30 protein-coding genes are annotated in these 47,102 nt (G+C 61.7%); 18 read left to right on the forward strand and 12 right to left on the reverse strand.

What is annotated here, in order from left to right:
- Positions 1-87: 87 nt before the first annotated feature.
- The 11 genes from ABWU19_RS05135 to ABWU19_RS05185 all read left to right on the forward strand — a co-directional run bounded on the left by ABWU19_RS05135 (position 88) and on the right by ABWU19_RS05185 (position 25,323).
- Positions 88-2,181 (forward strand): tubulin-like doman-containing protein, encoded by a 2,094-nt coding sequence (locus ABWU19_RS05135; RefSeq protein WP_435900690.1) that lies wholly within the window; start codon positions 88-90, stop codon positions 2,179-2,181.
- Between the two features lie 4 nt (positions 2,182-2,185).
- A complete protein-coding gene (locus tag ABWU19_RS05140) occupies positions 2,186-4,225 on the forward strand; it encodes a hypothetical protein (RefSeq protein WP_435900691.1) in 2,040 nt (679 codons plus the stop codon).
- 9 nt (positions 4,226-4,234) lie between these two features.
- A complete protein-coding gene (gene brxL, locus ABWU19_RS05145; protein ID WP_435900692.1) occupies positions 4,235-5,821 on the forward strand; it encodes a BREX system Lon protease-like protein BrxL in 1,587 nt (528 codons plus the stop codon).
- A 5-nt stretch (positions 5,822-5,826) separates the two neighbouring features.
- On the forward strand, positions 5,827-8,580 hold the full coding sequence (locus tag ABWU19_RS05150; RefSeq protein WP_435900693.1) for a helicase-related protein: 2,754 nt from the start codon (positions 5,827-5,829) through the stop codon (positions 8,578-8,580).
- Between the two features lie 185 nt (positions 8,581-8,765).
- Positions 8,766-12,821 carry an Eco57I restriction-modification methylase domain-containing protein gene (locus ABWU19_RS05155; protein WP_435900694.1) on the forward strand — a complete coding sequence of 1,352 codons (4,056 nt, stop codon included), beginning with the start codon at positions 8,766-8,768 and terminating at the stop codon, positions 12,819-12,821.
- A 79-nt stretch (positions 12,822-12,900) separates the two neighbouring features.
- A complete protein-coding gene (locus tag ABWU19_RS05160; protein WP_435900695.1) occupies positions 12,901-13,761 on the forward strand; it encodes a hypothetical protein in 861 nt (286 codons plus the stop codon).
- Between the two features lie 149 nt (positions 13,762-13,910).
- Positions 13,911-19,433 carry a DEAD/DEAH box helicase gene (locus ABWU19_RS05165; RefSeq protein ID WP_435900696.1) on the forward strand — a complete coding sequence of 1,841 codons (5,523 nt, stop codon included), beginning with the start codon at positions 13,911-13,913 and terminating at the stop codon, positions 19,431-19,433.
- Between the two features lie 5 nt (positions 19,434-19,438).
- Complete coding sequence (locus ABWU19_RS05170; protein ID WP_435900697.1) at positions 19,439-21,472, forward strand: UvrD-helicase domain-containing protein; 2,034 nt, start codon at positions 19,439-19,441, stop codon at positions 21,470-21,472.
- Complete coding sequence (locus tag ABWU19_RS05175; RefSeq protein ID WP_435900698.1) at positions 21,469-23,358, forward strand: hypothetical protein; 1,890 nt, start codon at positions 21,469-21,471, stop codon at positions 23,356-23,358. The genes ABWU19_RS05170 and ABWU19_RS05175 overlap by 4 nt, the downstream gene beginning before the upstream one ends.
- Positions 23,359-23,489: 131 nt before the next feature.
- Positions 23,490-24,680: an anion transporter gene (locus ABWU19_RS05180; protein WP_435900699.1), complete on the forward strand. Its 1,191-nt coding sequence runs from the start codon at positions 23,490-23,492 to the stop codon at positions 24,678-24,680.
- A complete protein-coding gene (locus ABWU19_RS05185; RefSeq protein WP_435900700.1) occupies positions 24,661-25,323 on the forward strand; it encodes a tRNA (adenine(22)-N(1))-methyltransferase in 663 nt (220 codons plus the stop codon). The genes ABWU19_RS05180 and ABWU19_RS05185 overlap by 20 nt, the downstream gene beginning before the upstream one ends.
- Before the next feature lie 5 nt (positions 25,324-25,328).
- Here ABWU19_RS05185 and ABWU19_RS05190 read toward each other — a convergent pair whose 3' ends face one another.
- The 6 genes from ABWU19_RS05190 to ABWU19_RS05215 form a co-directional block, all read right to left on the reverse strand.
- Entirely contained in the window at positions 25,329-25,811 is a 483-nt protein-coding gene (locus ABWU19_RS05190; protein WP_435900701.1) for a DUF6691 family protein, read from the reverse strand.
- 3 nt (positions 25,812-25,814) lie between these two features.
- The gene (locus ABWU19_RS05195) at positions 25,815-26,378 is read right to left on the reverse strand and encodes a YeeE/YedE family protein (RefSeq protein ID WP_435900702.1); all 564 of its coding nucleotides are present in this window, start codon (positions 26,376-26,378) and stop codon (positions 25,815-25,817) included.
- A gap of 198 nt (positions 26,379-26,576) precedes the next feature.
- Positions 26,577-27,857, reverse strand: coding sequence for a PEGA domain-containing protein (locus tag ABWU19_RS05200; RefSeq protein WP_435900703.1), 1,281 nt, complete (start codon positions 27,855-27,857; stop codon positions 26,577-26,579).
- 11 nt (positions 27,858-27,868) lie between these two features.
- Positions 27,869-28,240 carry a hypothetical protein gene (locus ABWU19_RS05205; RefSeq protein ID WP_435900704.1) on the reverse strand — a complete coding sequence of 124 codons (372 nt, stop codon included), beginning with the start codon at positions 28,238-28,240 and terminating at the stop codon, positions 27,869-27,871.
- Between the two features lie 18 nt (positions 28,241-28,258).
- A complete protein-coding gene (locus ABWU19_RS05210) occupies positions 28,259-28,753 on the reverse strand; it encodes a hypothetical protein (RefSeq protein ID WP_435900705.1) in 495 nt (164 codons plus the stop codon).
- 129 nt (positions 28,754-28,882) lie between these two features.
- Positions 28,883-30,187, reverse strand: a complete 1,305-nt coding sequence (locus tag ABWU19_RS05215) for an E3 binding domain-containing protein (RefSeq protein ID WP_435900706.1) — start codon at positions 30,185-30,187, stop codon at positions 28,883-28,885.
- Between the two features lie 148 nt (positions 30,188-30,335).
- Here ABWU19_RS05215 and ABWU19_RS05220 point away from each other — a divergent pair, with 148 nt between their 5' ends.
- Positions 30,336-31,409 (forward strand): aminopeptidase, encoded by a 1,074-nt coding sequence (locus tag ABWU19_RS05220; RefSeq protein ID WP_435900707.1) that lies wholly within the window; start codon positions 30,336-30,338, stop codon positions 31,407-31,409.
- 153 nt (positions 31,410-31,562) lie between these two features.
- Here ABWU19_RS05220 and ABWU19_RS05225 read toward each other — a convergent pair whose 3' ends face one another.
- The 3 genes from ABWU19_RS05225 to ABWU19_RS05235 form a co-directional block, all read right to left on the reverse strand.
- The gene (locus ABWU19_RS05225) at positions 31,563-33,239 is read right to left on the reverse strand and encodes a 30S ribosomal protein S1 (RefSeq protein WP_435900708.1); all 1,677 of its coding nucleotides are present in this window, start codon (positions 33,237-33,239) and stop codon (positions 31,563-31,565) included.
- A gap of 270 nt (positions 33,240-33,509) precedes the next feature.
- The gene (locus tag ABWU19_RS05230) at positions 33,510-34,202 is read right to left on the reverse strand and encodes a molybdenum cofactor biosynthesis protein (RefSeq protein ID WP_435900709.1); all 693 of its coding nucleotides are present in this window, start codon (positions 34,200-34,202) and stop codon (positions 33,510-33,512) included.
- 48 nt (positions 34,203-34,250) lie between these two features.
- The gene (locus tag ABWU19_RS05235) at positions 34,251-35,156 is read right to left on the reverse strand and encodes a DeoR family transcriptional regulator (RefSeq protein WP_435900710.1); all 906 of its coding nucleotides are present in this window, start codon (positions 35,154-35,156) and stop codon (positions 34,251-34,253) included.
- 248 nt (positions 35,157-35,404) lie between these two features.
- Between ABWU19_RS05235 and ABWU19_RS05240 the strand changes: the two genes are divergently transcribed.
- Both ABWU19_RS05240 and ABWU19_RS05245 read left to right on the forward strand, forming a co-directional pair.
- The gene (locus ABWU19_RS05240; RefSeq protein WP_435900711.1) at positions 35,405-36,766 is read left to right on the forward strand and encodes an ammonium transporter; all 1,362 of its coding nucleotides are present in this window, start codon (positions 35,405-35,407) and stop codon (positions 36,764-36,766) included.
- Between the two features lie 10 nt (positions 36,767-36,776).
- Entirely contained in the window at positions 36,777-37,127 is a 351-nt protein-coding gene (locus ABWU19_RS05245) for a P-II family nitrogen regulator (protein ID WP_435900719.1), read from the forward strand.
- 173 nt (positions 37,128-37,300) lie between these two features.
- Here ABWU19_RS05245 and ABWU19_RS05250 read toward each other — a convergent pair whose 3' ends face one another.
- Positions 37,301-37,555 carry a hypothetical protein gene (locus ABWU19_RS05250; protein WP_435900712.1) on the reverse strand — a complete coding sequence of 85 codons (255 nt, stop codon included), beginning with the start codon at positions 37,553-37,555 and terminating at the stop codon, positions 37,301-37,303.
- Between the two features lie 257 nt (positions 37,556-37,812).
- Here ABWU19_RS05250 and ABWU19_RS05255 point away from each other — a divergent pair, with 257 nt between their 5' ends.
- Entirely contained in the window at positions 37,813-40,017 is a 2,205-nt protein-coding gene (locus ABWU19_RS05255) for an MMPL family transporter (RefSeq protein WP_435900713.1), read from the forward strand.
- A gap of 35 nt (positions 40,018-40,052) precedes the next feature.
- Here ABWU19_RS05255 and ABWU19_RS05260 read toward each other — a convergent pair whose 3' ends face one another.
- Both ABWU19_RS05260 and ftsH read right to left on the reverse strand, forming a co-directional pair.
- On the reverse strand, positions 40,053-41,219 hold the full coding sequence (locus ABWU19_RS05260; RefSeq protein WP_435900714.1) for an alanyl-tRNA editing protein: 1,167 nt from the start codon (positions 41,217-41,219) through the stop codon (positions 40,053-40,055).
- Between the two features lie 57 nt (positions 41,220-41,276).
- Entirely contained in the window at positions 41,277-43,157 is a 1,881-nt protein-coding gene (gene ftsH, locus ABWU19_RS05265; RefSeq protein WP_435900715.1) for an ATP-dependent zinc metalloprotease FtsH, read from the reverse strand.
- 254 nt (positions 43,158-43,411) lie between these two features.
- Here ftsH and dnaK point away from each other — a divergent pair, with 254 nt between their 5' ends.
- From dnaK to ABWU19_RS05280, 3 genes are all read left to right on the forward strand, one after another.
- Positions 43,412-45,283 carry a molecular chaperone DnaK gene (gene dnaK / locus ABWU19_RS05270; protein WP_435900716.1) on the forward strand — a complete coding sequence of 624 codons (1,872 nt, stop codon included), beginning with the start codon at positions 43,412-43,414 and terminating at the stop codon, positions 45,281-45,283.
- Between the two features lie 82 nt (positions 45,284-45,365).
- Positions 45,366-45,920, forward strand: a complete 555-nt coding sequence (locus tag ABWU19_RS05275) for a nucleotide exchange factor GrpE (protein ID WP_435900717.1) — start codon at positions 45,366-45,368, stop codon at positions 45,918-45,920.
- A gap of 50 nt (positions 45,921-45,970) precedes the next feature.
- Entirely contained in the window at positions 45,971-46,855 is an 885-nt protein-coding gene (locus ABWU19_RS05280) for a DnaJ C-terminal domain-containing protein (RefSeq protein ID WP_435900718.1), read from the forward strand.
- Positions 46,856-47,102: the final 247 nt, after the last annotated feature.

A 47,102-nucleotide genomic window follows, 5' to 3' on the forward strand; every position in this document is an offset into this window, starting at 1 on the left:
TTCATCTTTGCCCACAACTTCAAGCGTCTGGCCAGCGTTTTGTAGGTAGCAACTTGGGTTTATGTTAATCGTCCGGGAACCCAGAACGTGGAGGCCAATGCCTATGCGGCCCTGAAGGAACTCGACTACTTTATGAGCCGCGAGGATAGCTACCGCTACAGCTTTGGGGGGCGAGCGATTGAGCTGCGGAAGAAGCCCTTCGATATGGTTTTTTTGGTAAATCGGCAAAACCGCGCGGGCAAAACCTTCAACGAGGTAGAGGACCTGATGGAGTTGTTGGGCCTTGGCCTTTACCTGTTGGGGGGGCCGCTGGGAAAGGAACAGGCCGATACCTTCGACAATATCGTGCATCAGCTCAACGAGCAAAAAGGGAAATACTACGGCAAGACCGCTCACTACGCGAGCTTTGGGGCCGCCGAACTCCGCTTCCGGCCACAGGCACTCCAGCAAGAAGTAAAGCGACAGCAGACCCTCGAGGCGCTGGAACAGCTTTTGTATGGTGGCTTCGACTGGGAGCCTGTAGAAGCACGTAGGCGCCTGGATGCACTCCGGACTTTCAACAAAGAAGTGGCTCCCCCTCAGCTAAGAGCCGCCAACAGCCGCTCGGAGGATGCAAGCCGATGGCAGGAAGCACAAACCACCCTGCACACCTGGCAAAACCAGATTGAGGAAGCCCTTTGGGAAGAGTGGCAGGCAAGCGATTTTCGGGCATTCATTCGCACAGAGGCCCAGCAAAACTTCGCTGGGCGTAGCCTGGGTAATCTTCAGGAGGCCTTAAAGCGGCTTTTGCAAGAGGCCCGGCAACTGCACAGCGAGCTGGAGCAAAAAGCCAAGGAGAGCGTGGAAAAATACAACCAGCTAGTTGGAGGTATAGATCAGAGGGCGAACAAAGCCGATCAGAAAGGTGGTTTTTTGGGGTTTGGTCGCAGGGATGACACAGAACCTGTTTTTACGAGAAGTACACTACCTGGCTTGCAAAACACTGCGAAAGAAGCAGCCCTTACGAAGGGTCGGGCTAAGCTGGCCGAGGATGCTGTTCGAGCGCTGGAGGAACTGCTCAGGGAGCTTGGAACAGCCCGTGAACGCATCGAAAAATACAAGGATGGGCTAAGCCGGGGTAATGACGAAGACTTGCTTCAGAAGCGGGATAAGGACCAGAACCCCTTCACCCTCACCTTACCCCCGGCCTACCTCAAAACAGAAGGTCAGGTACAGGCCCAGCAGCCCGACTTACACTGGAACCTCGAGGCCCTCCTCAAAAACCCTGAAGACGAGGTGAAGCAGAAGCTGGATAGCCCCAGCATCGCCTTTGCCCAGTGGCTTCAGGAAAGCCTGCAACGCAAGGAGACCGATAGCGAACTCTGGGAGAGCGTGGAGCGCACCTTCCGCGAGGCAGATGATATTTCCTCTCCCGCCTGGGACTACGAGGACGCCTGGGTCTCTAATCCGGGCCTGGGCTACCGCGAGCAGGTGCATATTCTGGGTATCGAGGACTCCAGCAACCGTGAACATCCGCTGATAGCCAGCGAAGATTTCAAAAACCTCCTGGCTTCTAACCTTCACGACCGCATGCGCCTGCAAGCGGTTTCTACCGGCGACAACGCCCGCATTCTCTTCTACAAAATAGAGGCCTCCATTCCAGCTTTTACGCTGCGGGGCATTGGTATTTATCGGGAGAAGTACCGGGCGCTTTCGGAAGACAGGAGCTTTCACATCCACCGCCACTGGGAAAACAACCTGCCCGATCTCTTCCCCGCGCCTTCTGAAGAGCAGGTGGCCCAGGTTTGGACCAAGGCGCGCGCGCTGGAGCTTCTGAGCAAGAGCGAAGAAGGGTACGGCTTTGTCGACCGTCGCCAGGGGACTTCCAGGCGCCATCTTTTGGGGATAAGTCCGAGCCAGGCCTTCGAGGCCCTGGGCAAAGACTTCTTTGCTTTTAAAGAACTCGAGGCCCAAGTGAAAGCGGAGGAAGCAAAAAGGCTACGCGACCCCGATAAGCTCCAGAACATGAAGAACCGGCTGCCAAATGTGATACAAGAGCGGCGCGGACTCACCGAGGAGCCTACCTGGGACGAGGCGGAGCGGGCGATATTTGGCAAAGAACTTAAGGTGCTCGAGCAGTGGCTCGAGTACCTTAAGACCATCAGGCCCGAAGCGGGCAATGATGACTTCCCAGCCCTTTGATTCTATGATTCATCCAACGCTGGTTGTGGCCTTTCCAGGGCTTGGGCAGGACCTGGTGCAGGAGGCCTTGAGTGCATGGGGACAGCGCTTGGGGAATAGGCAGCTTGCGCTCGAGGTGGTGCTGGAGCCTAGAGCGACAGAAGCTGCCCTCAAAAAACTACTGAGCCAGGAGCGCTTCCTGAAGCTTCAGGGTCTGGGGTATGCCCTGGATCCAGCGCTGAACCTGGTGGTTTTTGCTGAGGCCAGCCATGCAGAGCTGGACAATTTTTTGCAAGAAACAAGCAGAAACCTACGCAGCGGGCCCCGGAAGGGGTTGGAGGTTCGCCTGCACTTGGTGCTTTTTGTGGGAAGCGCCGACGACCTCGAGGCCCTCAAGCACCTTCCCCCCGACCCCAGCCACGAGCCGGCAACCCGGCTCTGGCCCGTTTCCCGCTGGTCCAGGAGTGGCCTTCGGCTGGCCCAGGAGCGCCACCTGACCCCCTGGGTGCAGCATTTTGTGGAGGCCCTGCTTCTTTCACAGGTACCCTTGCATCCCGAAAACGGGCGCGACTGGGTCGGTCTGGGTATTGCGCGCCTGGAAAAGGAAAAGCCCAGCCCTGCTGCCCTGGCTGCCATCATCTTCCAGTGGGTGCAGAAGGTGCGGCTGAACGCCCCTTCCGCTATTCCTCCTGCGCCTTCGTGTGTCTGGACACCCCCATCACCCCCGCAGAGTTCCCCGCGGACTTCCTGCGACCAACACCCGCAATGGAGCGGATCGGTGTGGGAAGAGCAGCGAAAAAAGTCTGGGGAAAAAGCCGAAGAAGCCCTGGATCAACAGCTTATTTCCCTCGAGGGCCCCTACCCCTACGAAATAGGCCGTCAGGCGCTCCTTCATGGGCTGCCGGCGCTCAAAGGAGCCATAGCGGACATGGGGCGAGCCCTGGAAGAGCTCGAGGATCGAGAGAAAGAGCTTCTGGAAAAGTTAGACCAGGCCGCAGGCATGCCAGGAAAGCGCGGCCGACTCCAGCGGCTTTTAACCCGGCAAAAGCGCGGCCTGGATTTGCAAGATGAAATTGTCCGCCTGAAGCAAGTGCTGGAACCGGTAAACCAGGCGCTTGAAGAGGGTGATCTGGAGTTTTTTTTGAAAACAGACGCGGAGGCTAAAGCCCTTCGGGAAAAGCTGGACGAGATATACCAGAAGTTCGAGGAAAACCGCCACCGCTGGGAAAATGACCTTATTCCATCCCCTCAACCCCAGGATGCCTGGTGGAAAAGGCTGCTAGGGCGCAAGAAGCAAGCCCCACAGGGCCAGACCTTGCTGCGCAAGCGCCTTTGCGACGCTGCCTGGGATTTGCTCAAGCAGGCCGAGGAGATACAGCAAAGCTATACCCAGCGCCATCACACCCTGCTGGGCCTCTGGCAGGAGCTGGTGTTGCTGCGGACACACCGGGAAGCTTTGGCACGGGAGAGGGAGCGGGCGCTAAAGGTCCAGAAGGCTATTCTGGCCTACAAGCCGCCCGCTGTCGGCCAGGAGGACAACCCCCTGATAATCCGAATGCCCTACCACCTGCGAACCGATCACCCCGTTTTGCAACGGGAAGCCGAGTTGCTGGTAAAGGAAGGGGCGCTGGAGGCTTTTTGGGATCAGGATCAGGAAGCTTTCGGCCAGGCCCTGTGGGCTCGAGCACAGAAGGCAGCCAGGGCTTTGCAAGGACAGGTGCAGTGGAAAGCGGGAGAGGAGGTCTGGTTTATGGTGGTGGCTGCTGCTGCCCCTCGAGTACTGGTGGGCAACTGGCCGGAGCACCGTCAGTACGCCTACGTGCTGGGCAAAGCCCTGCAAGACCGCTGGGGAGAAGCCTACGACCAGGAGGAGTGGTTCCCAAATGAAACGGTCCTTCTAAGGCTGCTCTACCCCCTGGCCTACCCGCACTTTCTGGAGGAGGAGGCCGAAGAGGGCTTGCCTGAACAGGAGAACGAAAAACCTACAGGGCCGGGTGCAGAACCCCCCATAAGCAACGAGGTGGTGCGGGACAATCCCCTTTTGGACGAGCTGTTAGGCTTATAGGGAGAAATTATGTTTCAGGAAATAGCCCAGAGGGTTTTTAAGGGGCACGTGGTGGAGAAGCGGCTTGCGCAGGAGACGGTGTTTCACCGCGTGCCCCGGTTCGTGGTGGAGCACCTGCTAGCCAAGGCAGGGGGAAGCCCGGAGGCGATAGACAAGGTGCGCAAGCTGCTGGAGGAGCGCTACCTGGGCTCCGAGCACCAGGAGTGGATTAAGGATCGTTTGCTGCGGGAAGGCCGGATGGTGCTTATTGACCGCCTCGAAGTTCGGGTAGACCTCAACTCGGGCCAGCACCGTGCCTTCATCCCCAGCCTGGGCGAGTATCCCGCCGAGGTGGAGTACACCCTGCCCGAGAAGCATCCGGGGGTTCTGTACGGGATGTGGGGCACGCTGGAACTGATGTACGAAGGGGGAAAGGGCCGGGTGAAGGTGAAGCAGTTTGTGCCCTTCCAGGCCAGCCTCACCTCCCTCGAGCCCTACCGCCAGGCCCGCCTGGCTTTCAGCGAAGAACAGTGGGCAGACTTCCTTTTAGGCAGCGTGGGCCTCAACCCCGCCGTGCTGACCGAGCGGCAGAAGCTGCTCTACCTGGCCCGCCTGGCCCCGCTGGTGGAACCAAACCTTCACATAATGGAGCTGGGACCGCGACAGACCGGCAAGACCTATCTGCTACGGAACCTTTCGCCCGAAGCATTTGTAATTTCTGGGGGCAAGGTAAGCCCGGCGGTGCTTTTCTACAACCAGCTCACGCGCAAGCCGGGCCTGGTGCCCACCTACCAGGTTCTTATCTTTGACGAAATTGCCCATACCGCCTGGGAAGACCCTTCTATTCTCTCCATCCTGAAGGACTATATGGAGTCGGGGCAGTTTAGCCGGGGCGGGCGTACCCTCACTTCCGAAGCCTCTCTGGTCTTCCTGGGCAACACCGACCACCCCGCGCCCCCCCTGACCCGGGTTCTGCCCCAGGGGCTCAAGGCAGACACAGCCTTTCTGGATCGCATCCACGGGCTACTCCCCGGGCACGAGTTTGCCAAAATCACGCCCGAGCTTCTTTACCAGGGGCCGGGGTTGGTGGTGGACTACCTGAGTGCCACCCTGCGCAAGCTGCGCCCCCTGGCTTTTACCCCCGAGCTTTCCCTACCCAAAGGGCTCACCCAGCGGGACATCCGGGCCGTGAAGAAGTGGGTCTCGGCCTTGCTCAAGCTGCTCTATCCGCACCAGGGCTGGCCCCAGGAGCGGGTGGAAGCCTTGGCCCAGTTTGGCCTCGAGCTACGCGAACGGGTGTACCAGGAGATGAGCCACTACAACCCCGAAGAGTTCCCGCCGCGGAAGCCAGCTCAAGAACCCGGCCTGCACTGGGAAGCGCTTTTTCCTCTGCTGGATGAGGCTTATCATCCTCTCTTCCGCGCCCTTCAGCAACGCGGAGCGCCCCCACCCACAGAAGGCCCCGAGGATCTGCCCGGCGCCAATGGCGAGATGGGCCAGAGCCTGGCCCGCTGGGGGGACAAGCGCCTTTTGCCCCAGGGCATTTCGGGTGAAGGCTTTCCGGTGGCGCCCCACACCTCGCCCGAGGAGGTGTTGCGCTTTTTGGGCCTAGAATGACGCTTATGGACGTGGTTGAACTTCTAAAACCGGGGGCCTTGTTTCGGGCTCGAGGCCGGGATTACCGCTTAGAGCGCAAAGAGGGGGAGCTGGTTTTTGCCCGCACGGTGGACAGCGAGGAAGAAGCCATCTTCTACCTGCCATTGGAAGGGTCTACCCTGAAGCTCACCACCCTGGGCTATCCACCCGAATCCCCCGGCGACCCAGCCCTGCACGACCTGCTCCTGCGGGCCCTGGCGCTCAGCGCCCTACACGCCGATGCGCCATTTTTGGCCCTGCAGCGTTCCCGGGTGGTGCCGGCCAACTACCAGCTGGTGCCCCTGCTGATGGCCTTGCGGCAGCCCCGGGTGCGGCTGCTCATCGCCGACGATGTGGGTCTGGGCAAGACCATCGAGGCCGGCCTCATCACCAAGGAGCTGCTGGTGCGGGGCAAGGCCCGCCGGGTGCTGGTGCTGGCCCCGGCCCACCTGCTGGCCCAGTGGCAGGAGGCTTTGCGCCGCTTCTTCCACCTGGATTTTGTGGTGCTTTCCGGGAGCAGCCTCAAGCGCCTGGCCCGCACCCTGCCGCCGGGGGCCAACCCCTGGAGCATGCACGATCTGGTAATCGCCAGCCTGGACTACGCCAAACAGGATGGGGTTCGCCCCCAGGTGCTCTTTCAGGACTGGGATCTGGTGCTGGTAGACGAGGCGCATATGGCGGCCCGCCCCCCTAGCGAGAAAGGCAGCCAGATGGAGCGCTTTCGCCTGGTGCGGGAGCTGGCGAAACGGGTTCCTCATCTCCTCCTTACCACCGCCACCCCCCACAACGGCTACCGCGAAAGCTTTTACAGCCTGCTCGAGCACCTCGACTTGGCCGGTCTGGGCCTTTTCAAAAACGGGAACCTGGACCGGGAAGCCGCCAAAAAACACGTGGTGCAGCGGCGCAGGCGCGATGTGGAAGACTGGTTCCGCCGCGAAGGAAAAAGAAGCCCCTTCCCCGAACGGGAAGCCAAAGAGGTGGCCGTTGAGCCGAGCCGAACCGAGGTGGAGCTTTTTGAGGCGGTGCGCCGTTACCAGGCCGAGGTGTTCGACCCCGACCCTGCCAAGGTGCCCCAGCTCGGGCGGTGGCTGGCCCTGCACCTCATGCGGCGGGCCACCAGCTCGGCCAAAGCCCTCGAGATAAGCCTTATGCGGCGCAAAACCGCCCTGGAAACGCTGCTGGCCGGGCCTTCCCAGCCCACCCAGGAAGAAGCAGCGGCCCTCTTCGATACCGCTCCCGAGCGCCTCCTGCCCGAGGAAGCGGAGGTGAGCCTCGAGCTCTCCTTAGCCGACCAGGCCCGGGTCCAGGCGGAGAAAGCCTACCTCGAGGTTTTGCTACAGCACCTCAAGCGAAGCCGCCGGGACAGCAAGCTGGAGGCCCTGCTCGAGCTGCTCAAAGACCCCCTGCGCCTGGGTCAGGGGCGGGTGCTGGTGTTTACCCGCTACAAGGACACCCTGGCCTATTTGCTGGAGCGCCTGAGCCAAGCCCTTCCGCAGCCGGTTTTTGGGGTACACGGCGAGATGAGCGAGCGGGAGCGGGAAGAGGTGCTCCTGGCTTTTGCCCAAAAGAAGCAGGCCGTGCTGGTGGCTACCGATGTCTTTTCCGAAGGGCTCAACCTCCAGCACTACGCGGCCCGGCTGGTGCACTACGACCTGCCCTGGAACCCCAACCGCTTAGAGCAGCGAAACGGGCGCATAGACCGCTTCGGCCAGCCCGAACCCAAGGTGCATATCCGCACCCTGTACTACCAGCGCTCCTTTGATGTGGCGGTGTTTAGGCTCCTTTTGCAAAAGGCCGAGCGCATCCGGCAGGAGATGGGGGTGGTGCCGGCTTTCTTTGGGGACGAGGGCTACTTGAGGCGGAGCCTCGAGGCCCTCTGGGCGCAGGACTGGCGGGGGGAACGGCTGGGCCAGACCGGTCTTTTTCAGGCCGAGGCCGAGGAAACCCAGATGGCCCAGCGGGTGGTGCAGGAAGGCTTCTATGGGCACAGCGAGTTCAGCCTGCCCGATGTGGAGCGGCGCTTGCAGGAGGCCCTAGACCGGATGGGGGGAAGCCAGTCGCTGGAGCGCTTTGTGCTGGATGGGCTGCGCTACCTGGGGTGGCAGGTACAGGGCGAGGGCCCCTACACCGCCCAGCAGGGGGTTGGCGAGGCCATACCGGGCCTCGAGCGCACCTTTGGCCCCTTCAGCTTCGACCCCGAGGCCCCCCTGGGGGTGGAGGTGCTGGACCTGGCCCATCCGGTGGTCGAGCACCTGGTGGCCCACCTCCGTTACCGGGCCTACCGCGACCTGGACGGGGCCCGCACCACCTTCCTGAGCGCCGCTGCGGCCACTCCCCCGGTGGCCTTCTACCACTACCGGGCCAGGTTCCTGGGCCCCCAGGGGGAGGCCCTGGAGCACCAGTTCCGCAAAGCCCTGCGCCTGCTGGATGGGCAGGAGCTTTTGCCAGAGGAAGCCCAAGACCTGTGGGGCAAGCGACAAAAAGCCGCCCCGCTTCTCACCACAGACCAGATGCGCGCCCTGGCCCGCACCGCCCTCCTGGCCCCGCTGGAAGAGATGGGCCAAAAAGGTGCGCTACAGGCCCTAGAAAAGCTCCGACAAGAGCGCGAGGCCCTACGCCGCGACCTGCTGCGGGCCTACGGAACCCTGCCGGAGGCCTTCCAGGAACTGGAAAAGCTGGAGCTTTTGGGGCAAGAATTGCTGGCCGTAACGGTGTTGGTGCCGAAAAGGGGAGCCGCTTGAAAAAGGCGTTCTCATTCCCTAGGCTATTGGTAAATCGCGCTCCTGGCCGTGCGCATTCGCCTTCATCCGAGAATGCCCACCCCAGGGGTATTTTTATTTTCAACCCCATAAAGCCCGATGCACACGGGCACATAGACGGACTTAAGTCCACCAGTCCAAAGCCTGGCTACGATAAGGAATAGGTCATGTTCTACAGCGTCCGCATCTCCGGTGGCCTTCTAACCGAGGAATTTTTGAACAACCTGGCCCGCCCCGAGGCCCTGAAGGAAGCGGGCCTTTCGCTGGCGGAGCTGGAGGAGAAGTTTCTGGCCCTCTTCAGCCTGTACGAGCGGGTGCGCCCCCTCGAGTTCCCCGAGGTTTCCCAGGCCCGGGAGGCCTGGTTGATACCCTTTTTCCGGGTTTTGGGCTTCGATCCGGTGTACAACCGGGCTCACCTTCAGGTAGAGGAGCAGACCTTTGCCATCAGCCACCGGGGCTGGAACCAGGAGGAGGCCCCGCCTTTGCACCTGGTACTGCAAGACCTGGACGAGAAACTCGCCTACCGCAGCAAAAGCCCCCACGGGCTGCTTCAGGCCTACCTGAACCTCCACCCCGAGCAGGCCTGGGGCCTGGCGGCCAACCCCCGCGAGGTGCGCCTGCTGGGCAGGTACTACCATGTCTCCACCCCCGGCTACGTGGCCTTCTACCTGGCCGAACTCTTCGAGGCCCCCCGCGAAGCCGCCCTGCGGGAGTTTCAGGTGCTCTACCTGTTGCTTTCCAAAAGCCGCTTCCAGCAGGCCCAGGGCGAAACCCCCCTGGACCGCTACCGCCGCCTGGCCCGCGAGGTGGGGGTGCGGGCTAAAGAGGCCCTGAAGAAGGGCGTGGTGCGGGCCCTCGAGGCTTTGGGCAATGCTTTTTTGAGCGAGGGCTTGCGGGAAGAAATCCAGCACCCCGAGCGCCTGCAGGCCTATCACCAGGAGCTTTTGCGTCTGGTCTACCGCCTGCTCTTTTTGTTCTACGCCGAGCAGCGCAAGCTGATTCCGCACCAGGGGCGCTTGTCGTGGGTCTACGAGCGGGAGTACAGCCTGCTGGCCCTGCGGGAAAAGGCGGCCCGGCTGCGCTTTTTGCGCGACGAGCAGACCGATCTGTGGGCCAAACTGCTGCTCACCTTCCGGCTGGTGCACCAGGGGGACGAGGTTCTGGGCGTGCCCGCCCTGAACGGCGAGCTATTCGCGCCCGAGTCCATCGCCACCCTCACCCAGCGGGGCCGCCCACCCAAAAACAGCGAGCTTTTGGAGGCCATACGCCACCTGGCCTTTGTGGAGCGGGAAGGGGCTTTGGAGCGGGTCAACTACCGCGACCTCGAGGTCGAAGAGATCGGCCACGTCTACGAGGAAATTCTGGCCCTTTCGCCCCGCCTGCTGGAGGGCCGCTACAACCTGGAAAGCCATCTGCTGGAGCGCAAGTCCTCGGGTAGCTACTACACCCCCCGCGAGCTGGTGCAGCTGGTGGTGCGGGAGGCCCTCTCGCCGGTGCTGGAGGAGCGCCTGAAGGCTGCCGGTGAGGACCCAGAGGCCCAGGCCCAGGCCCTGCTTTCCCTGCGGGTGATTGACCCCGCCATGGGCTCGGGGGCTTTCCTGATCTCGGCTTTGGAGTACCTGGCCCAGCGCCTGGCCGAGCTGCGCCAAAAAGCCAACCCCCAGTCTGAGTTTGCCCGGCTCTACGAGGAAGCCCGGCACGAGGTGGCTGCCCGCTGCCTCTTTGGGGTAGACCTCAACCCCATGGCGGTGGAGCTGGCCAAGCTTTCTTTGTGGATTGCCGCTGCCGCTCGGGGCCGCCCCCTTTCCTTCCTGGACCACCACCTGAAGGTGGGCAACTCCCTGGTGGGGGCCCCCAGGGACTTCTTGGAAAAAGGCATCCCCAAGGAGGCCTACAAGCGCGAGGGCCTGAGCGCCGAGGTGGTAAAAAGCCTGAGCTTTACCAAGAAGCCCGGCAAAACCCCCCTGGCCCTGGACAACCCGCCCCCACCCCCACCCCTCGACTACGAAGAAAAAACCGTGCAGGACGTAGAGAAAAAGCGCCGCCTGTACACCCAGTGGCGCCAGAGCGAGGCCGTGCAAAAGTGGGAGCGCCTGGCCGACTACTGGACCGCCGCCTTCTACCTGCGCCCAGCCCCCGCCGTGCGCCTCCCCGACGCCCAGGGCCTCAACTGGCTGGCCCAGCAAGCCGGACACGCCAGCCTGGCCCAGTGGGAAAACTCCACCTACCTCTCGCCCCCCACCCTGGCCGCCATCCAGAGCGCCAAAGCCCGCCACCGCTTTTTTCACTGGTGGCTCGAGTTCCCCGAGGTGTTGGCGCAGGGCGGGTTTGATGTGCTGCTGGGTAACCCACCGTGGGAAAAGGTAAAGCTGGAAGACAAGCAATTTTTCGCCGAAAAAGCTTCCGAGTTAGCCGAGGCCCCAAACGCTGCCGAGCGGAAGAAGCTGATAGAAGCCCTGAAGGAGAAGAACCCCGCCCTCTACCAGGAATACCAGGCAGCCCTGCTGGACGCCGAGGCCACCTCTGGCTTCCTGCGCCACGCAGGGCGCTACCCCCTCACCGCCCGAGGGGACATCAACACCTACCCCCTCTTCGCCGAGCTGGGGCGGAGCCTCCTCCACCCCAGGGGGCGGATGGGCATGATTGTGCCCACCGGCATCGCCACCGACGACTCCAACAAAGAGTTTTTTGGCGACGTGGTGGACAAGGGGCAGCTTGCGGCCCTGCTGGACTTTGAGAACCGCGAGGGCATATTTCCAGGCGTTCACCGCTCGTACAAATTCTGCGTTCTTATCTTGCAGGGAAGCGGAACCGGCCAACCCGCCCGGCTGGCCTTCTTCGCCACCCGCACCACGCACGCAGAAGACCCCCTGCGCCTGTTTGCCCTAAGCCCCCAGGACTTTGCCCTGCTCAACCCCAACACCCGCACCTGCCCCGTCTTCCGCACCCGGCAGGACGCCGAGCTCACCAAGGCCATTTACCGCCGGGTTCCTGTGCTATGGCGGGAGGCAAGAGAGGTGCCCAACGTACCCGAGGGCGGCCTGCTGCCCGCCAGCGCTCCGCTTGCGCCGGGCACAAAAGTGCTGCCCGAGCAGAACCCCTGGGGGGTGGTGTTCTCTACTCTCTTTCACATGTCCAACGACTCCCACCTCTTCCGCACCCGGAGGGACCTCGAGGGCCAGGGCTTCCGGCTGGTGGGCAACCGCTTCGTGAGGGGGGAGGAGGTCTACCTGCCCCTCTACGAGGCCAAGATGTTCTGGCACTACGACCACCGCTTCGCCGGGTTCCCTGGAGTAGGGGAAGAGCGAACCGAGGAGCTTCCCCCCGAGAGGAAGGCCGACCCCGCCGCCCTGCCCCTGCCCCGGTACTGGGTAAAACAGCATGAGGTGGAGGCACGATGCGAAGAGAAAGGGTGGTATAAACCTTGGTTTTTTGGCTTTCGGCGGATTGCCCGGAGTACGGACGAACGAACCTATATTTCCGCTAGCTTTTGCAAAACTGGAGCAGGAGATAACGTCTTCCTGCTCTTGCCTAAGGGTGCTTTATCTGTAGCATCTACAGCTTTACTTGCTAACCTAGATTCCTTGCCCTTTGACTACGTTGTTAGGCAAAAAGCGGGTGGCACCAACCTTAACTTCCACTACGTCAAGCAGTTCCCCGTCCTCCCCCCCTCGGCCTACCAACCGAAAGACCTCCGCTTCATCGTCCCCCGCGTTCTGGAGCTCACCTACACCGCCTGGGACCTGGCCCCCCTGGCCCAGGACGTGTGGCGGGAGGCGGACGAGGGGCTAAGGGAGGCCATCCGGGCCTTTTTGGCGGGGGCCAGGCTCCACCCGGACACCCCTCCCGATTGGGTGGAAGCTCCCTACCCCTTCCCCCCCTTCGTCTGGGACGAGGAGCGAAGGGCCCTCCTCCGGGCCGAGCTGGACGCCTACTACGCCCGGCTCTACGGCCTAAACCGCAAGCAGCTCCGCTACATCCTGGACCCCAAAGACCTCACGCCTAAGGAGCTAGAGGACATTCTCTCGGACAAGGAAGAGGTGGAAGACCCCCTGGACGAGAAGGCCTACCGGAAGAGGGTGGAAAAGAGCGCCTTCCCCGGCGAAACCTTCCGGGTGCTCAAGGACAAGGAGATGAAGCGCTTCGGGGAGTACCGCACGCGGAGGCTGGTCCTCGAGGCGTGGGAGGAAATTCTAAAAAATACTAGGCATAAGGGAAGGTGAGAATATGTGGACTGGATGGCCTTTGGGAACTCGATTTCGCCTTTTGCTGAAGGGAGCTAACGAAGTGGTATTAACCCTTATGGAAAATCCCGATCCACCTACGGTAGGTTTTACACCTGGATCAGATTTAGCGAAGGCTCTCGAGGGTTGGGTGGATAATCCGAGCTCGGAGATTCATTTAGCTACAAAAAAGGGTAAGGTGCGGCATGTGCTTCTCGAGTATCAGCTTCCAGGAGGCCAATGGGTTAATAATAGCCCGGATCTTTGGGATGCCATTCGTTATTTTGGACCCAAAATAGTTGTGGAGAATCCCCAGAAAGTTAATGCTCTTCGAGAAAAACTCCAATCTTTGGGTATAAATGTGCGAGGAATAATAGACCTTGACGTGGCCGAGTGGCTGATAGCCTTCAAGGAGTCTCCAGAAACTGCCCCCGAGCCTCACTCTCGTATACCTCCTGAATACCAAGTGGAGTACTTCATGTATAAGCTTCGCCAAGGTGAAGATTACTTGGCCGCCAGAATCGCGAGGATTCAAAGAAAAGACATAGAAGATCCCTTGCGTGCTCTTCTATTTGTTCGTGAATGGAAAGATAAGATTAATGAAAGAAATCGCCCGGCCCTTCTCAACGTTGGAATAGCGGCCATTACCGATATTTGGAATATGTTCTCTGACAGCGACCCAGAATTACTTCAAGAGGCCTTGCAATTTGGCAAAGAGGCACTTGAAATAGAAAAAAGCTCTTATACCTACTGTGCTCTTCAGGCAATTTACAGGGCTCTAGACCAGCACGGCGAGGCCGATGACTGTATTCAACAGGCCGAACTTCTTGGAAAGCCTTGTCAGGACACTGGCCGCAGAATCCGGCGCATTTCCGCTACAAGCGATGTGGAAGCACGGGGCGAGCATTTTCTGGACAAGAAGGATGACCTAGATTTTTGAAACTCCGCCAGAACGTTGTTTCACCTGCGTCTTTATTTACCTCGTATAGGGGGACATGCTGGGAGCCTAGGAGGGGTTGTTGCACGGGTGCTAAAGGAAATGGTTCAAAAATCTGGGGCTATATTCAGGTGTTTGGCTAGTATAGACTTATGCCTGTTCACTTGAAGGAAGTACCCCGCTGGTACGAGCCGCAGGTTTGGTTTGCTCAGGTTCTTCCTCGAGTGGCGGGGGGCGAAAGCCTGGACTGGAGCCAGACCGAGGCCGACCCCAGGAGCCTCGAGGTGCTGCTGGGGCCCATCAAAGCCCTGGGCCTGGGCCCCGAGGCGCTACAGGAGCGCCTGGGTTTTGCCACTATGTCGGGGGCGCTGCGACACACGGTGGCAGCGCTGATGGGGCTCAATATCCCCAGCCTGACCAAAGGGCCACCGGTGCGCGACCCCTTCCGCCAGCTCCAAAGCATACAGGAGAACTTCCGCGGCTATGCCGAAAGCTTTGTAACCCCGCGCAACCCCGCCATTGCCGAATACCTGCGAAAAGGCATCGAGGAAGCCGACCTTTTGTGGCGCGAGCCCTTTATTGCACAAAAGCGCCGCTACCGCGCTGGGCCAGGGCTGGAAACGCTCATCCGCGAGGGCCTTCTGCCGCCGGGCATCCGCCCTTTGCTGCGGCAAAAGCCCGAAGACTTCTACGACCACACCCCCATCCACCCCTATCTGCACCAGTATCAGGCCCTGGAAGCGGCCCTGAAGGGCGAAAGCTTTGTGGTGGCTACCGGCACGGGCTCGGGCAAGAGCCTGGCCTTTGGTCTGCCCATTCTGGCCTATGCCCTAGAGCAGCAGCGCCCTGGGGTCAAGGCCCTGATCATCTACCCCATGAACGCCCTGGCCAACTCCCAGTACCGCGACTTTGCCCTCAGGCTCAACGGCTCGGGGTTGCGGATCGCCCTGTACAACGGCGAGACCCCCAGCACCCAGCAAGAGGGCCAGGCCCTCAAAGAGCGCATCGCCCTCGAGCGCCCCGTAAGCGATGCGGAGGTGTTTAGCCGGCAGGAAATCCGCGCCAACCCCCCGGACATCCTCATGACCAACTACGTGCAGCTCGAGCTGCTGCTCACCCGGGGCGAGGACCGCTACCTCTTCCCCCCCGAGCACCAGGGGGTGCTGCGCTACTTGGTGCTGGACGAGGTGCACACCTACGCGGGCCTTAGGGGGGCCGATGTGGCCCTGCTCATCCGCCGCCTGCGCCAGCACACCGGCACCACCCAAAGCCTCCAGGTTATAGGCACCTCGGCCACCGTGGACCGGGGCGAGGAGGCCATCCGCCGCTTTGCAGAAAACCTCTTTGGTGCGCCGGTGGCCCGGGTGATTGGGGAGACCTACGAGCCCCCGCCCCCCCTCGACCTAAGCGGCCTGCCCCCAGAGCTGGCCCAGGAGGTGGAACCCGAGCGGTCCAGGGTGGAACAGACCCTGTGGTTTCTGGAGGAGACCCTGCGCGAACCCCGTACCCTGAGCGAGCTGGCCCAGGCCCAGGCCCAGCGGGAAGGGGTGGCCCTCGAGCAGGCCCAGCAAACGCTCAACCTGGCCCTGCGGGTGGGGGCGGCCACGGGGTGGCTGATTCCGCGCATCCACGCCTTTTATGCCCAGGCCCCCGAACTAACCGCCACCCTCGACCTAAAGGGCCTCTCGCTCAAAGGGGAGCGCCTTCTGGAGGGCAAACCCGCCTACCCGCTGGTCTTCTGCCGCAACTGCGGGCAGGAATACCTGGTGGCCCGCCTGGACAAAGATAAAACCACCTACCGGCCCGGCCCGCCGCTCCTGAGCCCCTTCGACGCCGAGGTGCGCTACCTGCGCCCCGGCATCTGGGATGCGGAGCGAGAACCCCCGCCCGAGGACTGGCAGGAAAACGGCCAGGTCAGGCGGGATAAGCAGCCCCTGTTGCCCCAGAACCAGGCCCTGAACCCCTTTACCGGAAAACGGGAAGAGGGCGGGGAGGTGCGGGTGGCGGTGCTGCCCTACCCGTTTAGTTTTTGCCCCACCTGCCAGGTGGCCCACTCCCGCCGGGGCGGGGAGATCCGCAAGCTGTCGGCTTTTGGGCTGGTGGGCCGCTCTACCGCTACCGACATCCTCACCCTTTCCACCCTGGCCCACCTTCCAGAGCAGGAGCGCAAGGTGATCGTCTTCACCGACAACCGCCAGGACGCCGAGTTCCAGGCCAGCCACTTCCAGGACCTCTTCCGCAAGGTGCTCTTCCGCCAGACCGCGCTGGAGATTCTGCAGGGGGGGCCCGTTCACCTGAGCGTGCTGGGGGAGCGGGTGTTTGAGGTCTGGAAAAAGAGCGACCCCCGCCAGGAGTTCTGCGAGCTGTACGACCTTGGCGCGCCCGAGGGCCAGGCTTTCCGCCGCCTGCTCGCCCTGGCGGCCATCCTCGAGGCCGCCCGCAACACCCAGCCCAACCTGAAGAACCTCGAGGCCGCGGGCTTGGTGCACTACACCTACCGCCATCTGGACGAGGTGGCCCAGGACGCCAGGGTGTGGGAGGGGCTCGAGTTGGCCCCGGAGGTGCGCCGGGACTACCTGCAGGGCCTTTTGGACCTGATGCGCCGCCGGGGGGCCATGGCCCACGAGTTCTTCAACCCCTGGCGCTTCCGCTTTGAGATTGAGGAAAAACTGGCGGCCTACCCCCAGGAGGTCTTCGTGGAGCCGGTGGGCGCGGCGGTGGTGCTGGAAACCCGCCCCCCCCAGCCCCCGCGCTTCGGCCACACCTTCCGCCTGCTGGGGGAGAAGCGCCCCAGCCTGTTTGAGGGCTGGACCATGGGGGCCCTCGGCCTGCCCCGCGAGGAGGCCCAGGCCCTGCTTAGGCGGGTGGTGCAGGCCCTCAAGGCACACCGGGTGCTTCAGACGGCTGGCCTGCCTGCCTGGGGGAGGGGAGAGGTGGCGGGCCTGGTGCTGAACCCGAACGCCATTCTGCTCAAAAAAACCGAGGGCCGCTACCTGTTCTGCCCCCGCAGCACCTACACCGGCTTTCTATATAGCCTTTACCGCTCGCCCGAGTACCCCGCCCAGCCTCTGGAGGAGCGGGAGGCGCACCCTTTCTACCAGGCTCTCTACCAGGAAAGGGTTTTTCCGGTTCCTCTGGAGGCTCGAGCCCATTCGGGCCAGGTGCCGGGGGAGGAGCGCCGCAAGCTGGAGGAGCGCTTCCGCGACCCCAACGACCCCCTGAGCGCCCTGGTGGCTACCCCCACCCTCGAGATGGGCATCGACATTGGGGCCCTTTCCTCGGTTTTCCTGCGCAACATCCCCCCTTCGCCGGCTAGCTACGCCCAGCGCTCGGGTCGGGCCGGGCGCAAGGGTCAGCCCGCCCTGATACAGGCTTTTGCCGGGGCCTTTGGGCACGACCAGTACTTCTACCGCTACCCGGAGAAGATGGTGCGGGGCAGCATCCAGGCCCCCCGCTTCCTGCTGGACAACCCCAGGCTCATCAAGGCCCACATCCGGGCCCTGGTGCTGGAGGTGCTGGCCCAGAGGAGCGGTTTCTCCCTGCCCACCCAGATCTCCCAGGCGGTAGACTACGAGGATCAGACCCGCTTTTATCCGCTCAAGGCGGCCTTCCGCCAGAGCCTGGAAGTGGACCTCAGGGCCTACCGAGCCGAGATCGAGGCGGCGGTGCAGGAAGCCTTCCACCAGGAGATGCAAAGCTACCCCTGGCTGACCCCAGCCACCATTGCCCAAACCATCCAGGGCTTCCTGGAAGAGCTCGATGGGGAGCTTTCCCCCTGGCGGGAGGAGTACCACGACGCACAGGCCCGCTTCGAGGAGTACACCACCCGCCTGAAAGGCATGCCGCCCAAGCACCCCCAACTGGACGAGATCCAGAGGGAAGTGCAAAGGGCCGATGAGCAGCGAAAACACCTGATTGACCTGGACCTCAGGGGTTACCTGGGAAGCCGGGGCTTTCTGCCCAACTACGCCTTTGCGCGGGCAGGCACTTGGGCCGAGCTGCTGACGCCCAACGAGGTGCGGCGGATAGACCGCCCGCCCTTCATCGCGCTCACCGAGCTGGCCCCCGGCAACACCCTTTATTACGGCGCGCGGCGCTATAGCCTCGAGCGGGCCGGTTTTTTGCCCAAGGAAGCTTCCCTGGAAAAGGGCAAGCGCTGCACCTGCGGCCATATCGAGACCCAGGGCCTGCGTTGCCGTGCTTGCGGCAAAGACCTGAGCGCAGTGGTCGCCGAGGTGCGGCTGATGCCCCCGCCGGTGGTGCTGGGGCTCTCCAAAAGGCGCATCTCCAGCGAGGAGGAGGAGCGCACCCGGCTTGGCTACGAGGTGGAATGGGACTGGCGGCCCAAAGACCTCCGGAGGCTCCAGGCCGATTCCCTGCGGCTCCTCTACGAGCACAACGCCGAGGTGGTGGCCCTCAACAAAGGGCCGCGGGCCTGGTTCCTGGACGAGGAGGAAGACCACCCCTTGCGCGGGGGGTTTGTCCTTTGTAAGCGCTGCCGCCGCTTCCTGCTTACCGAAAAAGAGCTAGAGGAGCACCCCTGGCGCGATTCCAAGCAGGGACGCTGCACCATGGGGGGAAGCGAGAGCGACCTTCTGCACAACCTGCTCATCCAGGCCCGGGCCGAAAGCGATGTACTGGCCCTCGAGGTGCCCCGGCCTTCCGAGCTGGACGAGTCCGCTGTGGAGGCTTTCTACAAAAGCCTGCTGGCGGCCTTCCGCAAGGCGGCCCTGATTACCCTGGAACTGGCCGACGACGAACTGTATGGCTTCCTTCAGCCTACCCCGGAGCCCAGGCTTCCCTACCGGGTGGTGCTGGTGGAAGGGCAAGAAGGGGGGCTGGGGGCCCTGGCCGCCCTGGCCGACTGGCCTGGGCAAGAGGAAAAACACCCCTTCCACGAGCTGGTGGGGGTGGCTTTGCGCCTGATGCACGCCGAAGAGGAAGGCTGCGAAAAAGCCTGCTACGACTGCCTTATGGACTATGGCAACCAGTGGGACCACCCTTTTTTGGATCGCACCCTGGTGTTGCCCTTTTTCCAAAAGCTAGAGGGGGTGGACTTCAAGCCAGCACAGCAGGATCAGACCCATCTGGAGGGGCTCCTGGCGCTGTGCGAGAGCGACCTCGAGCGGCGCTGGCTTTTAGAAGCCCACCACCGGGGCGTTCCCCTGCCGCAAAGGGCGCAGCACACCTTTCCCTTAGGGGAGTCCTTTACCCGCTTCGATTTTTATTACGACCAGGGCCTGGGCATCTATGTGGATGGGCCGCCCCACCTGGAGGAAGAACGCCGCCAAAAAGACCAGCAGCTTCGTACCCGGCTGACCCTTATGGGGGTGCCCTTCCTGGTCTTCTGCGAAGGGGAAGACTGGGCGGCAGGCTTCCGGGAGCTGGCGGCCTGGTTATCGGGTGGGCCTGCTGCGGGAGAGGCTTGGGAAGAGGCCTTACAACTGGCAGACCCCGCCTACCGGGCTCTGCTCGAGGGCCTGCGAGACGCAGGGATTAGCCCTCCCGATGCCGTAGGCGAGGATCTGCTGCAAAGGGGGAGTGTGGCGGGCCAGAGCATCGCCCGCTGGGGGTCTAAATGCCTTGTGCTGGCAGGGATGGGTGAGTTTGGCCTCGAGGTCAAACCCGATACACCCTTAGAGCTTGTCCTCGAGTATTTGCAGGGGGAGAAGTAGGCAGTATGACAAACCTCGATACGACGACACCGACTGGTATTTCGGAACACTTCTACAAGAGCCTGTCCAAACTGAACCAAAACGAGCAGACCCAGGTGCAGCGAACGGTCTTCGACTTTTTGCAAAACCCCCAGCACCCGAGCCTCAAACTTCACCGCCTGGAAAGGCTTGGGAACGGGAACTTTTGGTCCGCATACGTGAACATGGACCTACGCATCATCCTGTATAAGCATCAAAAGCTTGGCTGGGTTTTCGCCTACGTAGGCCACCACGACGATGCCTACCTCTGGGCTAAGAATCATCGGATGGAGATTCATCCGACGACAGGGATGCTTCAGATGTACCGCACAATTGAGGAGGAGAAGATCGTCACAAGGCCGATTAGACCCCTGATCGGTCACTACGAGGACGACTACCTACTGGATTTGGGTGTACCCCCCTCCTACCTCAAACCCCTGCGCTACGTGGAAACCCCAGAACAGCTTGTAGAACTTATAGACGGCCTGCCGCAGGATGTCCAGGAGCGTCTGATGGACCTGGCTTCGGGTAAGCCGGTGCTGCCGCCACCCAAGCTGTCCACGCTGGAGGAGCTGGCCCACCATCCCCTGAGCCGGCAGCAGATCCAGTTCATCCAGAACATGGAGGAACTGCGCCAGGCCCTCAACTACCCCTGGGAGCGTTGGATGGTTTTTCTGCATCCTGCCCAGCGGGAGGCTGTAGAACGCACCTTCCAGGGCCCTGCCCGGGTTACAGGGCCGGCTGGCACAGGCAAAACTGTGGTGGCCCTGCACCGCACCGCTGCTCTGGTCAAAAAATACCCCCAAAGCCCCATCCTCCTGACCACCTTCAACAAGGCCCTGGCCTCCCGGCTCAAGCGTTCCCTGGGCCAGCTTTTGGGAGAGCTGCCCCAGGTGGTCACGGTAGACAACCTGCACGCCCTGGCCCACCGCTGGTATGCAGATACGTTGGGACCCGTCAAGGTTTTTACCGAAGAGGACTACCGCGCCTGGGTTCTGGAGGCGGGCAGCGGCCTGGGGTTCGATGCCGCTTTCCTGTTATCCGAGTTTGCCCTTTTGGACTCCTGGGGTCTGTACACCTGGGAGAGCTACCGGGGCTTTGCCAGAACCGGACGAAGCGTGCCACTCAGCGCCCGCCAGCGCCAGGCTCTTTTTGAGGCCTTTGAACAGGTCTGGCGGCAAATAGAAGTCCATGGAGGCCAGACCTTCAACGGCCTTGTGCACCGGGTTCGACAAGCAGCAGAGGAAAAACGCCTACCCCGTTTCCGCGCGGTGGTTGTAGACGAGGCGCAGGACTTTGGCCCAGCAGAGCTGATGCTGGTCAGGGCGCTGGCTGAAGAAGAACCCGACAGTTTGTTTTTTGCCCTGGACCCAGCACAGCGCATTTACAAGGGGCCTCTTTCCTGGCAGGCGCTGGGCCTGGAGGTGCGGGGCCGCTCGTTCCGGCTAAAGGTCAACTACCGCACCACCCGAGAAATCGCCCGCTTTGCCGAGCGCATTCTTCCCGCCCAGCTCGAGGAAGAGCTGCGAGAGATTCTGTCTCTTCTAAAAGGCCCCGTGCCTCAAATCCAAGTCTGCAAAGACCAAAAGGGCGGCCTGCAGGAACTGGTGCGGTGGGTGCGCTGGCTTTTAGACCAGGGGCTAAAGCCTCAGGAAGTTGCCGTGCTCTCCCGTACGAAATACCTGGCCGATGAGACAGCCAGAGCGCTCGAGCTGGCGGGTCTTCGAGCGGTTCGCCTGAACGAGACCGGGGATGAGGGTGAAGGCCTGCGGTACGGCCCGGTGCATGGTGCCAAGGGTATGGAATTTCGGGCGGTAGCCGTATTTGGCGCTAATAAGGGCCTTTTCCCTCTGGAGAGCCTGCTGCGCGGAGCCAGCGCCGAGCGGGACCGCGAGGTATTAATGGATCAGGAGCGCAACCTGCTGTATGTGGCCTTCTCCCGCGCCCGTGAACACCTGTGGGTGGGCTACTGGGGTGAGCCCAGCCCTTTCCTGCTGTCCTCAACAACTCAAGACTTATGAATAAAAACATTAAGCCTATTTTCGTCAACCTTTTTCGCCTGCACACAATACCGAACGTCTTACGAATCTGGCGATACAAGCACAGCCAACCAAAAAAACTTATGTCTTTTTTGCGAAGCGGCGGCTGGTATGCAGAGATTCGTGACAATGAGGTCTGGGCCTATGGGGTAGAAGCGCCAGATGCCAGAGCAACGTTTTTGGGAGCGACTACTCCCAAAGGTACTTTGGAAGCCACCAAAGCCTTTAACGGCTATCTAAACCACTATCTTGCAAAGAAGGGTTTTTACCGGATAGATGCTGCGTGGTTTGATCCAGAAGACTACGTTGAGATTGAAGGCCAGATAGCGATTCTCGGTACTTACTTCCCTCTTACCGTGCGCATGAACCAAGGCTATCTAGTGGAAACTATGCGCTACGGAGCGGACTTCTTTGCGCAGGTGGACTTACAAAAGCAGGTTTTTACCCAAAAGCCGCTGGCTTCCCTGGATGGAGCAATAGTTACCTGGCTAGAAACCCAGAGTGCTAAGCACAAACAACCCCTTCGGGCCATAGATCTGCGCCATAAACGAATCTTTCTTCTTGATAAAGCGCCACCGGAAGCCCATCTTTTGCTTCACCCCTCCCACCTGGAGACAGTACATGCAAATACCCCTCAAAACACACGCCGGGCTTCTCAGGATGTTTTCAAAAAGAGTCAGTTCTCCTTCGAAGAGCTTATCCGAAAGATTGGCGTCTTTGAAGGCATTTTAGACCCTAATCCCCTTCCTCTTCCCCAAGGAGCTTTGGCTCAGGTGGGTTACGGTGGACTCCGTATGTCCAACGGAATGGGGAAGGAAGCCAAAGATGTGTTCAAATTAGGCTTTTTCAAGCCCCTTCGTAAAACACGATTTCAGCTTGCATTCCCCGCTTTGCGCATTCCGCTGAAGCAAAGCCAAAACTCAGCGTTCTACTCCAACCATATTCTGGTCAAAGAGCGGAACCAGGCGTCCCACCGAGAGTCCGTTGCTACTTATCAAAAAAACACACTTTCGGTAGAAGCTCGCCAACTCATGCTCTATCACTTCGTTGACAGGCTGCGTCTAAAAGCAAACCAGGAAGGACGGCAGATCCTCGAGCTCTTCAACTCTAAAAGCTCCTTCACTGACGCCTGGAGGCGCCTGGGGTTTGACCTGGAACTTGTTACGCCACCCATCTTGTACGATCCCAAAACGGGCAAGCTACTTTCCGGATCGGCCCAGCGGACCGATGTCTTATTGCTCTTAGCTCCTGAGGAGGTAGCCCAAAAGCAACTTAGAAATATTTATGGGCAGACCAAAGGATTTTTTGAGAAAGTGCAGATAGTGCAGCCGTCAACCTTGATGGACAGTCCGGCCTCTGTGAATACCCTGGCCTATGACATAGCGCTAAAACTTGGGGCGGTTCCTTTCAAACTCGAGGGCTTCGATACTCCTGTACTTGGGATACGAAGGACTAAAGAAGGTTTTTCCTGGAGACTGCTAAGCGCAGAGGGGGTTCTGGAAAAATCGGGCAAAGACTTACCTGAAGAGGGAGAGCTTCCGGACAACCTCCTGGTCCATTTCATGGGCGCAGGTGATGCTCTGGAGGAGATCATGGCTTGGACCTCGAGGCCACTCGTTTGGATTTCCAGATCAAACCTGCGCTTCTCAGAAAAGCAGCTACCCCTGGGTACTTACTTTCGTCTTTTGCCGGAGGTGGCCTATCTTCTCACCCACCCCGGCACCCCCGGTTGGCCCTCACCGGTTCGGGTTGAGGTTGTGCAGGGCGAGGTAACCCTCGAGGAGGCCCTAGCCTTGGTTTACTGGCTTACTAAGGCCGCTGGGGGCCTTTACTTACCCGGGCATTTGCCCTTGAGCATCAAAGAATAGCGGAAGCCACTCCGTAGACCTCAGGCGAGCCAGGGAATGCCTCCAAATGCCCTGGAACTGGATTCTTTTCTGCCGTACTTATTCGGGCATGGTCAGGCTCCGGGTATATGCCCAGCGATTAAGATGAAGCGGTGGAACCGCTGGCCTATGCTGTTCTGCTGCTCACCTACCTGGGCCTAGGCCTGGGCTACTGGCCGGGCTACCGCATGAACCGGGCGGCCATTGCGCTTACCGGCGCGGCCTTCCTGATTGTGCTGGGGGTGCTCGACTTCGAGGAGGCCTGGCGGGCTTTGGAGCCCCATACCCTGGGTTTCTTGTTCGGGGTGATGGTGCTCAATGCCCACCTGGCCTATGCGGGCTTCTTTCAACTGGTGCTGAACGGGCTGGTGCACCTGGCCCGCTCGCCGCTGGGCCTTTTGGTCTGGCTGACCTTTGGCACGGGCATTCTGTCGGCTTTGTTCCTCAACGACACCATTGCCATCCTCTTTACCCCGCTGGTGCTGGCCCTCACCCGCAGCCTGGGGCTGCCGCCGGTGCCCTACCTGCTGGCCCTGGCCGGGGCCACCAACCTGGGCAGCGTAGCCACCCTGACCGGCAACCCCCAGAATATTGTGGTGGGGAGCCTTTCGAAGATTACCTACCTCGAGTTTGCCGCGGCCCTGACCCCGGTGGCCCTGCTGGGCTTGCTGGTGCAGGTGGGGCTGTTGTATGCGCTGTATCCGGCGGTGCGCTCGCGGGCCCCCCTGCCGCCCCTGCCCCCCTTCCGTTTTCGCTTCAACCGGGCGCTGTTGTTCAAGGGCCTCTGGATTACCCTGGCCCTGCTGGCGGCTTTTGTGCTGGGTTACCCCCTGGCCCAGGCCGCCCTGATTGCCGCCGGGCTGCTGCTTTTTAGCCGCCGGATTCGCTCCGAACGCTTTTTTATGCGGGTAGACTGGGAGCTGTTGGTGCTGTTCTCGGGGCTGTTTATGGTAACGGCCTCGGTGCGGGAGCTGGGCCTCCTGTCCCTGATGGAGCCCCTGACCACCACCGCCCCCGGCCTGGCGGGCGTGACGGTGCTGCTTTCCAACCTGATTTCCAATGTTCCAGCGGTGCTGCTCCTGTACCCTTTGATACCGGCGGGCGACATCCAGGGCTGGCTTTTGCTGGCGGCGGCTTCTACCCTGGCGGGCAACCTGACCCTGCTGGGCTCTGTAGCCAACCTGATTGTGGCCGAGGCTGCCCGGCGCGAGGGCCACCACCTGGGCTTTTTGGAGCACCTGCGCTTTGGCCTGCCGCTTACGTTCTTGACCTTGCTTTTAGCCTATGCCTGGATCTACCGCTAAACTCGAGCCCCGTCTGGCAGCGGTGGCCCAGGAAATCTGCGCCCCCACCCACGCCGACATTGGCTCCGACCACGCCCTGCTGCCCCGCTACCTGCTTGTGAGCGGGCGGGTGCAGCGGGTGATTGTGGTGGAGAAGCACAAAGGGCCCTGGGAAAACTCCAGGCGGGCTTTGGAGGGCCTCTGTGCCCAGGTGCGCCTGGGCGACGGGTTGGGGGCTTTGGAAGCGGGCGAGGCCGACTCGCTCAGCCTGTGCGGGATGGGGGCCCGCCTGATGGTTCGGATTCTCTCGGCCCACCCAGCCCGGCTACCGCCCCGCCTGGTGCTCCAGCCCAACGACAGCGCCCTGCCGCTGCGCCAGTGGGCGCTACAGGCTGGCTATGCCCTGGTCAACGAGCAGATGGTGGAGGGCTTCTGGCGCTATAGCATCCTCACCCTGGAGCGGGGCGCTTGCGCGGCCTACAGCGGGCTGCCGCTCGAGCTGGCCCTGCGCTTTGGGCCTTTGCTGCTCAAAAGCAAGCACCCCCTGCTCAGCGCCGAGCTGCTGGCACGACGGCAGCAGCTCGCCAGACTGCCGCAGGTGGAACCGGTGCGGCTCGAGCTCGAGCACATAGAGCAGGCCCTGGCGCTTTTGCAAGGGTTCTAACAAACTTAGTGCGGGAGCCGCTGCTGCACCCGCCCGTACACATACGTGCCCAGCAGCGCCCCCAGCAAAATCACCACCGCCCCGGCGTAGCCGCTGCCCAAAAGCGCGTAGATGGGGCCGGGGCAAGCCCCCACCAGCCCCCAGCCCAGCCCAAACACCACCCCACCCAGCGCATAGCGGTAGCGCCCCGGGTCGGCGGGGCGAACGTGCAGGGGCTCGCCGTCGCGCGACTTTACCCCCAGCCGCCGCAAGAGCCACAGCGAGAGCAGGGCGGTCAGCACCGCACTGCCAATCACCCCGTACATGTGAAACGACTCGAAGCGGAACATCTCGTAGATGCGGTACCACGAGGCAATTTCGCTTCGGATGGCCACCAGGCCAAAAAAAGCCCCCGCCAGCAGGTACGGTACGTAGGTCAGTAGGCCTGAGCTGCTACCGGAGCCCGCCGGTGTCTGTACTTCGAACTCATCCCGGAGGGGAAGCGCCATTGTTCACCTCAGCCAGAAAAGCGCCCAGGGCAGGACGAGGTGGGCCGCTATCAGTCCGCCCGCAAAGAAGCCCAGCGTTGCCAGCAGCGAGGGCAGTTGCAGCGCCGCCAGACCGGTAATGGAGTGGCCCGAGGTGCAGCCCGCCGCCCAGCGGGCCCCAAAGCCAATCAAGAAGCCGCCCAGCAGCAAAAATAAGAAGCCTGCCGGATTCAACACCGCCTGCCAGGAAAAAAGTTCCCTGGGCACAAAGCCCGAATCCGCCGAGACCCCCATCTGCTCTAGCGCCCCCACGGTCTGGGGATTGAGCTGCACCGGGTTGGGGTTGACCAGGAGCACCCCCGCCACAAACCCCCCCAGCACGATGCCCAGCACAAAGGCCAGGTTCCAGCTTTCGGCCCGCCAGTTGTACCGGAAGAAGGGCAGCCGGCTGCCCAGCGCCGCGCACACGTGCCGCAGCGAGGAGGAGATGCCAAAACGCCGGTTGCCCATCAGCAACAACAGGGGTACGCTCAGGCCAATCAGAGGCCCGGCCACGTACCAGGGCCAGGGCTGGGTGAGCCATTCCATAGTCCTCTATCATCCAACAAAAACTGACAAAGATTGTAAACTAGAGCGCTCTTCAAAAAATACTGTGCTGCACACAGCTTGATTGCTTTGTCCTGCACAGCACAGTTGCCTCCCGGATGGGAGGCAACGTCTGTGAAGAGTGCGATGACCGGCAAAAAGAGAACCTCGAGCCGCTGGGGTGGCTCGAGGTCAACAAGGCTAGATGCGGCAGTTCGACAGCACCACCTGGCCCCGCACGATCAGGCGGCCCACCTGCCCAATTTCCCAGGTGTAGGTGTTGTTGGAGTAAACCAGCTCGGCCCCGCTGCGTACCAGCGGCAGGGTCTGGAAGGCCCCGTCGTAGAACAGGCGCACCTGGTTGCTGCTGATGTAGTTCACCACCAGGGTGCCGCCCTGGCAGGTGTAGGTAAAGGAGCCCGAGGGTGGGCGCACCGGCTGGACGGGTTGCACGGGTTGTACAGGCTGGACGGGTTGCACCGGCTGCGGGGGCGGCGCGATGCTGACCAGGCTAATGTTCAGGCGCGTGGTGCGACCGGCCTGGATGGTGACCAGGGTGCGGAAGGGGCTAAACCCGCTGCGCCGCAGCTCCACCGTGTAGGTGCCGGGGTTCAGGCTCAGGTTGAGCGGGGTTACCCCCACCACCCGGCCATTCAGCAGCACTTCGGCCCCCCGGGGGGTGCTGTCCACCGCCAGCACGCCGGTGGGTGGGGGCGTGGCGATGAGCGGCAGGTTGAGCTGGGTGACCTGCCCGGCCTGGATGGTAAAGGAGGTGCGCAGGGGGTTGTAGCCGCTGCGCCGGAGCTCGAGGTTGTAGGTACCCGGTAGCAACTCAACTGTCAGGGGGGTGTTGCCCATCAGCCGCCCGTTAATCAGCACCTGGGCCCCGCTGGGGATGCTGTTCACCGACAGGGTGCCGGTACTGGGGGGAGGCGGAGGGAGCTGCCCGGCAATGTAGTAGGCCTCGTCCGAGACCCAGTCGTTGGTGGGGATGGGCGTAACCACAATCGAGAGGGCCCGGGCCAGGTTGCTCTCGCCCTGGAGGCGGGCCTCGCCGGTCTGGATGTTGATGATTTCGGAGACATCCAGCGGGCGGCGGCTGGCCACCGCCAGCACCCGGTCCTGCCCCGCCGGGCCTTCCACGGTAAAGGTGTAGCGGGCCCCAGGGCCGGGGAAGGTACGCACCTCTCCGGCCCGGAGGAAGTTTTGCTGCTCGAAGGCGTTGGGCAGAATCCCGCTAATTTCGCCGGTGGCCCGCACGCTAAAGAGGTAGACATAGGCGGGCTGGGTGACCTGCACCGAGATCTGGATGGGCTCGCCAAACTGGTACACCGGGTTGCCGGTCTTGCTGGGGTCTTTGTCCACCCATACCCGCACCTGAAGGTCGGGGGGTGGGGCGGGGTTGACGATGATGCTCTTGGGTGTGAGGGCCTGGCCCAGCGCCAGCCCCAATAAAGTTAGAATTCCAAGCAAGTAGCGCATATTGTGACCTCCTACAGGGCGCAGTTGCTCAGCACCACCTGGCCCCGCACGCTAAGCGTGCCACGGCTGCCCGTCCACTCCCAGGTATAGGCCCCACCCGCCCCGCCGCTAAACAGCAGGGTGGGGCTACGCCGCACCAGGCTCAGGCTCTGAAAAGCCCCGTCGTAGAAGAGCCGCAGGTTGTTGCTGTCCAGGTAGTTCACCACCAGCGTACCGCCGCTACAACGGTAGGTAAAGCTGCCGGGGCCGGGCGTGACGATGCCAGGCTGCACCGGGGTAGCGGGGGTTACCGGCTGCACAGGACGCTGGGGTTCCTCTTCTATCAGCAAAATGCACGATGAGAGGGCAAAAGCCAGCAAGAGAAGCAAGAGAGGGCGAAACATAGGATTCAAGCGTCCTTTCTACGGGCAGTTGGAGTAGACGTCGTAGACATAAGCGCCGGAGTATGAAAAGCCGCTGGTGGTTGTAACCGTGACCGTGACGGTGGTAATGCCAGTATTGGAGGGTGGGGGCGTGATAGGAGTAACCACGATGGCCTGCTGGCTGACGCCTGCAGGCAGGCTTTGCGGTATGCCATTTTGACCAAAGGTGAGTATGCCCTCGAAGGTATATCTTCCGCCCGAATAGGTCAGTTGATTTACACTGCGCTGCTCCTGGTGCACTCTTCCGGATATGATGCCTGTATAAGTCTCGATAACGTTCTGAATCTGACTGGGGGCGGGTCCCCTGAAGCTGTAAAAAATGCGGGATTCCTTGTTGGTGCAGAAAACGTAGGCTCCATCGGAGGTGCGACGCCAGTTGCTCTCGAACTCAAAGGTTTCGTCTGCAACAATCACACAGCTCGACAAAGCGAGCGCCAGGATGCCAAACAAGAGAATCCAGAGGGGTTTTCTCATGCCTCGAGCCTAGCACAAGCCCCCCCCTGTGCCTAGTTGTGGACGTACTTTCTTAAGCGAAGTTAATCAAACTTGCTGTCAGACGACTTTATTACAAGTTTTGCACAACTGCCGGGCTATACTAAAGGGTTAGGCCAGCAGGATGGGGCGCTCGAGGTAGTAGGCCACCCGTTCCAGCAGCTTTGCGGCCAGTTCGGAGCTTATATCGCCGCTAAGTGTGAGCAGGGCGTGGCCTGCGTTGGCCCGGCCCAGGGTAAGGGTAGAGCGGCCAGGGAAGATGACCTGGTCGAAGGCGCTATCCACCAGCGAGAGCACCACCAGCCCTTCGGCGGGGTCGGAGGCCATGCGCAGGGAGTCCAGGGCGCCGCGTAGCGACTGAGAGGGGGCTACCCGCAGGCTTTTGAGTTCGCTGCCCTCGAGGCTGCCTTTGGTGGGGCGCAGGGGGGTCTGGGTATCGGCCAGGGCTTTGTCGGCTGCGCGGTAGAGCAGGGCCTCGAGCCCTACTTCCATATTCCAGGCCTCGCTCAGGGTCTGGGCGGCCTCCTGGGCCGGGCCAATTGCCACCAGGCGCTGCCAGGCCTGTATCCGCAACATGGTCGGGGAGGGGGCAGGCGCACCCATCTCCTCTGCTGGGGCAGGGGATGGGGCGGGCTCTTCTGCGGGAGCGCTGGCTTCCTCGGGGGCCACGGGGGGTGCTTCTTCCGGAAGCTCGGCGGCGGGGAAGGGGGTCGGGGTGTTGGTGAAGCTCATGCCGGCCTGCAAAGGGCTGGGTGCAGGCGCGGGTGTTTCCAGATTGGTCAGAACCTCCTGGGTTTCCCAGATGAGCTTGGGAGAGGTGCTGGAGGGCTCGAGGTCGGCCTCGGGGGGCAGCGGGGGCAGATCGGCCAGCGCGGGGTTGACCTCCGCTACCGGGTTGATGGGGGGAGGGAAGGGCTCGGGTTCTTCCCACTGGAGCGGGGGAAGGGGCTCGCTGGGTGTAAGCGGCTCGGGCTCGTCGAAGCTGGGCACAATTTCGGGCTCGGGGGCCAGGGTGGGGGCTTCCTCGAAGGCGGTCGCAGCCGGAGGCGCCGGGGGAGGGGTTGTGTCCAGGTCGAGGTCGAGGTCAAACTCGATGTCTTCCAGGGTGGGCAGGGCCGATTCTACCGGCGGGGCTGGGGAAGCGGGCGCCGAAGGCACCAGATCGCCAAGCTGTACCCCCTCCTTTTGCAAAAGGGCCTGGGCCTGGGTCATATCGGGAATGGCGCCGGGGGGAGGGGCGGCTTCTTCGGGGGCTGGGGGCAGATTAACCTCACCGGCCATTACCTTTGCCAGAAAAGCCAGAATATCCCGTTCGACCACCGTGCCATCGGGGCCGGTGCCCTTAATTCGACGCCAGTCTATGCCGTTTTCTTCCGCCAGACGACGGGCCAGCGGGGTGATTTTGACTTCGCTCATGCTTTCTACATCATAGCGCAGATGCCACGATATTCACGTGCATATGCGCTAGAGGGCCCTCCAGGGCCTAAAAACAGAGCTGGGTGCTCAGTTTTTGCGGTTGCGCTTCAGGGATGGAAGTTTTTCTCGATGGGTATAACCTGGGGGTATGGAAAGCCGTTTTGCCTCTCTGTTGGCCCGCTACTGCCTGGACTTACAGCCGGGCCAGACCGTCCTGATTGAAGCCGAAGCCGCTGCGCTACCTTTGCTCGAGGCCTTGCAGGAGGTGGTTTTGCAGTGCGGCGCTTACCCTGTGGTGCAGCTTTTCCCGGCGGCGGTCTCGAGGCCTTTTTTCCTGTATGGCGAGGCCTGGCTGAACCAGACCCCGGCGCCCCAGATGGCGCTGATGGAACACGTAGACGCCAGCCTGCGCATCGAGAGCGCCCTGAACCCGCTCGAGCTCAGCGAGGTGCCCCCGGCCCGCATCGCGCAGTTTCGCACCGGGTGGCGGCCTTACATCCAAAAGCGAGCCCGCAAGCGTTGGTGCCTGACCCTGTACCCCACCGCGGGCTACGCCCAGCAGGCGGGCATGTCCACCGCCGCTTTTCGGGCCTTGGTGGAGCGGGCCCTATACCTCGACCGCCCCGACCCCATCGCGGCCTGGAACCAACTATCGGCCTTCCAGGCCGCCCTCATCGAGCGGCTGCAAAAGGTAAAGGAGATCCGTATCCAGGCCGACGGAACCGACCTGCGGCTTGTGGTGGAAGGGCGCACCTGGATTAACTCCGATGGCAAGCGCAACATGCCCAGCGGCGAGGTGTTTACCGGCCCCCTCGAGGCCTCTGCCGAGGGTGAGGTGCGCTTTAACCTGCCGACAGTGGTTTCGGGGCAGCGGGTGGAGGGGGTGCGGCTGCGCTTCCGGGAAGGCCGGGTGGTGGAGGCCAGCGCTCAAACCGGGGGGGAATACCTGCAAAGGATGCTCGAGGCCGACCCTGGGGCCCGCTACCTGGGAGAGCTTGGCATCGGCACCAACTTTGGCATCAACCGCCCCACCGGCCTGATTCTCTACGACGAAAAAATCGGCGGCACAGTGCACCTGGCGCTGGGCCAGAGCTACCCCGAGACCGGCGGAAGCAACACCTCCTCGATTCACTGGGACCTGATTCTGGATCTGCGCCAGGGCGGGCGGCTTTTGGCCGATGGCGAGGTGTTGCAGGAAAACGGGCAGTTTGTGGGGCTATAGGGTGCTCTTCACAAACCGGATGGGAGGCCACGCCTGTAAAGCGTGCGGTAATGACGGGGCCAGGCCAGGTAGGCCGAACTTTTTTGTGCGGCTATACCCAGTGCCCATAAGGAAAAGCCGCCCCAAGAGGGCGGCTTTTTATTGCTGTAAAGGTCAGGCCTTTTCTTTGTCCTTGTCCTCTTCCAGGGTGAGCTGGCTCAGGAGGTCGCCGAACACGTCGCCCAGCTTGACGTTGGTGTTGGAGGCGGTTGCCACGCTGGGGTCGTAGTTGGTGTAGGCTGCTGCCCCACCGCCCAGGCCGTAGTCGTAGTCGCGGTCGCGGCCACGGCCTTCGCGGGAACCACCCTTGCCCTTTCCACGCTTGGGGCGCTCGCCTTCCTTGCCCTCGCGGCGGCCTTTGCGGCCCTCGCCTTCTTCGCCGCTGGGGGCGCCGACTGCCTGAGGGGGTGGGGTCAGCAGGCGCTTGCGTGAGAGGCTGATGCGCTGTTCCACCGGGTCAATCTGGAGGATGGCGGCCTCGATCTCGTCACCCTTCTTGAACATGTCGGAGGGCTTCTCGATGCGCTCGTAGGCCAGCTCGGAGACGTGGATCAGGCCTTCGATGCCAGGCTCGATCTCCACGAACACACCAAAGTCGGTGAGGCCGGTAACCTTGCCCTTGACCGGGGTGCCGGGGGGGTAACGGTCGGGCAGGCTCTTCCAGGGATCGGGCTGGGTCTGCTTCAGGCCCAGCGAGAGCCGACGCTCGACGGGGTCGATACGCAGCACCTGGGCCTCCACTTCCTGGCCCTCCTTCAGGATCTCACCGGGGTGCTTGGGGCGCTTGATCCAGGACAGCTCGGAGATGTGAATCAGACCCTCGAGGCCGGGTTCCACTTCCACGAAAGCCCCGAACTGGGTCAGACCTACCACCTTGCCGGTGAGCCTGGAGCCCACGGGGTGCTTTTCCGAAACGGTCAGCCAGGGGTCTTCGCTGAGGGCCTTCATCGAGAGGTTGACCCGCTCGCGCTCGGTGTCCACCGAGAGCACCTTGGCCTTGACGGTCTGGCCCTTTTGCACCACGTCCTTGGGGTGGTTGAAGCGGCCCCAGGTAATCTCGCTGCGGTGTACCAGGCCGTCCACGCCGCCCAGGGCCACAAACACGCCAAACTCGGTCACCTCGACGACCTGCCCTTCGACGATGTCGCCTTCCTTCAGGCTGGCGAGTATCTGGCTGCGGGCCGCTTTTTGCTCAGCTTCCAGAACCGTGCGCCGCGACAGGATAATCCGGCCCTTTTTGCGGTTAAGCTCGATGATTTTGACCAGGAATTTCTGGCCCACATATTCGTCGAGGTCTGGGGTGCGCTTCAGATCCACTTGGCTGGCAGGCAGGAAGGCACGAATTCCTTCGATGGTAGCAACCAGTCCCCCCTTAACCTTTTCCTTCACCTCCACCATCACCGGCTGGCCCTGCTCGTGGAGGGCTTGAATCTTGACCCAGCTCTGGTCGGCCTCGGCCCGTTTTTTGGAGAGCACCACCTGGCCGTTCTCGAGGTCGGCCCGCACCACGTAGGCGGTTACGGTGTCGCCTGGCTTGAGGAGGTTCTTGAGTTCCTCTTCGGGCAGGTTCTCCTCGGTGAGCTGGTTGAACGGAATGATGGCTTCGGTGCGCGCCCCGATGTCTACCATTACGCCATCGTTGGTGACGAGCACCACTTTGCCGCTGACAATCTGGCCGCGCTGGACGGTCTTCTCGAGCCTTGCCTCTGCATCTTGCAGGGCTTGCTCCATGCTAAAAACTTGGGGTTCTTTTCCAGTTTCCACTGGAGTCTGGGTAGCTTGGTCTTCCATTCGCCTGTTTCCTCTCTGCCTTTGCCGTTTATCGCGCCAAAACTCCGCCCAGATTGCTCTGGGGCCAGGTTTTGGTGGTCTGCGCGACGGATTGTCTCCCCAGGGGTACTAAACCCTACGCTGAGACATACCTGTCATTTATAGCACAGGTGTTCGCATTTGTCCAACGCGACAAGCCCAATTGACTATGAGTGGATAGCCAGTCTGGGGCGGGTTTTCTCATACTTTGGGGCCATGCCCGGCTGCGGGTTGGCGGAATGGCGCGCAGGGCTAAAGCCGGTGCCCTTCGGGTGCGTGCCCTTCTACCCAATAGGAGCCATCGGGCAGAAATTCTTTTTTCCACACCGGCAGAATCTGCTTGACCCGCTCAATGGCATAGCGGCAGGCCTCGAAGGCCTCGGGGCGGTGGGGCGCCGAGACCACAATCAGGATGGAGCCTTCGCTGGGCAGAACCCGGCCCAGGCGGTGCCAGAGCGCCACCCGGCCCAGCACCCAGCGCGCGCGCATCTCGGCGATGATTTGCTGCATGACCTTTTCGGCCATGCCGGGGTAGGCTTCGTATTCCAGGTGGGTGACGGCCAGGCCTTTGTTGGGGCTGCGGGTGGTACCCAGAAAGCTGATGACTGCGCCATAGGGGTCGTCGGAGGCCCAGTCTATCCAGGGTTGCACGGCCAAAGCCTGATAGGTTAGGCCAAAGTTGTCGTTGGCGGTGGCCTGGCTTTGTGTGGAGCCACCCGATACCGGGGGTAAGAAAGCCAACTCGTCGCCGTCCTTCAGGGGGTCGCCGGGTTGAGCGAGCTGCTCGTTGATGGCAGCCAGCCCACCGGTGAGCTGTAGGGGGTACTGGGCTTCCAGCAGGGCTTTGGCGTCGGCTACGCTGGAACCTTCGGGCAGCTCGAGCTGCAGCCGGGCCTGCCCTGCTTGCTCACGGTAAAGGGCAAATAACAATACCTGTACACGCATAGTTAAAGATTGTCCGGATTAATGGGCCGGGTGTCCAGAACCGGGCGCTCACTTTCCCATGTAGACCTGGCTCATGGTAAAAGCCACCGATAAGGCCCTTTCGTAGCGCATACGCACCGGCCCCAAAAGCGTAAGCTCGCCCACCTGGTCGTTAACTTTGATGCCGGCCTGCACCAGCGAAAGCCCTTCCTCCTCACCCACCCGAACGTTCATGCCGCCTGGGGGGGTAAAGGTGGGGTCGCTGGGGGCCTCGAATACCGCAATGGCCTGGCGTAAGAACAGGGGGTTCTGGGCTTCCGGCTCGCTCAGCAAGAGGCCCATTCCCTCGCGGTACTCCTCCTGGCTACCCTGGGCGAAGGCCCTTCCGATGGATTCGAATAGCTCCATCATGGCCGGGGTGCTGGCCCTGATTGGCTCGGCGGCTTTGTGCAGGCGCTGCTCTGCTTCGCTGAGCTGGGCTTCGGTAGGCGTGAAGGACAGCTCGATGCGGGCCTCGCGCACCCGCCCGCCTTCCAGAACCGCAACCGCCAGTACCTTACCGGGTGTCAGGTTGGAAAGGTGCACCTGCAACAGTTTGGGTGCACGCTGGGGCCGCAGCCGCAGCATGGCCGGGTAGCCGGCGAGCTTGGAAGCCACCTGCACCAGCAGTGCTTCCCGCCTCGAGCCAGCGCCATCCAGCACCTGGGCCAGCTTGTCCAGCGTGACCTGGGGCAGGGGGCTGGGTGGCAGTTTGGAGAGCGCATAGTGGCGGAAGCCGGCGCGGGTAGGGACGCGCCCTGCTGAGGTGTGGGGTTTGCCGATTAGACCTTGCTGCTCGAGCTCAATCAGTTCGTACCGCACCGTGGCTGGCGACAGCGACAACTGCTGGGCCAGTACCCCCGAGGCTACGGGGGCCTGGGTCTGGATATAGCTATCCACCAGAAGGTGCAGTATGCGCCGTTGCCGTTCGGTCATGTTCAACTTCTAGTTTAGAACCAAACCGGCCTTTGGGGGTATGTCGGGTTGCATTTGTGGGGGTGAGGGCCACGGGGATTTCGAGTCGGCTCTGTGTGCGTATACATATTGCACAAAATAATCAAACAATCAACAAATATATCGAACTAATCTGCAATATGTAATCAAAAATATGAACATTTGTTACAAAACATATTGACAATTTGCACAACATGCCGTTAGCCTTTTGCTCAGGAGGTGAAGGGTTGATGAAAAACCTTCGAATGCCGTTGTTTTTGCTGGCCCTGCTAGGAAGCCTGGCCTTTGCCGAGGACCTCGAGCTCAGCGCTGCCGATACCGCCTGGATGCTGGTGGCTACCGGCCTGGTGCTGCTGATGACCCCCGCGCTGGCTTTCTTTTATGGGGGGCTGGTGCGCTCCAAGAACGCGCTCAACACCATGATGATGAGCTTCGCGGCGCTGGGCTTCGTGGCGGTAGCCTGGGCTTTGCTGGGCTATACCCTGGCGCTCTCGGGTGAGGGCAACTTTATCGGCGACCTGCGCTACTTGTTCCTGAACAACGTCGGCCTGGAGAACAAAGGGGCCATCGCTGCCATCAGCATCCCCCACATGCTCTGGATGATCTTCCAGGGTACTTTTGCCATCATCACGGCTGCCCTTATTTCGGGCGCGGTGGTAGAACGGATGCGCTTCCCGGCCTTTTTGCTGTTCATCACCCTCTGGAGCCTCTTCGTTTATGCCCCCCTTGCCAAGTGGGTCTGGGGCGGCGGCTTCCTGGCCGACCTGGGGGCGTGGGACTTTGCCGGCGGTACGGTGGTGCACATCAACTCGGGGATTGCCGCCTTAGTAGCAGCCCTGGTACTGGGGGCCCGTAAAGACTTTGGGCGGCAGGCCATCCTGCCCCACAACGTGCCCTTTGTGCTTCTGGGGGCGGCCTTGCTGTGGTTCGGCTGGTTTGGCTTCAATGCGGGCAGCGCCTGGGCAGCCAGCGCAACCGCTGGCCTGGCCCTGACCAATACCATTCTGGCTCCGGCAGCTACCATTGTGGCCTGGTCGCTGATCGACCTTAAGCGCACAGGCCGCGTGACCGCTGTGGGTCTGGCTACCGCCATTGTGGTAGGCCTGGTGGTGATAACCCCTGCGGCTGCCTTTGTCTCACCCCTCTTTGCCCTGGCGATGGGTGCGATAGGGGCTTTCCCGAGCTACTACGTGCTGTTGTGGCGGGCCAGGAGCGGCCTGGACGACTCGCTCGATGTGTTTGCAGCTCACGGCGTGGGTGGCATTACCGGTGCCATCCTGACCGGGGTTTTTGCGCAGAAATCGGTCAACGGTCTGTTTGATGGCCTGATTGCTGGCAATCCTGCTCAGGTGCTGATTCAGGCTTTTGCTGTGCTGATTGCGGTGGTTTTCAGCGCCGCCATGACCTTTGTGTTGCTGAAGTTGGTGGGGGCCATTATTCCGCTCAAGGCCGCAGCCAAGGAAGAAGGGGTGGGTATGGATATCACCCAGCACGGCGAAGAGGCTTACACCAGTGGCGAGGGCGCAATTTTGCTTAAAAGCGAAACCCCTGTGCCAGCGGCCAGGCCCAAGCCTGTGGGTGGTACCGACTAAGGAGGGTATGGTGAAATTGATTGTTGCTATCGTCCGCAGCGAGAAGCTCAACGATGTTCTGGAAGCCCTCTTTAAAGCCGAGGTGCGGGGCCTGTCGATTAGCCGGGTACAAGGCCACGGTGGCGAGACTGAGCGGGTCGAGACCTACCGGGGTACTACCGTCAAGATGGAGCTTTCGGAGAAGGTGCGGCTGGAAATCGGCGTCTCGGATCACTTTGTGGAGCCAGCTGTGCGGGCCATTATGGAGGGGGCGCGTACTGGCGAAGTGGGTGACGGCAAAATTTTCGTGCTGCCAGTAGAAAAGGTCTACCGCATTCGCACTGGCGAGCAAGACACTGCTGCCGTCACGCCGGTTTCATAAAGCCCTTTGCTGTACCAGTTGTGCCAGGGTAGATTGGCAAAACCCCGCGGAATGAGTCTATGCGTACCTGGCGCAATTCCTAAAGCGATCTTTCGGAACAGCATCTTGCATTTCAAATCTGGAGAAACCACTTTGCCAGGTGGACACCACCTGGCTTTTTTTGTCGAACCGGCTCAGTTTAACCAGCGGTTTCGCTGATAGGGGCAGCGGGCCATTTCGGGGCATTTTCGCCTGCCCTGGCGCAAGGCGGCGGCTTCGGAGGGGTTGAGCACATCTTTGCAGACAGGGCACCTTTCGGGCCTGTGCAGCAGCCGCATACTGCGCGGGCCGAACCGGGCGCTAAAGCCTGCTGGCAGCACCCCCCGCAACACCCGGAAGAGAAAATAGAACACCAGGCCCAGAAGCAGCGCAGCTACAATCAAATCCATCGAGGTATAGTATGACCCCTGGGAGCGATTCCCTCGAGTATCCGGTACGACAGTTGCTGTATTGCGCCGCAGGCCAGGCAGCGTACATGTGGGTGTGGCAGTGAGAAACCCAAAGGCAGGGCACAGGGGCCTTGCGGCAGCCCACCGGGTGGTTTGCTGGGGAGTGGACACCTGCTGCCAAGGCAAGCCGAACAATTGCAGTTTTCACCCTTGTCTTCTTGTGAAGAAAAGAGCATATTGAGCAGGTTTTTGCTGATATGTTTGCCCGCCTTGCTCAACTGGTTACCCGCTACCCGCTCCAGGTCATTCTGGTATGGGTTGTGCTGGTGCTGCTGGCGGTACCTGCGGCCCGCCTGGCCCCGCAAGGTCTGGTGGCCAATGCCAGCGATGTGAAAAACAGCGAAGCCCAGAAGGTGATAAAGCTTCTGGCCGAGGACTTTGCCCTACCTTCGGTCGACCGCACGGTGCTGGTAAGCGAATCCAGCCTGCCCGAAAGCGATCCCCGTTTTCGCCAGGCGTACAACCAATTAATTGCCAGGATAGCGGGGCTCGAGGGTGTAATCCGCTTGAGCCGCTACGACGCACCCAGCCCTTTGCAGCAAAAAAGCGCCGACGGCAAAGTGACCGCAACCCTGCTGGATACCCGTCTGGAAGACGGAGAGGCCGTGATTGAGGCCCTGCGGCGCGAGGCCCGTGCAGCCCAGACCTCCGAAATTCGCTTTTATGTGACGGGGGCTACCGCCGTTACCAAAGACTTTTTGCATTTGCTGGAAGCCGATGTCAAGCGCAGCGAACTAATGGCCCTTCCCCTGACCGGGCTGGTCTTGCTGCTGGCTTTTGGGGCCCTGGTGGCCAGCGGGCTACCCCTGATGGTGGGGGTGGTGGCCATCACCACGGGTTTGGCCTGCTTGTATTTTCTGACGCAGTTCGGCGAGGTAAGCAGTTTCGCTCTTTCGGTGATTACCATGCTGGCCCTGGGGGCGGGAATTGACTACGCCCTTTTGATGGTCAACCGCTTTCGTGAGGAGCTGGCTTCTGGCCGTTCGGCGCAGGCTGCAGCGGCCATCACCGCCCGCACCGCCGGGCGGACGGTGGCCTCGAGCGGGCTGGTGGTGGCCATTGCCATGGGGGCCCTGCTGGTGCCCGATCTGACCTTTATTCGTTCGATGGGGGTGGGTGGGGTGATGTCCATTGCCCTGACGGTGCTGGCCTCGATTACCCTGCTCCCGGCCATCCTTTCACTGTTGGGCGAACGGGTTAACTCACCGCGCCGCTGGTCCTTCAGGGCCACCAGCAGCGGGCAGGCCAGCCCCTTCTGGGGCCGCTGGGCCGGGAGGGTGATGCGGCACCCCTGGATGTGGTCGTTTGGGGTGGCCGGGCTGCTTTTGGCTCTGGCCTGGCCGATGACCCAGATGAAGCTGGGCTATACAGGTGCTTTTGGGTTGGGGCCTAATGTGGAGTCGCGCAAGGGCCTCGAGCTCATCCGGCAGCTCGAGCTGGGCGGGGCCCTGGATGCTTTCGAGGTGCTGCTCGACCTGGGCCAGGAGGGTTTCACCCCGGAAAACCGGGCCCGCTGGCGCGACCTCGAGGCCCGTATCTCAGCCTGGCCCGAGGTGCGGCTGGTGATCTCACCCTTCCTGGCTGGGCGGCAAGAGGCCCAGGGCGGATTTGCCGAGCTGGTGGGCCTATCCAGCCAGTACATCAGCCAGAACCGCCGCTACCTGCGCCTGACTGTTATCCCCCGGGACGCTGTTCGTGCGCCCAGCATCCCCGACTGGTACGCAAGGCTCAAACAGGAAGCCAGAAGCGCCGGCTTCGAGCAAGTGCTGCTGGGGGGTGCGCCGGTGGGTTCGATGGAGTTTACCCAGGCCCTGGTGGGGGCCATGCCTGCGGCCATCGGGACGGTTTTTGTGGCGACCTTTGTCCTGCTGGCGGCTGCTTTCCGCAGCCTGGTGATTCCCCTCAAGTCCATCCTGATGAACACCCTCACGGTGGGGGCGGCCTACGGCCTGATCACCCTTGTCTTCCAGGAGGGCTGGGGGGCCGGTCTGGTGGGGGCCCCGACCGATGTGGGGGGCATAGATAGCTCGCTGCCCATTGTGCTTTTTGCAGTGATCTTCGGCCTCTCGATGGACTACGAAATCTTTCTGCTTTCCCGCGTGCAGGAGGCCCACCTGGCCGGAATGGAGACCCCTCAGGCTGTGCGCTATGCCCTGGAGCGCACCGCGGGGGTGATTACCAGCGCGGCCCTGATCATGGTTATTGTGTTCTCGGCTTTTGTTTTTGGGCAGGTGGTGGCCAACAAGACCATTGGCCTGGGCCTGGCTTTTGCGGTCTTGCTCGATGCCACCCTGGTACGTCTGGTGCTGGTGCCGGCGGTGCTGGTGCTGGCAGGGCGGTGGAACTGGTGGTTGCCCGAACCCCTGCAGCGGGTAATGCCAAAAGTGAGCCTCGAGCCCTGAAGAGAGCCCCGGCATCCGCTTGAGGGCTGCTTGCTTCAGGCCTGGGCTACGGTTTTGAAGGCCTCCAGGGCTTTGGGCAGTGCGGCCAGGGGCAGCACCCCCAGCTTGACCAGAGCCCCCCCGCCTCTGGCCCCCAGGGGTTTTAGGGCTTGCTCCCAGATGGCTTGCAGGTCCTCGTTGCGGGTGGGGTGTTTGAGCAGTACGTAGCGGGCTTTGTCCTCGGCCTGGGCAACCAGCAGGGCCAGTACCCCCGGCCACTCGGCCAGGCGCTTGCCCACCATGTCCAGCACCGTGTGGGGCACCTGGGCGGCCATGGTCAGGTTGGGGAACTCGGCCAGCAGCTCGCGCATGATGCGCTCGGCCAGCTCGTCTTTGAGGGCGGCGTTTTCGGCCCGTACCCTGTACCACTCCTCGCGCAGGTTGCCGATGGGCTTTTCCAGTTCCAGGGGGCTCGAGCTAAACTTCTCGCCCAGGCGGGCAAGCAGGCGGTGTTCCTGGTCGAAAAGCTCGAGGGCCTCCCAGCCCGCCACAAAGTAGATGCGGGTGCCGCCTTTGTAACGCTCGAAGCGGGTTATTTTGATGGGGCCGGCTTCGCCTGTGCGGGCCACGTGCAGGCCGCCGCAGGCTACCCTGTCCCAGTGTTCTATCTCCACCACCCGGATGGTTCCGGCCACTTTGGGAGCGCGGCGCAGGCCATGGGCTGGGGCCTCTGCCTCGTCTATGAAGTAGGCGCGCACCGCAGTATTGGCATACACCGCCCAGTTGGCTAAGGCCTCGGCCTGGCGAACCACGGCCTCGTCGGGCTCGCCATCAAAGTCCATGGTGCAGACCGGGCTGCTCATATTGACCGCCACCACGTTCCAGCCCGCGGCCCGCAAAAAAGCCTGGCCCAGCATGTGTTCGGCAGTGTGGCGCTGCATGTGCCGGTAACGCCGTGCCCAGTCGAGCTTGCCCACCACGCTCTGCCCTTCGGAAAGGGGGCTTTCCAGGCGGTGAATAACGTTGCCGCTGGCCTTGGCGCCCTCGAGCACCTCCAGCACCGCCACCCCCCCCAGGCTGCCGGTATCGCAGGCCTGGCCGCCCGAGGTGGGGTAAAAGAGGGTGTGATCGAGCACCGCGTAGTGCTGCCCGCCCTCGCTCCAGGCCCGCACCACCCGGGCCTCGAACTCACTGGCGTAAGGTTGTTCCCAGTAGCCTCGCACGCTGACAGCTTACCCAAAAAGCAGACCTTTGCCCGGCGGGAGCCCGGCTCTAGGGCATCAGGCCCCGCCCAGGTTGGGCTTGATTTTGGGCACAACCCGCGGGGGCTCTTTTTCTTCTTTGTCTTTGGGGGGTTCGCCGAAAGCCTCGAGGCTTTCCAGCTCCTGGCCTTCCACCACCCGCACAAACTCTTCGGCATTAAGGGTTTCGCGTTCGAGCAGCACCCGCGCCACCCGCTCGAGCACCTCTCTTTTCTCGGTGAGCAGGTGCAGTACCCGGTCGTGCTGCTCTTGCAGCAGTTTTTGCACGGCCTCGTCAATGCGCCGGGCGGTGTCTTCGGAGTACTGCCGGGTGTCGTAGCCGCCCAGGTAGGTGTCCTCGCGCACCTGGTAGGCCACCATGCCAAAGTCGGGGTGCATACCCCACTCGGTAATCATGCGCCGGGCCAGGTCGGTGGCCTGACGGAAGTCGTTCTCGGCACCGGTGGTTACGTCGTCGAAAATCAGCTCCTCGGCCACCCGGCCCGCCAGGGCCACGGCAATCTGGTCGGTCAGGCGCTTTTTGCTCCAGTGCAGGGTGTCCTGGCGGCTGGGCATCATGAAGCCCATGGCCCGACCCCGCGGCACAATGGTAACCTTGTGCACGTTGTCGGCATGCTCGAGGAAGTGCGCGGCCAGGGCGTGTCCAGCCTCGTGGTAGGCGGTTACCTCGCGGTCTTTTTGGGTAATCACCATGCTCTTTTTGGCCGGCCCCATCAGCACCCGGTCGGCGGCTTCTTCCAGGTCTTTCATGGTGATTTTCTTGCGGCCATCGCGGGCGGCCAGCAGGGCGGCTTCGTTGAGCAGGTTCTCCAGATCGGCCCCCACAAACCCAGGGGTGCGCTTGGCCAGCAGGGCCAGATCCACGTCTTCGGCCAAAGGCTTGCCCTTGGCGTGAATCTTGAGGATTTGCTCGCGGCCCCGCACATCGGGGGCGTCTATGGCCACCTGACGGTCGAAGCGGCCTGGCCGCAAGAGGGCGGGGTCGAGCACGTCAGGGCGGTTGGTGGCGGCCATAATGATGATGCTGGTATCTTTCTCGAAACCGTCGAGCTCAACCAGGAGCTGGTTGAGGGTCTGCTCACGCTCGTCGTTGCCGCCCCCCATTCCGCCCCCACGGCGGCGGCCCACGGCGTCAATCTCGTCAATGAAGATGATGCAGGGGGCGTGGCGTTTGGCGGTCTCGAACAGGTCACGTACCCGGGCCGCCCCCACCCCCACGAACATCTCTACAAAGTCCGAGCCCGAAGCGGCGATAAAGGGCACTTTGGCCTCACCCGCCACCGCCCGCGCAATGTGGGTTTTACCCGAGCCGGGTGGCCCTACCAGCAGCACCCCTTTGGGGATGCGGGCCCCCATCTCGTGAAAGCGGGCCGGGGCTTTGAGAAACTCCACGATTTCTTTGAGTTCCTCTTTGGCCTCCTCGCACCCGGCCACGTCCTTAAAGCTGGTTTTGGGTGCTTCGGTCAGCACCTTGGCCCGGCTCTTGGTGAAGCTAAAGGCGTTGTCGCCCGAAGGGCCACGGTTGCGGGAAAAGAAGATGAAAATTCCTATTAACAAACCGATGAGCAAAAGCGGAATAAGGAAGCCAAGCAAGGGATTTTCCCGTTTGGGTGCAGCAATCTCTACCTGGATTTTCTTTTCGCCCCATTCGCGAATGGTGCTGGTGTCTACCAGGCCCGGCGCAAAGGTGATGTACTGGTCGCCGTCTTCCCGGCGGGTTACGTTGAGCTGCCGCCCATCTACCGCAATTTTAGCTACCCGACCCTGGTCAATTTCGTTAAGAAAAGTGGTATAGGCCACCTGATTGGTGGGTTGCTGATTGGCGGTCAGGCTAAAGGCCCAGGCAATCACAATAGCAGCAAGTAAGATAAACCATAAGTTGAGCGGCAGGCGGTTCATTGTTTTTTTAGCGTACACTGAATCGCGGGTACAAAGGTAGTTAAAAGAACCGTGTTGACCAAGGTTCGGGTTTTCCCTCGAGGACAGCCCTGGGTTGCTTTTGTGGTCGAGTTATGGCAACCCTGGCCTGGGGGGATGGGTTCCACGGGCTGGCAAACTTGATAATGGTACACTCAACTCTATTGACTATAGCTCTAATAGGAGCTATCATATTCAGCAAGTGAGCCGTGCTTAGTGCGGCCATTGGAGGATATATGGCAAAAGCCGTAGGAATTGACTTAGGAACGACCAACAGCGTAATCGCCATCATGGAAGGCGGTAGTCCGGTGGTGCTGGAAAACGCCGAAGGCGAGCGCACCACCCCAAGTGTGGTGGCCTACAAGGGGAACGACCAGCTGGTGGGCCGGGTGGCCCGTCGCCAGGCCGTGCTTAACCCCGAGGGCACCGTGTTCGAGATCAAGCGCTTCATCGGGCGCCGGTGGGAGGAGGTGCAGGATGAAGCCAGGCGCGTGCCCTATAAGGTGGTTAAGGGCCCCGATGGCGGGGTTCGGGTAGACATTGCAGGTAAGCTGTACACCCCCGAAGAAATTTCGGCCATGATTCTGCGCAAGCTGGTAGACGACGCCTCTAAGAAGCTGGGTGAGAAGATTACCAAGGCGGTCATTACCGTACCGGCCTACTTCAACAACGCCCAGCGCGAGGCCACCGCCAACGCGGGCAAGATTGCCGGCCTCGAGGTCTTGCGCATCGTCAACGAGCCCACTGCCGCCGCACTGGCCTATGGCCTGGACAAGAAAGGCCACGAAACCGTGCTGGTCTTCGACCTGGGGGGTGGCACCTTCGACGTGACGGTGCTCGAGATCGGCGAGGGCGTCTTCGAGGTCAAGTCGACCGCGGGGGATACCCACCTGGGCGGCTCCGACTTTGACCATACAATCGTGAACTGGCTGGCTGAAGAGTTTAAGAAGGAGTCGGGCGGGGTGGACCTTAAGGCCGACCGGCAGGCCCTGCAACGTTTGATCGAAGCTGCCGAGAAGGCCAAAATTGAGCTCTCGGCGGTGACCGAGACCACCATCAGCCTGCCCTTCATCGGCCTCGACCCGGTCTCCAAGACCCCTTTGCACCTGGAGCGTAAGCTCACCCGGGCCAAGTTCGAGGAGCTGATTCAGCCCCTGCTGAAGAAAATTCGCGGTCCGGTGGAGCAAGCCTTGCGGGATGCGGGCCTCAGCGCCAGCCAGATTGACGAGGTGCTGCTGGTGGGTGGTTCTACCCGTGTGCCGGCGGTGCAGCAGATTGTGAAAGAGATGCTGGGCAAGGAGCCCAACCGCAGCGTTAACCCCGACGAGGTGGTGGCCCTGGGCGCTGCGGTGCAGGCTGGTGTGCTGACCGGGCACGTGGAAGACGTGGTGCTGCTGGACGTGACCCCGCTCTCGCTGGGTGTGGAAACCAAAGGTGGGGTCTGCACGGTGCTGATTCCACGCAACACCACTGTGCCGACCCGCAAGTCGGAAATCTTCACCACAGCCGAGCACAACCAGCCCTCGGTGGAGATCCACGTGCTCCAGGGCGAGCGTCCCATGGCCGCCGATAACAAGAGCCTGGGCCGCTTCCGCCTGGACGGCATCCCGCCCATGCCTGCTGGCATGCCCCAAATTGAAGTCACCTTCGATATTGACGCCAACGGCATCTTGCACGTAACTGCCAAAGAGAAGTCCAGCGGCAAGGAAGCTTCCATCACCATCCAGAACACCACCACCCTCTCCGAACAGGAGATCGAGCGGATGGTCAAGGAAGCCGAGGCCAACGCCGAAGCTGACCGCAAGCGCAAAGAGCACGCCGACCTCAAGAACAACCTCGATACCGCGCGCATCCAGGCCGAGCGGGTGATGAGCGAGAAGGAGAGCACCCCCGAGGCCAAGAGCCGCCTCGAGGCTGCCGTGAGCAAGGCCAAGTCCCTGGTGGATACCGACGGCTCCGACGCCGATCTGCGCCAGGCTACCGAGGAGTTGCTGGCGGCGTTGCAGGCCTACGAGCAGGGTGCGGCAGCGGGCACAGGCAGCCAGGCCCAGGGCAGCGCCCCCAAGTCCGACGACGTGATTGACGCCGACTACAAACCGGCTGACTAAGCCGCATAAGGTGGGGTGGGGGGAAGGCTGGCTCGAGCCGTACCCTGCGCCCCACCTTCGGCCCTTTACAGAGGTGCGATGTATGGAGAACAAAGAGACTGTGGTCGAATCCCCAGAGGTACAAAACGATATACCCGAATTGGAGCGCCTCAAGGGCGAGGTGGAGTTTTTGAAAGCGGAGCTCGAGGCCTCCAAGAACAAATTCCTGCGCCTGTACGCCGACTTCGAAAACTACAAGAAGCGCATGCTGCACGAGCTTGAAGCCGCCCAACGCAGCGGCAAGTTCGATGCCGTACGGGCACTTTTGGGAACCCTGGACGACCTCGAGCGGGCTTTGGGTTTTGCTGGCGTGAAGCCCGAGGATCTGATTCCGGGTGTCAGGAGCGTGCTGGAAAACTTTGCCCGCAACCTCAAAAGCCTCGGTGTCGAGCCGGTGCCGGGGGTGGGAGCCGAGTTTGACCCGCGCTACCACGAGGCCATCGGGGCTGTAGAGGGCGAAGAAGGCAAGGTGGTGCACGTCTACCAGCAGGGCTTCAAGTATGGCGACCTGCTGGTGCGGCCTGCCCGGGTGGTTGTTGGAAGCGGTGCTAAGCCCGAGGGGGTTGAAGACCAGAAACCGGATGCTGAAAGCAGTTAGGCCCTGGTTTTCGGCCCTCGAGCCCGAGCTTTACTCGCACAGGTGAGCCTATGGCCTACAAAGACTACTACAAAATCCTGGGGGTCTCTAAAAACGCTTCCGAAGACGAAATAAAGAAGGCGTTTAAGAAGCTGGCCCGCAAGTATCACCCGGATGTGAGCAAAGAGCCGGGGGCCGAAGAGAAGTTCAAAGAGATTAACGAAGCCTACACGGTTCTGTCCGACCCGGAAAAGCGCCGCTACTACGATGCCTATGGCACAGCTGCCGGTAGTGCAGGCTGGCAGGGCCCCCCACCGGGGCAGGGCGGCTTTGGTGGTTTTAGCGGAAATGTAGGGGATTTCTCCGACTTCTTCCAGCAGCTTTTTGGCAACCTGGGGGGTGGCCGGGGCGGCTTTACCGGCTTTGGCGACCTGTTTGAGCAGGCTCCGGGCCGGGGCCCGCGGGTGGCAGGCGACCTCGAGGCCGAACTACCCCTGGGCCTCGAGGAGGCCTACCGGGGCGGCGAAAAAACCATTTCCATTGGTTCTGAGCGCCTGACCGTACGCATTCCAGCGGGGGTGCGGGACGGCCAGAAGATTCGCCTGGCCGGAAAAGGGCGTGCTGGGGGCGATCTGTACCTGCACGTCAAGCTGCAATCCAGGCCCGATATGCGCCTGGAGGGCGACGACATCTACACCGTTGTGGAGGTACCGGCGCCCATTGCGGTGGTAGGGGGCAAGGTGCGGGTGCAGACCCTCGACGGCCCGGTAGAAATCACCATTCCCAGGCGAACCCAAACCGGGCGCAAGCTGCGCCTGACCGGCAAAGGTTGGCCGCGCAAAGACAAAAGCCGGGGTGACCAGTATGCCGAGGTTCGCGTGACCATTCCGACCCACCCCAGCCCCGAAGAAGAGCGCCTGTATGCCCAGCTGGCCGAGCTGAGCAAAGCCCACTAATATGAACCCCACCTGAAGCTTTCTGTTTAGGGCAGGTCAAAGCCGACCGGATGCAAGGGCAGCTACTGGCGCAGCTTCAGGTGGGGGCCCCAACAAAAAGAACAAATCAAAGACATTTAATACCTCCTGGGGTCTGGCGCTAGCGATATATCGCACTCTTCACAGGCTCAATGATTATGAAGATTGCCTAAGTACACGACAAAAGTTGAAAAACATGGACAGGGACACGGAGGGACCGATTTCTAAG

Source organism: Meiothermus cerbereus (assembly GCF_051297115.1).
GTDB classification, from domain to species: domain Bacteria; phylum Deinococcota; class Deinococci; order Deinococcales; family Thermaceae; genus Meiothermus; species Meiothermus cerbereus_A.

Bases quoted from the DNA above. Each gene is read 5' to 3' on its own strand.
- ABWU19_RS05155 (WP_435900694.1), top strand. From the start codon at position 8,766: ATGTTCTACAGCGTCCGCATCTCCGGTGGCCTTCTAACCGAGGAATTT.
- ABWU19_RS05215 (WP_435900706.1), bottom strand. From the start codon at position 30,187: ATGAGCGAAGTCAAAATCACCCCGCTGGCCCGTCGTCTGGCGGAAGAA.
- ABWU19_RS05250 (WP_435900712.1), bottom strand. From the start codon at position 37,555: ATGGATTTGATTGTAGCTGCGCTGCTTCTGGGCCTGGTGTTCTATTTT.
- ABWU19_RS05150 (WP_435900693.1), top strand. From the start codon at position 5,827: ATGGACGTGGTTGAACTTCTAAAACCGGGGGCCTTGTTTCGGGCTCGA.
- ABWU19_RS05240 (WP_435900711.1), top strand. From the start codon at position 35,405: ATGAAAAACCTTCGAATGCCGTTGTTTTTGCTGGCCCTGCTAGGAAGC.
- ABWU19_RS05200 (WP_435900703.1), bottom strand. From the start codon at position 27,857: ATGCGCTACTTGCTTGGAATTCTAACTTTATTGGGGCTGGCGCTGGGC.
- ftsH (WP_435900715.1), bottom strand. From the start codon at position 43,157: ATGAACCGCCTGCCGCTCAACTTATGGTTTATCTTACTTGCTGCTATT.
- ABWU19_RS05230 (WP_435900709.1), bottom strand. From the start codon at position 34,202: ATGCGTGTACAGGTATTGTTATTTGCCCTTTACCGTGAGCAAGCAGGG.
- ABWU19_RS05160 (WP_435900695.1), top strand. From the start codon at position 12,901: ATGGAAAATCCCGATCCACCTACGGTAGGTTTTACACCTGGATCAGAT.
- brxL (WP_435900692.1), top strand. From the start codon at position 4,235: ATGTTTCAGGAAATAGCCCAGAGGGTTTTTAAGGGGCACGTGGTGGAG.
- ABWU19_RS05280 (WP_435900718.1), top strand. From the start codon at position 45,971: ATGGCCTACAAAGACTACTACAAAATCCTGGGGGTCTCTAAAAACGCT.
- ABWU19_RS05205 (WP_435900704.1), bottom strand. From the start codon at position 28,240: ATGTTTCGCCCTCTCTTGCTTCTCTTGCTGGCTTTTGCCCTCTCATCG.
- ABWU19_RS05255 (WP_435900713.1), top strand. From the start codon at position 37,813: ATGTTTGCCCGCCTTGCTCAACTGGTTACCCGCTACCCGCTCCAGGTC.
- ABWU19_RS05165 (WP_435900696.1), top strand. From the start codon at position 13,911: ATGCCTGTTCACTTGAAGGAAGTACCCCGCTGGTACGAGCCGCAGGTT.
- ABWU19_RS05275 (WP_435900717.1), top strand. From the start codon at position 45,366: ATGGAGAACAAAGAGACTGTGGTCGAATCCCCAGAGGTACAAAACGAT.
- ABWU19_RS05210 (WP_435900705.1), bottom strand. From the start codon at position 28,753: ATGAGAAAACCCCTCTGGATTCTCTTGTTTGGCATCCTGGCGCTCGCT.
- ABWU19_RS05220 (WP_435900707.1), top strand. From the start codon at position 30,336: ATGGAAAGCCGTTTTGCCTCTCTGTTGGCCCGCTACTGCCTGGACTTA.
- dnaK (WP_435900716.1), top strand. From the start codon at position 43,412: ATGGCAAAAGCCGTAGGAATTGACTTAGGAACGACCAACAGCGTAATC.
- ABWU19_RS05195 (WP_435900702.1), bottom strand. From the start codon at position 26,378: ATGGAATGGCTCACCCAGCCCTGGCCCTGGTACGTGGCCGGGCCTCTG.
- ABWU19_RS05185 (WP_435900700.1), top strand. From the start codon at position 24,661: ATGCCTGGATCTACCGCTAAACTCGAGCCCCGTCTGGCAGCGGTGGCC.
- ABWU19_RS05190 (WP_435900701.1), bottom strand. From the start codon at position 25,811: ATGGCGCTTCCCCTCCGGGATGAGTTCGAAGTACAGACACCGGCGGGC.
- ABWU19_RS05170 (WP_435900697.1), top strand. From the start codon at position 19,439: ATGACAAACCTCGATACGACGACACCGACTGGTATTTCGGAACACTTC.
- ABWU19_RS05225 (WP_435900708.1), bottom strand. From the start codon at position 33,239: ATGGAAGACCAAGCTACCCAGACTCCAGTGGAAACTGGAAAAGAACCC.
- ABWU19_RS05235 (WP_435900710.1), bottom strand. From the start codon at position 35,156: ATGACCGAACGGCAACGGCGCATACTGCACCTTCTGGTGGATAGCTAT.
- ABWU19_RS05175 (WP_435900698.1), top strand. From the start codon at position 21,469: ATGAATAAAAACATTAAGCCTATTTTCGTCAACCTTTTTCGCCTGCAC.
- ABWU19_RS05140 (WP_435900691.1), top strand. From the start codon at position 2,186: ATGATTCATCCAACGCTGGTTGTGGCCTTTCCAGGGCTTGGGCAGGAC.